The 56,194-nt window shown below is 71.5% G+C and carries 52 protein-coding genes (2 of these 52 running past the window's edge); 34 read left to right on the top strand and 18 right to left on the bottom strand.

Annotated features, from left to right (window positions below; translation table 11 throughout):
* The 9 genes from ACIBJB_RS15845 to ACIBJB_RS15805 all read left to right on the top strand — a co-directional run.
* Positions 1–1,289, top strand: partial view of an extracellular solute-binding protein gene (locus ACIBJB_RS15845; protein ID WP_398930729.1) — the 3' portion only. The gene continues 10 nt to the left of window position 1, outside the view; the window shows 1,289 of its 1,299 coding nt (coding positions 11–1,299); the start codon falls outside the window, past its left edge; it ends in the stop codon at positions 1,287–1,289.
* Positions 1,289–2,230 carry a carbohydrate ABC transporter permease gene (locus ACIBJB_RS15840; protein WP_398930727.1) on the top strand — a complete coding sequence of 314 codons (942 nt, stop codon included), beginning with the start codon at positions 1,289–1,291 and terminating at the stop codon, positions 2,228–2,230. The genes ACIBJB_RS15845 and ACIBJB_RS15840 overlap by 1 nt, the downstream gene beginning before the upstream one ends.
* Positions 2,227–3,048 carry a carbohydrate ABC transporter permease gene (locus tag ACIBJB_RS15835; RefSeq protein ID WP_398930725.1) on the top strand — a complete coding sequence of 274 codons (822 nt, stop codon included), beginning with the start codon at positions 2,227–2,229 and terminating at the stop codon, positions 3,046–3,048. The genes ACIBJB_RS15840 and ACIBJB_RS15835 overlap by 4 nt, the downstream gene beginning before the upstream one ends.
* Complete coding sequence (locus ACIBJB_RS15830; protein WP_398930723.1) at positions 3,045–4,373, top strand: carboxylesterase family protein; 1,329 nt, start codon at positions 3,045–3,047, stop codon at positions 4,371–4,373. The genes ACIBJB_RS15835 and ACIBJB_RS15830 overlap by 4 nt, the downstream gene beginning before the upstream one ends.
* Positions 4,367–5,512 (top strand): ROK family protein, encoded by a 1,146-nt coding sequence (locus ACIBJB_RS15825; RefSeq protein ID WP_398930721.1) that lies wholly within the window; start codon positions 4,367–4,369, stop codon positions 5,510–5,512. Before ACIBJB_RS15830 ends, ACIBJB_RS15825 begins: the two co-directional genes overlap by 7 nt.
* A gap of 30 nt (positions 5,513–5,542) precedes the next feature.
* Positions 5,543–7,051 (top strand): GMC oxidoreductase, encoded by a 1,509-nt coding sequence (locus ACIBJB_RS15820; RefSeq protein WP_398930719.1) that lies wholly within the window; start codon positions 5,543–5,545, stop codon positions 7,049–7,051.
* A 22-nt stretch (positions 7,052–7,073) separates the two neighbouring features.
* Positions 7,074–7,685 carry a nucleoside deaminase gene (locus ACIBJB_RS15815; protein WP_398930717.1) on the top strand — a complete coding sequence of 204 codons (612 nt, stop codon included), beginning with the start codon at positions 7,074–7,076 and terminating at the stop codon, positions 7,683–7,685.
* Positions 7,682–8,629 carry a sugar phosphate isomerase/epimerase family protein gene (locus ACIBJB_RS15810; RefSeq protein ID WP_398930715.1) on the top strand — a complete coding sequence of 316 codons (948 nt, stop codon included), beginning with the start codon at positions 7,682–7,684 and terminating at the stop codon, positions 8,627–8,629. The genes ACIBJB_RS15815 and ACIBJB_RS15810 overlap by 4 nt, the downstream gene beginning before the upstream one ends.
* A 129-nt stretch (positions 8,630–8,758) precedes the next feature.
* Positions 8,759–9,379 carry a GPP34 family phosphoprotein gene (locus tag ACIBJB_RS15805; RefSeq protein WP_398930713.1) on the top strand — a complete coding sequence of 207 codons (621 nt, stop codon included), beginning with the start codon at positions 8,759–8,761 and terminating at the stop codon, positions 9,377–9,379.
* A gap of 20 nt (positions 9,380–9,399) precedes the next feature.
* Here the strand turns inward: ACIBJB_RS15805 and ACIBJB_RS15800 are convergent, their stop codons facing one another.
* The 3 genes from ACIBJB_RS15800 to ACIBJB_RS15790 all read right to left on the bottom strand — a co-directional run bounded on the left by ACIBJB_RS15800 (position 9,400) and on the right by ACIBJB_RS15790 (position 14,228).
* On the bottom strand, positions 9,400–10,542 hold the full coding sequence (locus ACIBJB_RS15800; protein ID WP_398930711.1) for an acetamidase/formamidase family protein: 1,143 nt from the start codon (positions 10,540–10,542) through the stop codon (positions 9,400–9,402).
* Between the two features lie 246 nt (positions 10,543–10,788).
* The gene (locus ACIBJB_RS15795; protein ID WP_398930709.1) at positions 10,789–12,990 is read right to left on the bottom strand and encodes a cytochrome P450; all 2,202 of its coding nucleotides are present in this window, start codon (positions 12,988–12,990) and stop codon (positions 10,789–10,791) included.
* A 155-nt stretch (positions 12,991–13,145) separates the two neighbouring features.
* The gene (locus ACIBJB_RS15790) at positions 13,146–14,228 is read right to left on the bottom strand and encodes an NAD(P)-dependent alcohol dehydrogenase (protein ID WP_398930707.1); all 1,083 of its coding nucleotides are present in this window, start codon (positions 14,226–14,228) and stop codon (positions 13,146–13,148) included.
* A gap of 72 nt (positions 14,229–14,300) precedes the next feature.
* Here ACIBJB_RS15790 and ACIBJB_RS15785 point away from each other — a divergent pair, with 72 nt between their 5' ends.
* From ACIBJB_RS15785 to ACIBJB_RS15745, 9 genes are all read left to right on the top strand, one after another.
* Positions 14,301–15,746 (top strand): aldehyde dehydrogenase family protein, encoded by a 1,446-nt coding sequence (locus ACIBJB_RS15785; protein ID WP_398930705.1) that lies wholly within the window; start codon positions 14,301–14,303, stop codon positions 15,744–15,746.
* Positions 15,747–15,757: 11 nt separating this feature from the next.
* Positions 15,758–16,960, top strand: a complete 1,203-nt coding sequence (locus ACIBJB_RS15780; protein WP_398930703.1) for a PucR family transcriptional regulator — start codon at positions 15,758–15,760, stop codon at positions 16,958–16,960.
* A 229-nt stretch (positions 16,961–17,189) separates the two neighbouring features.
* Positions 17,190–18,212, top strand: coding sequence for a zinc-binding alcohol dehydrogenase family protein (locus ACIBJB_RS15775; RefSeq protein ID WP_398930700.1), 1,023 nt, complete (start codon positions 17,190–17,192; stop codon positions 18,210–18,212).
* Positions 18,209–19,603, top strand: a complete 1,395-nt coding sequence (locus ACIBJB_RS15770; protein ID WP_398930698.1) for an amidohydrolase family protein — start codon at positions 18,209–18,211, stop codon at positions 19,601–19,603. Before ACIBJB_RS15775 ends, ACIBJB_RS15770 begins: the two co-directional genes overlap by 4 nt.
* A complete protein-coding gene (locus ACIBJB_RS15765; RefSeq protein ID WP_398930696.1) occupies positions 19,600–20,268 on the top strand; it encodes a flavin reductase family protein in 669 nt (222 codons plus the stop codon). The genes ACIBJB_RS15770 and ACIBJB_RS15765 overlap by 4 nt, the downstream gene beginning before the upstream one ends.
* 64 nt (positions 20,269–20,332) lie before the next feature.
* On the top strand, positions 20,333–21,433 hold the full coding sequence (locus ACIBJB_RS15760; RefSeq protein ID WP_398930694.1) for a BMP family ABC transporter substrate-binding protein: 1,101 nt from the start codon (positions 20,333–20,335) through the stop codon (positions 21,431–21,433).
* A 34-nt stretch (positions 21,434–21,467) separates the two neighbouring features.
* Positions 21,468–23,024, top strand: coding sequence for an ABC transporter ATP-binding protein (locus ACIBJB_RS15755; RefSeq protein ID WP_398930692.1), 1,557 nt, complete (start codon positions 21,468–21,470; stop codon positions 23,022–23,024).
* Positions 23,021–24,199 (top strand): ABC transporter permease, encoded by a 1,179-nt coding sequence (locus tag ACIBJB_RS15750; protein ID WP_398930690.1) that lies wholly within the window; start codon positions 23,021–23,023, stop codon positions 24,197–24,199. Before ACIBJB_RS15755 ends, ACIBJB_RS15750 begins: the two co-directional genes overlap by 4 nt.
* Positions 24,196–25,110, top strand: a complete 915-nt coding sequence (locus ACIBJB_RS15745; protein WP_398930688.1) for an ABC transporter permease — start codon at positions 24,196–24,198, stop codon at positions 25,108–25,110. The genes ACIBJB_RS15750 and ACIBJB_RS15745 overlap by 4 nt, the downstream gene beginning before the upstream one ends.
* 455 nt (positions 25,111–25,565) lie before the next feature.
* Here the strand turns inward: ACIBJB_RS15745 and ACIBJB_RS15740 are convergent, their stop codons facing one another.
* Complete coding sequence (locus tag ACIBJB_RS15740) at positions 25,566–26,600, bottom strand: aldo/keto reductase (RefSeq protein ID WP_398930686.1); 1,035 nt, start codon at positions 26,598–26,600, stop codon at positions 25,566–25,568.
* Positions 26,601–26,828: 228 nt separating this feature from the next.
* Between ACIBJB_RS15740 and ACIBJB_RS15735 the strand changes: the two genes are divergently transcribed.
* The 6 genes from ACIBJB_RS15735 to ACIBJB_RS15710 all read left to right on the top strand — a co-directional run bounded on the left by ACIBJB_RS15735 (position 26,829) and on the right by ACIBJB_RS15710 (position 31,029).
* Positions 26,829–27,281, top strand: a complete 453-nt coding sequence (locus ACIBJB_RS15735) for a VOC family protein (protein ID WP_398930684.1) — start codon at positions 26,829–26,831, stop codon at positions 27,279–27,281.
* Positions 27,266–27,661 carry a nuclear transport factor 2 family protein gene (locus ACIBJB_RS15730; protein ID WP_398930682.1) on the top strand — a complete coding sequence of 132 codons (396 nt, stop codon included), beginning with the start codon at positions 27,266–27,268 and terminating at the stop codon, positions 27,659–27,661. Before ACIBJB_RS15735 ends, ACIBJB_RS15730 begins: the two co-directional genes overlap by 16 nt.
* A gap of 161 nt (positions 27,662–27,822) precedes the next feature.
* A complete protein-coding gene (locus tag ACIBJB_RS15725) occupies positions 27,823–28,683 on the top strand; it encodes a fumarylacetoacetate hydrolase family protein (RefSeq protein WP_398930680.1) in 861 nt (286 codons plus the stop codon).
* Between the two features lie 27 nt (positions 28,684–28,710).
* Entirely contained in the window at positions 28,711–29,874 is a 1,164-nt protein-coding gene (locus ACIBJB_RS15720) for an amidohydrolase family protein (protein WP_398930678.1), read from the top strand.
* A gap of 28 nt (positions 29,875–29,902) precedes the next feature.
* A complete protein-coding gene (locus ACIBJB_RS15715; protein ID WP_398930675.1) occupies positions 29,903–30,676 on the top strand; it encodes an HpcH/HpaI aldolase/citrate lyase family protein in 774 nt (257 codons plus the stop codon).
* A complete protein-coding gene (locus tag ACIBJB_RS15710; protein WP_398930673.1) occupies positions 30,673–31,029 on the top strand; it encodes a cupin domain-containing protein in 357 nt (118 codons plus the stop codon). The genes ACIBJB_RS15715 and ACIBJB_RS15710 overlap by 4 nt, the downstream gene beginning before the upstream one ends.
* A gap of 102 nt (positions 31,030–31,131) precedes the next feature.
* Here ACIBJB_RS15710 and ACIBJB_RS15705 read toward each other — a convergent pair whose 3' ends face one another.
* The 3 genes from ACIBJB_RS15705 to fdxA all read right to left on the bottom strand — a co-directional run bounded on the left by ACIBJB_RS15705 (position 31,132) and on the right by fdxA (position 33,390).
* Positions 31,132–31,929, bottom strand: coding sequence for an IclR family transcriptional regulator (locus tag ACIBJB_RS15705; protein ID WP_398930671.1), 798 nt, complete (start codon positions 31,927–31,929; stop codon positions 31,132–31,134).
* 121 nt (positions 31,930–32,050) lie between these two features.
* A complete protein-coding gene (locus tag ACIBJB_RS15700) occupies positions 32,051–33,052 on the bottom strand; it encodes an NAD(P)/FAD-dependent oxidoreductase (protein WP_398930669.1) in 1,002 nt (333 codons plus the stop codon).
* The gene (fdxA, locus tag ACIBJB_RS15695) at positions 33,049–33,390 is read right to left on the bottom strand and encodes a ferredoxin (protein ID WP_398930667.1); all 342 of its coding nucleotides are present in this window, start codon (positions 33,388–33,390) and stop codon (positions 33,049–33,051) included. Before fdxA ends, ACIBJB_RS15700 begins: the two co-directional genes overlap by 4 nt.
* A gap of 188 nt (positions 33,391–33,578) precedes the next feature.
* Here fdxA and ACIBJB_RS15690 point away from each other — a divergent pair, with 188 nt between their 5' ends.
* Genes ACIBJB_RS15690 through ACIBJB_RS15675 form a run of 4 tightly spaced genes read left to right on the top strand, consistent with a single transcriptional unit; the run spans position 33,579 to position 37,845 of the window.
* A complete protein-coding gene (locus ACIBJB_RS15690) occupies positions 33,579–34,931 on the top strand; it encodes an aromatic ring-hydroxylating dioxygenase subunit alpha (RefSeq protein ID WP_398930665.1) in 1,353 nt (450 codons plus the stop codon).
* Positions 34,928–35,452 (top strand): aromatic-ring-hydroxylating dioxygenase subunit beta, encoded by a 525-nt coding sequence (locus ACIBJB_RS15685; protein ID WP_398930663.1) that lies wholly within the window; start codon positions 34,928–34,930, stop codon positions 35,450–35,452. The genes ACIBJB_RS15690 and ACIBJB_RS15685 overlap by 4 nt, the downstream gene beginning before the upstream one ends.
* A 21-nt stretch (positions 35,453–35,473) precedes the next feature.
* Complete coding sequence (locus ACIBJB_RS15680; protein WP_398930661.1) at positions 35,474–36,685, top strand: Dabb family protein; 1,212 nt, start codon at positions 35,474–35,476, stop codon at positions 36,683–36,685.
* Positions 36,682–37,845, top strand: coding sequence for a hypothetical protein (locus tag ACIBJB_RS15675; RefSeq protein ID WP_398930659.1), 1,164 nt, complete (start codon positions 36,682–36,684; stop codon positions 37,843–37,845). The genes ACIBJB_RS15680 and ACIBJB_RS15675 overlap by 4 nt, the downstream gene beginning before the upstream one ends.
* A 97-nt stretch (positions 37,846–37,942) precedes the next feature.
* Here ACIBJB_RS15675 and ACIBJB_RS15670 read toward each other — a convergent pair whose 3' ends face one another.
* Positions 37,943–39,016 carry a TauD/TfdA family dioxygenase gene (locus ACIBJB_RS15670; RefSeq protein WP_398930657.1) on the bottom strand — a complete coding sequence of 358 codons (1,074 nt, stop codon included), beginning with the start codon at positions 39,014–39,016 and terminating at the stop codon, positions 37,943–37,945.
* A gap of 124 nt (positions 39,017–39,140) precedes the next feature.
* Positions 39,141–39,281 carry a hypothetical protein gene (locus ACIBJB_RS15665; protein WP_266510399.1) on the bottom strand — a complete coding sequence of 47 codons (141 nt, stop codon included), beginning with the start codon at positions 39,279–39,281 and terminating at the stop codon, positions 39,141–39,143.
* Between the two features lie 253 nt (positions 39,282–39,534).
* Between ACIBJB_RS15665 and ACIBJB_RS15660 the strand changes: the two genes are divergently transcribed.
* Together ACIBJB_RS15660 and ACIBJB_RS15655 are read left to right on the top strand one after the other, a co-directional pair.
* Entirely contained in the window at positions 39,535–41,589 is a 2,055-nt protein-coding gene (locus ACIBJB_RS15660) for a phosphocholine-specific phospholipase C (RefSeq protein WP_398930654.1), read from the top strand.
* Between the two features lie 54 nt (positions 41,590–41,643).
* Positions 41,644–42,507, top strand: a complete 864-nt coding sequence (locus ACIBJB_RS15655) for a phospholipid scramblase-related protein (protein ID WP_398930652.1) — start codon at positions 41,644–41,646, stop codon at positions 42,505–42,507.
* A gap of 51 nt (positions 42,508–42,558) precedes the next feature.
* On the opposite strand, the gene ACIBJB_RS15650 is transcribed toward ACIBJB_RS15655, so the two are convergent.
* Together ACIBJB_RS15650 and ACIBJB_RS15645 are read right to left on the bottom strand one after the other, a co-directional pair.
* Positions 42,559–43,488 (bottom strand): hypothetical protein, encoded by a 930-nt coding sequence (locus ACIBJB_RS15650; RefSeq protein WP_398930650.1) that lies wholly within the window; start codon positions 43,486–43,488, stop codon positions 42,559–42,561.
* Positions 43,485–44,327, bottom strand: coding sequence for a phosphatase PAP2 family protein (locus ACIBJB_RS15645; RefSeq protein WP_398930648.1), 843 nt, complete (start codon positions 44,325–44,327; stop codon positions 43,485–43,487). Before ACIBJB_RS15645 ends, ACIBJB_RS15650 begins: the two co-directional genes overlap by 4 nt.
* Before the next feature lie 232 nt (positions 44,328–44,559).
* Between ACIBJB_RS15645 and ACIBJB_RS15640 the strand changes: the two genes are divergently transcribed.
* A complete protein-coding gene (locus ACIBJB_RS15640; protein WP_398930646.1) occupies positions 44,560–45,174 on the top strand; it encodes a TetR/AcrR family transcriptional regulator C-terminal ligand-binding domain-containing protein in 615 nt (204 codons plus the stop codon).
* Positions 45,175–45,324: 150 nt separating this feature from the next.
* Here ACIBJB_RS15640 and ACIBJB_RS15635 read toward each other — a convergent pair whose 3' ends face one another.
* Positions 45,325–46,326, bottom strand: a complete 1,002-nt coding sequence (locus ACIBJB_RS15635) for a DUF2510 domain-containing protein (protein ID WP_398930644.1) — start codon at positions 46,324–46,326, stop codon at positions 45,325–45,327.
* A 252-nt stretch (positions 46,327–46,578) separates the two neighbouring features.
* On the opposite strand from ACIBJB_RS15635, the gene ACIBJB_RS15630 reads away from it, so the two are divergent.
* Positions 46,579–49,248, top strand: coding sequence for an ATP-binding protein (locus ACIBJB_RS15630; RefSeq protein ID WP_398930641.1), 2,670 nt, complete (start codon positions 46,579–46,581; stop codon positions 49,246–49,248).
* Positions 49,249–49,300: 52 nt separating this feature from the next.
* Here ACIBJB_RS15630 and ACIBJB_RS15625 read toward each other — a convergent pair whose 3' ends face one another.
* Genes ACIBJB_RS15625 through pcaH form a run of 5 tightly spaced genes read right to left on the bottom strand, consistent with a single transcriptional unit; the run spans position 49,301 to position 53,961 of the window.
* Complete coding sequence (locus tag ACIBJB_RS15625; RefSeq protein WP_398930639.1) at positions 49,301–50,080, bottom strand: SDR family NAD(P)-dependent oxidoreductase; 780 nt, start codon at positions 50,078–50,080, stop codon at positions 49,301–49,303.
* 49 nt (positions 50,081–50,129) lie between these two features.
* On the bottom strand, positions 50,130–51,251 hold the full coding sequence (gene pcaD, locus ACIBJB_RS15620) for a 3-oxoadipate enol-lactonase (RefSeq protein WP_398930637.1): 1,122 nt from the start codon (positions 51,249–51,251) through the stop codon (positions 50,130–50,132).
* A complete protein-coding gene (gene pcaB / locus ACIBJB_RS15615) occupies positions 51,248–52,579 on the bottom strand; it encodes a 3-carboxy-cis,cis-muconate cycloisomerase (RefSeq protein WP_398930635.1) in 1,332 nt (443 codons plus the stop codon). The genes pcaD and pcaB overlap by 4 nt, the downstream gene beginning before the upstream one ends.
* On the bottom strand, positions 52,576–53,181 hold the full coding sequence (gene pcaG / locus ACIBJB_RS15610) for a protocatechuate 3,4-dioxygenase subunit alpha (protein WP_398930633.1): 606 nt from the start codon (positions 53,179–53,181) through the stop codon (positions 52,576–52,578). The genes pcaB and pcaG overlap by 4 nt, the downstream gene beginning before the upstream one ends.
* A gap of 6 nt (positions 53,182–53,187) precedes the next feature.
* Entirely contained in the window at positions 53,188–53,961 is a 774-nt protein-coding gene (gene pcaH / locus ACIBJB_RS15605) for a protocatechuate 3,4-dioxygenase subunit beta (protein WP_398930631.1), read from the bottom strand.
* 129 nt (positions 53,962–54,090) lie between these two features.
* On the opposite strand from pcaH, the gene ACIBJB_RS15600 reads away from it, so the two are divergent.
* A complete protein-coding gene (locus tag ACIBJB_RS15600) occupies positions 54,091–54,555 on the top strand; it encodes a MarR family winged helix-turn-helix transcriptional regulator (RefSeq protein WP_398930629.1) in 465 nt (154 codons plus the stop codon).
* Here the strand turns inward: ACIBJB_RS15600 and ACIBJB_RS15595 are convergent, their stop codons facing one another.
* Positions 54,556–55,560: a DUF3048 domain-containing protein gene (locus ACIBJB_RS15595; protein WP_398931015.1), complete on the bottom strand. Its 1,005-nt coding sequence runs from the start codon at positions 55,558–55,560 to the stop codon at positions 54,556–54,558.
* Positions 55,561–55,772: 212 nt separating this feature from the next.
* Here ACIBJB_RS15595 and ACIBJB_RS15590 point away from each other — a divergent pair, with 212 nt between their 5' ends.
* Positions 55,773–56,194 carry the 5' portion of a zinc-dependent alcohol dehydrogenase gene (locus tag ACIBJB_RS15590; RefSeq protein ID WP_398930627.1) on the top strand. 769 nt of this gene lie beyond the right edge of the window, so only the first 422 of its 1,191 coding nucleotides appear in the window; the start codon lies at positions 55,773–55,775; its stop codon lies beyond the right edge, outside the window.

Here is a 56,194-nt window from a genome sequence, read left to right as displayed (position 1 = left end):
TCTCCCGTCGCACCGCCCTGCGCCTGACCGCCGGAATGGCCCTCGGCGCCGCACTTCCCCTGGCCGGCTGCGGGCGCGAAGACGACGCGGCCGCCGCTTCCGGCGCCAAGAAGGTCGACGCGTCCCCGGCCACCGGCACCGTGAACGTCTGGGCCGCCCAGGGCGACGCCGACGTGCTCGGCACGGTCGTCAAGCCGTTCAAGGCCGCCAACCCCGACCTGGTCGTGAAGACCACGCTGATCCCGAACGCGGAGTACTACACCAAGCTCCAGGCGGCGATCGCGGCGGGCAAGGGACCGGACGTCGCCCAGTTCTTCCCCGAGTCGCAGGCGCAGTTCCTCGACTCGTCGACCCTGCGGCCCGTGCCGGACGGCCTGGTGAATCCGGGCAGCTTCTTCAAGAGCCTCTGGGACGCCGGCGTCGTGGACGACGTGGCCTACACGGTCCCCTGGTACGCGTACACGTACGCGCTCGTCTACCGATCAGATCTGGCCAAGAAGGCGGGCGTTCAGGCGCCGACCACCTGGGCCGGCATGGAGCCTTTCCTCAAGGCCCTTCAGGGCGCCGGCGCCGCCCACGCGCTCGGGGCCGACATCGGGTGGGACATCTTCAACGGCCAGGACGTCGCCATGTACGCCTGGCAGGCCGGAGCCTCCCTCGTCACCTCCGGCGGCAAGTGGAACCTGAACACGCCCCAGATGGTCGACGCCCTCGACTACAACGCGTCCTTCTTCACCGCCGGGACCGCCGACCCCAGCGGGCCGACCTTCCTCGACGCCCAGCCGTACTTCGTCTCCGGCAAGACGGCGAGCATGATCACCGGACCGTGGGTCATAGGCCAGCTCGACACCGCCGCCAAGAAGAGCGGCTGGACGGCCTCCCACGTCGCCACCGCCCCCCTGCCCGCCGGAGCGTCGAGCAGCGTCTCCTTCTCCGCGGGCGGCACCTGGGGCGTCCTCGCCGACGGCGGCAACACCGACGCCGCCTGGAAGCTCGTCCGGCATCTGGCCGAGCCCAGCACGCAGGTCGCGCAGTACAAGGCGTACGGCTCGCTGCCGGCCGTCATCTCCGCCTGGGACGACCCGGCTATCAAGGGCCAGCCGCTGCTGGCAGCCTTCTTCACCCAGCTCAAGAACACCCGCGCCTTCCCGCAGGTCAGCACGTGGCAGCAGGTCGCGACCCGGCTGGGCAAGGAGGTGGAGGCCGTCGCCAAGGGCAAGCAGACCGCGGCGAAGGCGGCCGCGAACATCCAGGCCTACGCCGAGAGCGTCGGCACGGGCGCGCAGTGATGACCACGACTCTCGTACCGGCCACCAAGAGGGCAACGGCCGCACCGAAGACGGCGGCAAACAAGGCGTCCCGCGCCCGCCGCACCGCCGTCGCCTGGCTCTTCCTCGCCCCCTTCGGCCTCGTCTTCCTGGTCTACACGGCGATCCCCACGGTCGCCGCGCTCGCCCTGAGCCTCACCGACATCCGCGGCGCCGACCTGCGCACCCCGTTCGCCGTCGACTTCACCGGCGTCGACAACTACCTCCGGCTGTTCCAGGACGACACCTTCGTACGGGACATCCTCAACACCGCGCTCTTCGTGGCCGTGGGCGTACCGCTGACGATGGGCATCGGTTTCGCCCTGGCCCTCGCGCTGAACTCCGGCATCAGCCGGCTGCGCGGTGTCCTGCGCACCGTGTTCTTCGCGCCCGTCGTCACCAACGTCGTCGCCGTCGCGCTGATCTGGCAGTACGCCTTCCACGTCGACGGCACCGTCAACAAACTGCTCGGCGCGGTCGGTTTCGCCGGACCGAACTGGCTGGACGACCCCAACCTCGCGATGCCGGTCGTCATCCTGCTCGGCGTCTGGCGCAACTTCGGCATCGCGATGGTGCTGTTCCTCGCCGGTCTCCAGGCCGTCCCGCGGGACGTGTACGAGGCCGCCTCCCTGGACGGGGCCGGCCGGTGGCGCCAACTCCGGCACATCACCCTGCCGTTGCTGCTGCCCACCACGCTCATGGTGTCCGTCCTGCTGACCGTCTTCTACCTCCAGGTCTTCGACGAGCCCTACCTCCTCACCGGCGGCGGCCCGCTCGGCTCCACCGAGTCGGTCGCGCTGTACACCTACCGCCAGTTCGGGGCGGGCCAGTTCGGGATGTCCTCGGCGGCGTCCTTCGTGACGCTCGCGCTGGTGACCGTGGTGAGCGTCGTCCAGTTCCGGCTGCTGAGGTCCCGCACATGAACCGTGCCGCCCGCCCCGTGATGTACGCCGCCCTGGTGCTGTGTGCCCTGCTCACCACGCTGCCCTTCGCGTGGGGGGTGAGCGGCTCGCTGCGCAGCCTCGACGAGATCCGCTCCGACCCCGGCGCGCTGCTCCCGCACCACCTCACCTTCGGCAACTTCACGCGACTGTTCGAGACCCAGGGCTTCGGCCGCTTCCTGGTCAACAGCGTCGTCGTCGCGCTGATCGTGGTGGCCGGGAACATCCTGGCCGCGTCGGCCGCCGGATACGCCCTCGCCAAACTCGACTTCGCAGGCCGACGGCTCGCGTTCGGCGCGGTCATGGCGGCGATGATGGTGCCGTTCACCGCGGTGTTCGTCACTCAGTTCGTGATCACCGTGGACCTGGGCCTCGCGGACACGCTCGCCGGGATCGCCCTGCCCGGCGCGGCGCTTCCCCTGTCGGTCTTCATCGTGCGCCAGTACGCCCTGTCGGTCCCCGACGAACTCCTCGAAGCGGCCCGCATCGACGGCGCGGGCGAGTTCCGGATCTTCTTCAGGATCTTCCTGCCGCTGGCCGGTCCCGCCGTCGCCACGATCACGATCATGTCGTTCCTCAACTCCTGGAACAACTTCATCTGGCCGCTGGTCGTCGCCCAGAGCATGGACACCTACACCCTCCCGGTCGGCCTCGCCGCCACCAGCCAGGCCGCCGCCCACGTCACCGACTACGGCCTGCTGCTCGCCGGAGCGATCGTCGTGATGCTGCCGGTCCTCGTGCTCTTCCTCTTCCTTCAGCGGTACTTCGTCCAGGGCATCGCGGGAACGGGGCTGCGATGAGCACGACGATCGCCGTCCCGACTGAGGCGGGCACAGTCGTCGGCCGTCAACACCGAGGCGTGCGGCTCTTCCTGGGCATCCCCTACGCCGAAGCGCCCACCGGCCCACGGAGGTTCGCCGCGCCGCTCCCACGCGGGGGCTTCACGCGGCCGTACGACGCCTCCCGCCCCGGCGCCACCGCGCAGCGAGTGCCGCTGTTCGCCACGACCACGATCCCGGAACCGTCGGTGCCGGGCGACGACATCCTGAACATCTCCGTCACGGCCCCCGACGCGGACGGCTGCCCGGTGCTCGTGTGGATCCACGGCGGCGGCTTTCTCGCGGGCAGCCCGGCGAGTCCCTGGTACGACGGCCGCGCCTTCGCCCGCGGCGGCGTCGTCACCGTCACCGTCGGCTACCGGCTCGGCGTCGACGGGTTCGCCGTACTGGACGACGTCCCCACCAACCTCGGGCTGCGGGACGTGCTCCTCGCGCTCGACTGGGTGCGGGAGAACATCGCCGCCTTCGGGGGCGACCCGGACCGGGTCACCGTCGCGGGCCAGTCGGCCGGGGGAGCGATCGTGCTCGCGCTGCTGTCGTCGCCCACCGGGCGGGGGCGGTTCCAGCGGGCGGTCAGTCTTTCCGGCGGCCTGTTCGAGGTGGAAGCGACCCGGGCCCGCGCCTTCCTCGCACGGCTCGGCGAACACCTGGGCGTGCCACCCACCCGGGCCGGATTCGCCCGGTGCGCACCGGAGTTGGTCCAGCGGGGCGTGCTGGACCTGCGCGGGGACGACGGCACGCTCGTGCTCGGTCCGGTCCTCGGCGACGACATCCTGCCGCTGCCGCTCGCCGAGGGGCTGTCCGTGCACGGACAGGACGTCCCGCTGCTGCTCGGCGCCACGGGGGACGAGTTCGACGGCTACCGACACGGAGACGGCGACGGCGAGCGCGGGTCGCGCGCGGCCGGCACCCGGATCACGGACACTCTGTTCCGCTCCGCGTGCCCCCGCACCGCGGCCGCCCGCCGCGCGGCCCCCGCCGGTACCTGGCTGTACTCCTTCGAATGGCCCTCCCCGGCCCTCGGCGGCGCCGTGCACTGCGTCGACCTCCCGTTCTTCTTCGACGTGCTCGACGCGCCCGGTGTCCCCGAGGCGCTCGGCCCGAACCCGCCCGCGGAGCTGGCCGCCCGGATGCACACCGACCTCGTCGGCTTCGTCCGCGGCGAGACCCCGGCCTGGGGGAGAGCGACCGGGCGGCTCGGCGACCCGGCCCGTGCATACGGCCAACCGCTCGCGGCCGACACCCGGGGCGTGTACGACCCGGTGACGGGAGGGGACCCGTGCTGACGGCCGGCATGAACCAGAGCGCCGTACGACGGGTCAACACCTCCGTGATCCTACGGGCGTTGGCGGTGTCGGCCGGCCCACGGAAGCTCACGGAACTCGCCGTGCAGACCGGCCTGTCCCGTCGCACGATCGAGCTGATCCTGGACTCGCTCGTCGAGGCGGGCTGGGTCGCCGAACTCGACCGGGTGCCGAACAGCGGCTGCGCCGGACGCCCGGCCCGCCGCTACGAACTACGGGCCGAACACGCCCTGTTGGCGGCTGTACGCACCACGACCGTCGATGCCTGGGCCGTCGTCGCCGACGTCCGCGGCCACATCCTCGGCCGGGCACACCGGCCGCTGCGCGCCTACAAGGACCCGCACACCACCCTCGACGACGCCGCCGAACTGGTCCTTGAGGCCCTCGACGACGCCGGCGGCTCGGTGGACCGGCTGCGCGCCGGGGCCATCGCCGGCGGCGGTGCCATCGACGACGAAGGAGTCGTACGGCGCCTGGTGCACACCACCCGCTGGGAGGGCGTGCACCTGCCCGAGGAACTCGGCCGTCGCGTCCCGGTGCCGTGGTTCGCCGACAACGACACCAACCTCGGTGCGCTGGCGGAGCGTTGGCGGGGAGTGGCCGCCGACCACGACAACGTCGTCTGGGCGATGCTCGGGAACCGGACGGGCCTCGGCATCCTGATCCGGGGGGCCGTGCACCGCGGACTCGACGGTGCGGCCGGCGAGATCGTCGAGGCACCCTCGATGCCGGCCGGCTCGGTCGAGGACTGGCCCGTCGCCGCCCTGACCTCACCGCTGCCCGCCCAACGCGCCCTCGCCCTGGCCCGGTTCGAGGCGGCCCGCCACGGTGACGCCGCCGCGCTCGCCGAGGTCGACGAGTTCGTGGAGAACATCGCGTCGATCCTCACCACCCTGTCCTGGACGGTCGCCCCCTCGCTCATCGTCCTCGGCGGCGGCTTGGAGGACGCGGCCGATGTCCTGCTGCCCCGGGTGCGGGCCGCGCTGCGGGCCGCACGCACCCCCGCGGTCGAACTGCGCGCCACCGCGCTCGGCCACGACGCCCCGCTCATCGGCGCGGTGAAACTCGCCCTGGACCGCATGGACACCGAGCTGTTCGGACCACTCGTCCCGGTCGACTGACCCCCACACCACACGTACACGGAGCCCCAGTTGACCCACACCCCCCGCACCGACGTCCTCATCGTGGGCAGCGGCATCATGGGATCCCTCGTGGCCCGCCTCCTGCGCGAGAGCGATCCGGCGCTGCACATCACCATGGCCGACGGCGGCACCCCGATCGGCGGCACGCCGGGGCGGCACCTGCACGACCTCGACGACCCCGACCTGTGGTCGCGTTACAACGAGAAGGTCGCCACCGGCATCCAGGGCATGTACACGGGAGCGGAGGTGGTCCGCGAGGTCGCGGGCAGCCTCCCCGACCTCACCCCCGGCATGTTCCACGCGCTCGCCTTCGGCGAGGACGCCGAGGCGATGCCGCAGGCCGCGCTCGCCTGGAACGCGGGCGGCATGGGCGTCCACTGGACCGCCGCCACACCGTGGCCCGCCGGGGACGAGGTCTTCGACTTCGGCGACCCCGACGCCTGGGCGACCGACCTCGACACCGCACGCCGACTGCTCGCCGTCACCCCCGCGGCGATCGGCCCGACCAAGGTCGGCGAACTCGTCCTCGACGTCCTGCGCCGACGCTACGGCGGCACAGGGCCGGCCGACCGGGCCCCGCAGCCCATGCCCATGGCCGTCACCCCGACACCGTCGGGCCCCATGCCCCGCACGGCACCCGGGACGATCTTCCCCGCCCTCGCGGAAGGCGGCGATCCCGCCTTCACCCTGCTCACCGGCACACTCGTGACCGCCCTCGTCCGGGACGCCGGCCGGGTCACCGGGGCCCGGCTGCGCCGCGTCGCCGACGGCACCGAGTCCGAACTCCGCGCCGACACCGTGGTCGTGTGTGCCGACGCCCTGCGCACCCCGCAACTCCTGTACGCCTCCGGCATCCGCCCCGAGGCCCTGGGCCGCCACCTCAACGAGCACGCCTTCGTCACCGCCCGCGTCCTGCTCGACCTCGACCGGTTCGGCCTCGACCCCGATGTCCTGCCGCTGCCGCGCCCCGGCGAGTTCAGCACGGACTCGCTGTGGCTGCCGTGCAACGGACCCGCCCAGCCCTTCCACGGCCAGATCATGAACCGCACCTACGTCGACGAGGCCGGCCGGCCCCTCGCACACTCCGTCGGTCTGTCGCTGTACGTCCCCGTCGAGTCGCGCCCGCAGAACCGGCTCGTGTTCTCGGCGAGCGAGACCGACCTGGCCGGCATGCCCCGCATCCGCGTCGAGTTCGGCTACTCCGAGGCCGACCGCGCGCTGATCCGGCGGGCGCTGGACGAAGTCCGTTCCGTCGCCGCCGAGTTCGGCCCCTTCGATCCCGCGACCGAGTCCACGGTGCTGCCGCCGGGCTCGTCGCTGCATCTCACCGGCACCGTCCGGGCAGGCGTCACCGACGACGGCACCGGCGTGTGCGACCCGGACGGCAGGGTGTGGGGCTTCGACAACCTGTATCTGGCGGGCAACGGAGTCGTGCCCACGGCGATGGCCGCCAACGTCACGCTGACCGGCGCCGTCACCGCGGTACGGGCCGCCCGTGCCGTCACCGCACGCATCTGAACCACCGAGAGGAACCCGAACCGTGATCGACATCGCCAGGGAATACCGCGTGGCCCTGCCCGCCTGGATCGACGACGAACTCGCCGACGTGCCCGCCACCGCACCCTCCCGCGAGGACCGGATGCGTCTCGTGCACCGCCTCGCCGACCGCAACTGGCGCGAGGGCAACGGCGGTCCGTTCGCCGCGCTGGTCGCCGAGCGCGAGTCCGGCCGGATCGTCTCCGTCGGCGTGAACGTCGTCCTGTCCACCGGAGTCTCCAGCGCGCACGCCGAGGTCGTCGCACTCGGCCTCGCCCAGACGGCGACCGGCAGCTGGGACCTCGGCGGCGAGGGCCTGCCGGCTCACGAACTCGTCGTCAACTGGCGCCCGTGCGTGCAGTGTTACGGCGCCACGATGTGGTCCGGGGTACGCGGCCTGGTGGTCGCGGGTGAGGGCCCGGAACTGGAGGAGATCACCACGTTCGACGAGGGCCCGCTCGGCTCCGACTGGGCCGAGCAGTTCGAGGCACGCGGCATCGAGGTCGTCGGAGACGTCCTGAGGGACGAGGCGCTCGCGGTGTTCCGCGACTACCGCAAGGCCGTCGACGAGTCCGACGAGGTCGTCGTCTACAACGCGCGCGGGGGAACGGAATGAGCCCTCGTTTCGCGACGGATGTCGTCACCTTCTACCACCCCGGATTCTGGGACCTCGACTCCGCCCAAGCGGTCCGAGACTGGGCCGCGGATCATCCGGACCGCTTCTGGCAGCGGGTCCTGGACGCGCTCGCCGAGACCGAGGTCACCGGCATCGAGCTGACGTTCGCGCCCGGCGACATCAACTCGGTTCTGAGCGCCTACGGCAGCGCGGAGGCGTTCCGCCGGGAACTGGCCGGCCGGGGCCTGGCCGTCGTCAGCGCCTTCGTCGCCGACAGTGACGCCCCCGACTGGCGGCACGGCGACAACCTCCCCGCGATCGTCGCCGACGCCGAGCGCCGCGCCGCCTTCCTCGCCGAGGTGGGCGCCGAGGTCCTCGTCGCCGGACTGCCGATGAGGGCGACGTACGGCACCCGCCCGCCCTTCTTCGTCGACGCCGCCTACATGAACCGCATGGCCGACATCGCGCACGCGGTGGGCGAGGCGGTGTCCCGGTACGGGGTGCGGCTGGCCTTCCACACCGAGTCCCACAGCACCCTCTGGTACGAGCGGGACATCGACCTGTTCATGGCCCTGACCGACCCGCGCTATGTCTGGCTGTGCCCCGACTCCTGCCACATCGCCCTCGGCGGCGGCGACCCCGTCGCGGTGGCCCGCCGCCACACACCGCGCACGGCCCTGGCCCACTGGAAGGACGCGGTCGCCCCGATCGACGTCCACCTCACGATCGACGACACCGTGTACTCCCAGCAGCAGCCATACATGACGGAGCTCGGCACGGGGATCGTCGACTGGGAGGGCTGGGCGGACGCGATGTCCGGTACGCCCGGCGCGGGCACGGTCCTGATCGAACTGGACGAGGCCGCCGACCCGGTGGCCGCGCTGAAGTCGGGGACGGCGGTTGCGAAGCGGGCGCTGGCCTCTCGGGTCATGACATACCGCTGAAATATCGATCTGGGAGCCTGACGCGATGAAGGGCCGCGTTCCGTATGCCGGGACGATATCTTGCATTGACGCAGGGTGTCCGGGCCCGCCATAGTGCTGATGCCGTAGTGCCGTATTGGGGAGACCGGGATGAAGACCGATGCCACCTCCAGCCTCTGCGGAGACTTCATGCTGGCTGTGTATCTGGACCGGCAAGGGCGTGTTCCCGGCTATGGCACCGGCCTCGGCTTCGGCCTGAGCGGCGCGATGCTGATGGAACTCGCTCTGGACGGCTTCCTCCACACCGTGGACGGATACCTCGTCGCCGCCCATGGTGCGCAGCCGCAGAACCGCGCGCTCGGCGAGGTTCTCGTGCGGATCCGGTCGTCCCGCAATCCGCGCACGGCATCCGAGTGGGTCAGGGCCCTGAGCGTCGGCGCACACAAGCGTCTGTCGGCCGGCATGATCGCTGAGGGTGTCCTCGTTCGTACGCCGACACGGTTGCCGTTGCCGACCGGGTTGGCTCGCCGCTACGACGTCCTGGACGGGGAGAGGCGGGATGCCGCGGTCCGGTCTCTCGGGAGTGCGGCCGGTTCCTCGGAGCGTTCGGTCGCGCTGGCGGCGCTGGCCGGTGCGTGCGGTGCCGCGTCGGGCGGTCGGGAGCGGGGCGGATCCGAGGCGATACTGCGGTCCATGAGCCCGGCCTGTGCCCAGATCCTGACCGCGGTCGCCGCCTGTGTGTGGCTCGGAGCGCTCTCTTCCTGGACCTGATCCCGTCGCGCGTTCGCCGGTCAGTGCGGTCGGCGGACCTCGCGGAAGTCGGACTTGCGGATCTTCGCGTGGACGCCCTTCACGTCGTCCACGACCTGGGAGACCGCGAAGTCGCCTGCCGCGCTGAGATACGCCATCGCCAGATGACGGTCGATGCCGTAGTCCGTCGCGAGCAGGTCCAGCGCGCAGCGCACGCAGTCGCGCATCGCCTCGTCGAGGTCCCTGTCCAGCCCGATCGGCACCAGATGCTCGGCCGTCTCGGCGAACGGGGCGACGCGGCCGTGGCCGGGCCGCAGGGCCGCACCGCCCGGCACCACCTCGAGCTTCACGGTGGCGCGCAACGATGCCTCGAACGCGGTGAGGGCGACCTCGCCGTCGCCCTGGGCGAAGTGGGGGTCGCCGAAGTAGACCAGCGCGTCGTCGACCTGCACCGGGAGGAACAGCGTGGCGCCCTCGCCGAGCAGGGAGATGTCGATGTTGCCCCCGTGGCGCCCCGGCGGCACCGAGTGCGGCCGGACGTCCCCGGGCACCGCCACGCCCATCACGCCGAGGAACGGCCGCAGCGGGAAGCGCAGCGCACCGTGGGAGGGGTCCGTCGGATCCACCGCCATCCGGCCCCACGCGCCGTCGCGATCCGCGTGTGCCGTGGCGAAGGTGAACGAGGGACCGGGCAGCGACGGCATCTCACCGGGGAGCGCGCCGAAGCCGTGGCGTGCGGAGACCAGGCCGTACGGAACGCGCGGGGCGAGGCCGAGGACGGTGATGGCGAGCAGATCGCCGGGCCGGGCGCCGGCCACGGCGATCGGCCCGGTGACGAGGTGCGGCCCGTCGTCGTCGAAGTCGTGCGGCATACCGGAGTCCGCCACCTGCTGGGCGTCGTCGAGCACATGGCCGCCGCCGACGCCGTAACGGCCGAAGAACCGGGCGGGGTCGCGGCCCTGGTCCTCGAGAACTCCCTCGTGGCTGAGCGTGTCGACCGTGACGACGGAGCCCGGTCGGACGACCGCGCACGGCGCGTCCGCCTCGCAGGGCAGACGGCCCCACAGGGTGTTCGCGGGCGTTGACGGGACGTAGGTCGTCGACGCGATCGCACCGTGGCCGGGCTGGAGGATCGGGAATCCGGTCGCGGCGACGTCGAGGAGGGGCGAGTCGATCGCAGTCATGGCCGACCTTTCATGAAGGGGAAGGGCTGGCCCGACGCTAGGAACGTCCCGTTGCCCCGGTGTTTCCGGGGAGGGTCCGTGCCGTAACGCTGTCTCGTATTCCAACATGGCATCTCGCGTATTGCGCGAAGGCGGGCCGCGCGGACCCGGGCAGCGCGCGGGGCCGACAGCGGACATCGCGTTCGCTGTCGGCCCCGTACGGCAGCCGTCCTCGGGCCGGGGGAGGGCGCGTCGGCCGAGGACGGCTCAGAGGTCGAGGACGAGGCGGTCGCCCCGGCATCGGCCCACGCAGATCATCATCGTGCGCCCGGCAAGGCGTTCCTCCTCGCTGAGCACGGAGTCCCGGTGCTCCGGAGTCCCGCCGAGCACACGGGTCTCGCAGGCGCCGCAGTATCCCTTCTCGCAGTCGTAGGACAGGCCGGGTACCGCGTCGCGCAGTACCTCGATGAGGCGGCGGTCGGCCGGCACGGTGAGCGTGCCTCCCGTGCGCGCGAGCTGGACGTCGAAGTCCCGGTTCTCCGCGGCGTCGTACGCCGTCTCGAGGTCGTCGCCGGCGGTGAAGCGCTCCAGGTGCAGCCGGTCGCTGAGGCCCAGGCGGGCGCACTCGGCCTCGACGGCCGCCAGCATCGGTGCCGGCCCGCACGCGTGGACGGCGGTGTCCGCGTCCAGCCCGCCCAGCAGCCGGGGCAGGTCCGGCAGTCCGGCCTCGTCCTGCGGGAGCAGGGTGAGCGCGTCGCCGGCGACGGCGGCGAGTTCGTCCGCGAACGCCATCGTCGACCGGGTGCGTCCGCCGTACACGACGGTGAACGGCGTGCCGCGCCCCGCCGCCGCCCGGACCATGGCGAGGATCGGGGTGACGCCGATGCCGCCGGCGAGGAACAGGTACGACGGCGCCGGCGTGAGCGGGAAGTGGTTGCGGGGCCCGCGGACCGCGAACAGCGCCCCGGGGCGGGTCAGTTCGTGGAGTTCGGCCGATCCGCCCCGGCCCCGGGACTCGCGCAGGACACCGATGCGCCACGTGCCGGCGTCGGCGGGGTCACCGCACAGCGAGTACTGACGCAGCCTGCCCGAGGGCAGACGCAGCTCGATGTGCGCGCCGGGCCGCCAGGCGGGGAGGTCGCCTCCGTCCGGCAGGGCGAGGTCGACGGCGAGGACGTCCTGCGCCGCCGCGCGCACCGCCGTCACCCGCAACTGTGTGGGCGTGGTCAGGACGCGGACCGAGCCTGCCGCCGCACCGGCCCGGGGGCCGGGGGTGAAGACCGCCGGGACCGCGTCCCAGCCGGACTGGTTGCCACGCGTCGGGTAGGCGACGAGGCCCTCCTCGATCACCCGGTAGTCGGGCAGCCGGGTCAGCACCTGCGTCATCATCGCGCGGAACATGGCCCGGGCGAGATGCGCGCCGGCGCACCGGTGCGAGCCGATCCCGAAGCTGAGATGCCTGCTGGCGTCGCGGTCCAGCCGCACCTGTTCGGGGTCGGGGAACACCGCGGGATCGTGGTTCGCGGCGACCCACGGGATCAGTACCCGGTCGCCCTGGTGCATCGGGCAGCCGCCGACCTCGGCGTCCTGGGTGACCGTGCGCGCCATCGACTGTGACGGGGCGAACGCGCGGAGGAACTCCTCGGTCGCGGAGTCCAGCAGATCGGGGGAGTGGATCAGCTTCTGGCGCTGGTCGGGGTGGCGAGCGAGGTGGACGAGCGTCGATCCGGTCAGGGAGGTGGTGGTGTCGACGCCGCCGGCGATGAGCAGGCCGATCACCGAGACCAGCTCGTCCTCGCCGAACTCGCTGCCGTCACCGCGCCGGCCGGCCACCAGTGCGCTGACCGCGTCGGCCCGTGGTGCCGACCGGCGCTCGGCGATCAGCTCGCGGATGCGCTGGTCCATGTAGGCCAGTCCGGCGGCCCCGCGCACGGCGCGCTCGCTGGCGGCCGGTGCGGCGAAGATGTCGTGGATCGGACCGGCCAGCTTCGCCCAGTCCTCCTCGGGGAAACCCAGCCAGTCCAAGGTCACCGCGGCCGGCAGCGGGTTGGTGAGGTCACGGACGAAGTCGCAGGAGCCGAGCTCGACGAAGTCGTCCACGACGCGGGCGGCGTGCCGCTCGATCATGGGCACCAGCCGCTCGATCGCCTCCGGGGTGAGCAGCGGGTTGATCAGTTGGCGGTAGTCGGTCGACCGCGGGGGGTCGAGCTCGATCGGGTACTGATCGAGGCCCGGTCCCTTGGGGATGACGATGCCGACCCCCTGGCCGCCGTGGTCGCTGCGGGCCGAGGAGAACGTGGCGTCGTCGCGGGCGATGCGGGCCACGTCGGCATACCGCGTCGTATAGGTGAAGCCGCCGTGGGCGGTGGTGCGGCCTACCGGGCAGGACTCGCGAAAACGCGCGTAGTAGGCGACCGGATCGGCGTTGGCCTCGTCGGAGTGGTGATCGAAGTCGATGTCGGCGGACATGAAGGGCACGCTCCACGTGCTCGGTCTTCTGCGCGGTGTTGACCGGCCGCGCCACCGGATGAACAGGTGCCTCATCTGCGTCGGGCCACCCTAAGGTGCGCCGCCGCGTGCGACAACGTTTCGTGGATGACCTCGTGAGACCCGGGGCGACGCGTCTAGAAGGTCAGCACGGCCTTGCCGACCGCACCGGACCGGACCGCCGCGACGGCCTCGTTGATCTGCTCGAACGGGAAGTAGGTGATCATCTTCTCGACCGGGAACTGCCCCTTGGCGTTGAGTTCGAGCAGCTTCGGCAGGAACACCTGCGGCAGACTGGACCCGCCGATGATGCCGGTGACACTGCGCCCGTTGAGGATGCTGCGCCAGTCGAAGCTCATCGTCTCGCTCGGTCCGACGCCGATGACCCCGGCGCGGCCGAGCGGTCCGAGTGACTCCACCGCGGTGCGCAGGACGTCCTCGCGCCCGGTCGTGTCGATCACGAAGTCGAATCCCTCGGGGACGAGGGCGGCCAGCTGCTCGGCGGCCGGCCCGGCGGAGGAGTCGACGGTGTGCGTGGCGCCGTAACCGCGGGCCGCCTCCAGCTTGGCCGGGTTCACGTCGACGGCGGCGACGATCGCGCAGCCGCTCAGCGAGGCCGCGATGATGGCGGCCACGCCGACGGCCCCCGCCCCGAAGACCGCGATCGACGAGCCGGGGCGCGGCTGCAGCACGTTGAGCACGCCGCCGGCTCCGGTCTGGAAGCCGCAGCCGAAGGGTCCGGCCCGCAGCAGGTCCAAGGAGGGGTCGATTCTGACGACCGCTCGCTCCGGCGCGACGACATGGCCGGCGAACGACGACTGGCCGAGGAAGTGGGCGTTGACCTCGCGTCCCTGATGGGTCACCGCGGTGGAGCCGTCGGGCCGGCGGCCGGAGAAGTTCACCGTGTCGAAGCTGCGGCAGTAGGCGGGCGCGCCGGTGCGGCACAGCGTGCACGTGCCGCACGACGCGAAGGACATGGTGACGCTGTCACCCGGGCGCACGGACGTGACATGCGCGCCGACCTTCTCGACGACGCCCGACCCCTCGTGCCCGAGCAGCGCGGGCGTGCGGAAGAAGGTGGCGAACTCCAGGTCGGTGCCGCAGATGCCGACCCCGGCGACGCGGACGAGCACCTCGTCGGGGCGGGGCTCGTCCAGGTCCACCTCGGTCAGGACGAAGGGCTGTCCGGGTTGCTCCAGCAGAGCGGCGGTGGCACGCACCAGGCCTCCTCAGTGACTCACATCGCGAGATCGCATATTGACATGCGTGACAAGGTCGGTCAAGGTTCACCTATGGCGGCTGTTGACTTCCCTTCCTCCCAGCAATTCATCGACGGCGAGTGGGTCGCGGCCCGCGACGGCGGCACCCTGGACATCGTCGATCCGGCCACCCAGCAGGTGATCACCACGGTGGCGCTTTCCGGTGGAGCCGATGTCGACGACGCGGTCGCCGCGGCGCGCCGCGCCTCCGCAGGCTGGGCGGCGACCAACCCCAGCGAGCGCGGGGCACTGATCCGGCGCTGGGCCGACCTGATCCTCGCCGACGTCGAGGCGCTGGCGGCCGTAGAGGCGAGGGACGTGGGCAAACCACTGTCCGGGGGCCGGACGAACATCTACATCGCCCACGACATCATCAACTACTTCGCCGGCGCGGCCGACAAGCTCACCGGGGTCACGCTGCCGACCCGCAGCCCCGACTTCCTGGGCTACACGGTTCCCGAGCCGTACGGCGTGTGCGCCGTCGTCATCCCGTGGAACGTGCCCGCCGTGCTCACCGCCGCGAACGTCGCGCCGGCGCTCGCCGCGGGCAACGCGGTCGTCCTCAAGCCGTCCGAGGTCGCACCGCTGGCCCCGTTCGCACTCGCCGAACTCGCCCGCCGCGCCGGGTTCCCGCCCGGGGTGATCAACGTCGTCGCGGGTGGCCCCGAGGCGGGCGCCGCACTGACCTCGCACCCGGGCGTGGACCACATCAGCTTCGTCGGCTCCACCGCGACCGGACGGGCGATCATGACGGCCGCCGCGCAGAACCTCGTCCCGGTGAAACTCGAACTCGGCGGCAAGTCGCCGAACGTGCTGTTCGGCGACGCCGACCTCGACACGGCGATCGAGGCGGTCGTCGGCTCGATCACCGAGAACGCCGGGCAGAACTGCTACGCCGGTTCCCGGCTGCTCGTCGAGGCCTCGGTGCACGACGAGGTCGTGGAGCGGGTCGCCGCCGCCATGGCCGCCGTCAAGACCGGGCCCTGGGACGCCGACCTGGACATGGGGCCGCTGGTCAGCGCCACGCAGTTCGCCCGCGTCAGCGGCTTCCTCGAGGACGCGCCTCGCGACGGCGCGCGGCTGGTCACCGGTGGCGCGCCCACCGGCGACGGATGGTTCGTCCAGCCGACCGTGTACGACCGCGTGGACGCGGGCATGCGCGTCGCGCGCGAGGAGATCTTCGGCCCGGTCCTCGCCGTGCAGTCGTTCCGCGACACCGCCGAGGCGACCGAGCTGATGAACGCGACGGACTTCGGCCTGCTGGCCTGCATCTGGACCAACGACGTCTCCCGGGCGCTGCGCCTGGCGAAGGACGTCCGCTCCGGGCAGGTGGCGGTCAACCAGTTCCACGACGCGGGAGTGATCGGCTTTCCCTTCAACATGCAGAAGGACAGCGGCTTCAGCCGGGGCGGCGGGTACGCGGCGCTGCGCGAGTACACCCAGGAGAAGGGCGTAGCCATCCGGCTGCTGGCCCACTGAGACTCGACACCATGGGAACCGTCGCCGAAGCATGGTCCGGACCGGCCCACGACAGGGCCGGCCCGGACGCCGAAACGGCTGTGCTGGAGCGGGAACTCACCGAGGCCGTGCTCGCCGGCGCCGGGCGCTCGGACGTGCTCCACGCGCTGGTCCGGGCCACCGGCCGGCAGGTGCGGCTGCTGTCCGCCGGGGGCGCGGTGCTGGCGACCACGGACGGCGGGTCAGGCGTGCCGGCCACGGTGGCGGACGGTGTGCTGGCCGGCGCGGCCGGACCGGTGGTCGACACGCTGGACGGGCTGCGGGCCACGGCGCTGCCCGTGCGTGCGGGGGCGACGGTGGCCGGTGTCCTGCTGACCGTCGGTCCCGGTGATCCGCGCGTGCAGCGGCTGGCCGGTGCCGCGGTCACCGCGCTCCTCATCGACGCCGTGCGCGCGGGGGACGACTCCGCCGAAGCCCCGCCGCCGCCCACACCGGCCGACGTCGTCGCCGCACTGCGGTCCGGGACGGTGAGCCCCTCGGTGTGCGCGGCGGCGGTGGAGCTGGGGATCGATCTGCAGCGACCGCCGGCCGGTGCCGTACTCCACTACAGCGGCTCCCGCCTGCGCGCCTGGTCCACCGCTCTCACCTGGCTGGAGCACCCCGTGCAGCAGGAGTCGCGCACGGCATGGACGGTGACCGCCGGCGAGGTCACGCTCGCCCGCCTGCGAAGCCGGCTGCGCCACATGACCGGCGACGAGTCCGCGGGTGACGACGTCGTCGCGGCGAGCGGCTCCCACCCCGCATCGCCCATCGGTCTGGCCCGGTCCTTCACCGAGGCCGAGCGGCTGCTCGGTCTGGCCAGGACCCGGGGCGTCCCGCTGCTCACCTTCGGCGGATGCGGGGTGGTCCAGGTGCTGTTGCCCCTCCCGCGCGCGCACCTCGAGGCGTACGCCGAGGCGCATCTCGGGCCGATCCGGCAGCGTCCGGAGCTGATGGCGACGCTCCGTGCCTGGCTTGCCGAGAGGGGCAGCCGGCAGAGCGTCTCCGAACAGCTTCATCTCCACCGCAACTCGGTGGGCTATCGAGTGCGCCAGATCAAGAACCTCCTGGGCATGGACCCGCTGCTGCCCGCCGCCTCGGCGGAGTTGCACCTGGCGCTCGCGGCGCTCGACCTGCTCGCCGCCGACGACCGGCGCGTGCGCGGCGACGACGAGCCGGATTTGGCCGGACACTGAACCGCCCTACGCCGTGCCGCCGGGGTGGCGCGGCGCATGCCGCTGTACCCGCTTCCGGCCCGCGCAGGCTGCTCTGTGCGCCTCACGAGCAGGCGCAACGCCGACGAAACCCAGTTTTTCCCTACAAGCGTTGACAGCACTGGTCGGCATGGGCAGAGTGGCCTCACAATACGTTCCACCGCCTCGCAATGCGAGACGGACGAGGTGAGGAGGGCCGGCGGTGCGAGCGATGGTGCAGACCGATTTCGGGGGAACCGAGGTCGTGTCCCTGCAGGACGTCCCCGAGCCGGTGTGCGGACCGCGCGACGTCGTCGTCGAGGTCGCGTACTGCGGGCTGAACCGCCTGGACCTGCTGCAGCGCAAGGGGCCGGGCCTGATCCCCGGCTTCCGCCTTCCGCACGTGCCGGGCATGGACTTCGCCGGAACGGTGGTCGCGACCGGCTCCGCGGTCAGCTCCATCGTCCCGGGCGACCGGGTCATCGCCGATCCCACCCAGGGCTGCGGCAGTTGCCCGCGCTGTTCGGCGGGCGACCGTGCGTACTGCGCGAGCCCGCGCATCATCGGCGGCAACATCCCCGGCGCGCTCGCCGAATACGTCCTGTCGTCCGCCGAGACGATCGTCCGGGTCCCCGGGTCCGTGTCGCTCGCCGCGGCCGTCACCCTCCCCACCGCCTTCGCCACGGCGTGGCACGCGGTGCACACCGTCGGGGCCCTGCACACCGGCGAGACCCTCGCCGTGCACGCGGCCGCCAGTCCCGTCAGCCTGGCGGCCATCGCGCTGGCCAAGCGGGCCGGCGCCGCGGTCGTCGCGTTCGCGGGCAGCGACGCCAAGCTGGCCGCGGCCCGCACCGCCGGCGCGGACCTGGCGTTGCGCAACGACGACCCGGACCCGGCGAAAGCGGTGTCGGCCTTCACCGACGGCGCCGGAGCCGACCTGGTCCTGGACCACGTCGGCACCGACACCTGGCGCACCTCACTGGACTGCCTCGGCATCGGCGGACGTCTGCTGATGCTGGGCAACACCAGCGGCGACCAGGTGGCGTTCTCGCTCAGCGAGGTCTTCCACCGCGGCCTGAAACTGCTGGGCGTCGGCGGCTACACCGCGGCCGACTTCGCCGCCGCCACGGCAGCCTGTTTCTCCGACAGCCTTCACCTGCCCACCGCCCACCGGTTCCCGCTCGAGGATCTCGCCGACGCCTGGGACGTACTGGGCGCCCGCGAGACCATCGGAAAGGTCGTGGTCGCGCCATGACCGACCTGCTCATCGTGGGCGGCGACATCGTCACCATGGACCCCGCGCGGACGGTCCTCACCGGCGCGACGCTCGCCGTGTCCGGGGACAGCATCGCCGCGCTCGGCACGGCCGAGGACCTGCGCAGTCGCTTCCCGGGTGCAAAGGAGATCAACGCGTCGGGCTGTGTCGTCATCCCGGGCCTCGTCGACGCCCACCAGCACACGACCGTCGATCCCCTCGTACGCAGCACGATCCCGGACCACATCAGCTCGCAGGAGTCGATCTTCGACTGGATCGTCCCCCTGCACGCCCACGCCGACGGTGACGACGACGAACTGGCCGCGACCATCACCGCCGTCGAGTGCCTGACCCGGGGCATCACCACCGTGCTGGAGCCCGGCACGGTGGCCTACCCGGAGCGGGTCGCCGCAGGCCTGACCGCCGCGGGCATCCGCGCGCGGGTCGGCGGCTGGGGCTGGGACGCCGAGGGCGTACCGTTCGGCGCCCCCGCCGACGAGGTGCTCGCCAGACAGGAGGACATCGTCCGGTCCCTGCCGGTCACCGGGCCGGTCACCGGGTGGGTGACGCTGGTCGGCCACGACCTCGCAAGCGACGAGCTCTTCACCGGAGCGGCGAGCCTCGCCGAGCGCCTCGACACCGGACTGACCTGGCACATCTCGCCGGGACCCGCCGACGTCGAGGCATACGCCAAGCGCTGCGGGCGTCGGCCGGTGGTCCACTTCGGCGAGCTGGGCGTCCTCGGCCCGCGCCTGCTGCTGGGGCACGCCGTGTGGCTCGACGACGCGGAGGTCGACGTGATCCTCGAGACCCGTACCGCCGTCGCCGCCTGCCCCGGGGCCTACCTGCGTCTCGCCCAGGGATACACCCGCGCCTCGCGCCACGCCGAACTGGTGCGCCGGGGCGGCCGGGTGGCACTGGGCTGCGACGCCCACAACGCCGGCGACGCCCCGGACGTCCTCCTGGCCGCCTATCTGTTCGCCGGCCTCGAACGCGACCGTGACCTGCCCGACCCGATCCGCGCCGAGCAGGCGTTCGCGCTCGCGACCGTCGACGGCGCCGAGGCGATCGGTCTCGGCGAGCGAACCGGCTCCCTCGAGGTCGGCAAGGCCGCCGACATCGTCGTACTCGACACGAGCGACCCCGCCTGGATGCCCCGGGGCGACCTCGCCCGCCAGCTCGTGTGGGGCTATGTCTCACGCACCGTCCGTGACGTGCTGGTCGACGGCCGCGTGGTCGTCCGGGACCGGCAGCCGACCGGTATCGACCTCGCCGCCGTCGCCGAGGCAGCCGCCGAGCGGTCCGCCGCCCTCCTGCGGCGCGCCGGCATCACACCCCGTCCGACCTGGCCGACACGGCCGGCGGACACCGCAAAGGAGACCATCCGTTGAACGTCATCCACATGTCCGGACGCTCTCCGGCCCACAAGCAGGGCCTGCTCTCGCAACTGGTGGTGCCGCGGCCGATCGCGATGATCACGACGCTCGACCCGGACGGAGGGGTCAATGTCGCGCCGTACAGCTACTACATGCCGGTCTGTGGCGAACCCCCGCTGATCGCGGTCACCATCGGCGCCCAGCGGGAGGGCACCGCGGAGCCGAAGGACACCTGGCTCAACATCGAGCGCACGGGCGAGTTCGTCGTCAATCTGACCACCGTCGCGATCGCCGAGCACATCGAGGCGGTGGCCCGCGAATACCCCCGTGGCGTGAGCGAGATGGACGTCGCCGACTGGCGGCCGGTGCCCTCACAGGTCGTGGACACGCCGTCGCTGGCCGACAGCCCCGCGCACCTGGAGTGCCGTGTGCACGAGGTCATCGACCGCGGCGATCACACGTCCTGCTTCTCGGGCGTGCACATCGTGCTCGCCGAGGTCGTCTGCATCACCACCGACGACTCGATCATGTCCGCCCCGGACCGCATCGACCCCACCCGGGTCCGAGCGGTCGGGCGGATGGGCTTCCCGTACTTCGTCGCCGCGGGCGAGGAGGCCCTCTTCCACCAGGAGCGGGTCGCCTACGCCGAGCTCCAGCGCGCCGACACGTCCGCCAACTGACCCAACCCCCCGATCCGCCACCGCCCTTGACGGGGCGGTGCCACCAGCGAACGGAACAGGACACATGACTGCAAGAAGCTCGCTCTGGCGTTGTCGGGCCGCGATCGGCCTCGCCCTCGCGGGAGGCCTCGCGCTCTCCGGCTGCGCCGACAACGCGGCGACGGCACCCAAGGCGAACGCCGCGGCGACCGGCACGGCGAGCGCCGGCGGCGGCTCGGGCCTCAACGAGCCCGACGTCAACGGCGACGGCAAGGTCGTCATAGGGGTCCTCAGCCCCGGCGACATCAACGACCACGGCTTCTACGAGAGCTTCGTCGACTCCGCGGACGCCTTCGCCAAGGAGAAGGGATGGAAGGTCATCAAGCGCGGCAGCGTGCCCGCCGGCGACGCGCTGACCGCGGCACGCGCGCTGTGCCAGCAGCACGTCGACATGGTCGCGCTCGGCGCCGGTGAGCTGAAGGCCGCCATCCCGGCTTCCGAGGAGCCGGTCTGCGCCAAGACCGCCTGGTACGTGCCGTCGTCGGCGAACATCGACCAGACCCCGCAGATCCTGCTGTCCTCCGACAACCCCAACCAGTCGCTGCTCGCCGCCGGCTACGCAGCGGGCCTGAAGATGAAGGCGGCCGGCTACACCAAGGCCGGATTCGTCACCGGCGTCAAGGCCGACTTCAGCGTCCTCGGCGCCAAGGCCTTCCTGGCCGGGATCCGGGAGGTCGTCCCGAAGGCCACGCTGGTGAGCACCTACACCGGTGACTTCAACGACTCCGCGAAGGCCAAGGAGGCCACCCAGGCACAGATCAGCCAGGGCGCCAAGGTCATCTACCCCTATCTCGGCGGAGCGACCGACGCCGCCGCACAGCTGGCGAACGCCAACGGCGTACTGACCCTCACCCCGGGCACCGACCGGTGCGCCTCGACCAGCCCGAAGTTCGACATCTCGGTGATCTTCAGCCCCGGCGACTACTTCCGCGCCGCGCTGGAGAGCTTCGCCAAGGACGACCTGAAGATGGGCACGAAGCGCGTGTGGCAGCTGGGCGTCGACCCTTACCCGACCATCAGGATCTGCAACGGCCAGGGCGACGAGGACCAGCAGCTGGCTCAGTTCATGAAGAAGATCGGCACCAAGGCGATCGACCCGGAGGCCGAGGTCAAGCGCCTCGGCTGACCGTGCCGACACCGACCCAGGAGAGTCACACGCGATGACACCGACGACCTCGGCGGCTCGGATCCTCGAGCTGCGTGGCATCACCAAGACCTACGGATCCGTCACGGCCTGCGACGCCGTGGACCTCACCGTCGACGCCGGCGAGATCCACGGTCTCCTGGGCGAGAACGGGGCGGGCAAGTCCAGTCTCATGAAGGTCCTCCTCGGGCTGATCCGGCGCGACGCCGGCACCGTGCTGGTGCGCGGTGAGCAGGTCGCGCTGGACAGCCCGCAGGAAGCGGCCGAGCTGGGCATCGGCATGGTGCACCAGCATTTCAGCCTCATCAGCGGCCTCACCGTGTGGGAGAACGTCGCGCTCGGCGACACGGGCGCGGTGAACAAGCAGGCGATCTGTGCCGAGATCGCCGAGGTCGCCGCGCGGTACGGGCTGCCGGTCGACCCCGAGGCGCGCGTCGACGCGCTCGCGGCGGGCGAGCGGCAGCGCGTCGAGGTGGTCAAGTGCCTGCGGCGCAACCCTCGGATCCTGATCCTGGACGAGCCCACCTCGGTGCTCACCCAGGCCGAGTCGCAGGAGCTGTTCGCCGTGCTCGGCCGGGTGGTGCAGGAGGAAGGACGCGCTGTCATCCTCATCAGCCACAAGCTCGCCGAGATCGAGCAGGCCACCGACCGGGTGACCGTTCTGCGCAAGGGCCGGGTCGCCTTCCGGGCGGTCACCGCCGAGACCACCGCGCCGGAGCTCGCCCGCCGGATGGTGGGCCGTGACGTGTCGCTGCACGACGAGGCCGCCGCGCTGGGCCTGCTGCCGGTGCGGAAGACCCGTACCGGCGAGGGCGGAGCACACGACCGGCAGCCGCCCGTCCTGCGCCTCGCCGGACTCACCGTCGAAAAAGGCGGGGTCAGGGTTCTGGAAGGGGTCGACCTGACCGTCGGCGCGGGCGAGATCTGCGCCCTCTACGGCGTCGAGGGCAGCGGCCAGGCGGCACTCGGCGAAGTCCTCGCCGGTCTGGTCCTGCCGACCGCCGGCACCATCGAGGTCGCCGGGCACAGGGTCGATGTGGCCCGGCCGGGCGCGCTCGGGAAGGCCGGTCTCGGCATCGTGCCGGAGGACCGGCACCACAGCGGTGTCGTCCTCGACATGAGCGTCACCGAGAACCTGACGATGAAGTCGCTCGACAAGCTCAGCGGCCGGTTCCTGCTGCGTCGGCGCGCGATGCTCGCCGAGGCCCGTCGCCTCGCCGACGAGTTCAACATCGTCGCCCCCTCACTGGACGCACCGGTACGCAGCCTGTCCGGAGGCAACCAGCAGCGCGTTGTACTCGCCCGGGAACTGTCCGGTGACACCAGCGTCCTGGTGGCGGCGCAACCCACCCACGGGCTGGACGTCGGCGCCATCGAGGACATGTACGCCCGACTGCGCAGGGCGGCCGCGGAAGGCGTCGGAGTGCTGCTCATCTCCACCGAACTCGAGGAAGTCATGGCCCTTGCAACCTGGATCGCGGTGATCTCGTCCGGGCGGATCACCGGAGCACTCCCCGTCTCGGAGGCGACCCCCGAGCGACTGGGCATGCTGGTCGGCGGTGAGGCCGCATGAGTGCCGTCTCGCCGACAAGCGTCGACGACCTCACCCGGCGCTTTCTCGCCCGGCTTCGGCCGGGGCCCGGGGGTTGGCTCGTGGTGGGCCTCACCGTGGTGCTGGTCGCCGTCGCCGCGGGCGCGTCCGCGCTGCTGCTCCTGCTCACCGGTGGCTCGCCGAGTGCTTCGGCGAGCGCGATATGGACCGGGAGCCTGGCCGACGCCACGGGATGGACGACGACGTTGCTCAACGCGGCGCCGCTGCTGCTGGTCGCGGTCGGTGCGTGCATCTGTGCGTCGGCCGGCACGTTCAACATCGGCCAGGAGGGACAGGTCCTCATCGGCGGCCTGGTGGGAGCCTGGGTCGGACTGCGGCTGGCGCTGCCCGGCCCGGCGCTGGTCGTCGTGGTGCTGATCGCCGCGGCGGTCGGCGGTGGCGCCTGGGCCGGGCTCAGTGCCCTGATGCTCCGCTTCCGCGGCGTCAACGTCCCGGTGAGCACCCTGCTGATGACGTTCCTCGCCATCCAGCTCGTCACCTTCGCGGTCAGCACGCCGTGGCTGCAGGAGAGCGCGCAGGGCACCTCGGGCATCGCCGACGCGGCGTCCAACCCCCTGCCGGCCAACGCCCGGCTCGGCGGCTTCGGGCAGTACCCGTCGGTGCAGGTTAACATGGGCCTGTTCCTCGCGCTCGTCGCCGCGGTCGGTGTCGCGCTGGTCCTCAGCCGCAGCCGGTGGGGCTTCCGGGTGCGCATGCTCGGTCTGAATCCGCTGACCGCCAAGCACACCGGTGTCCGGGTGGCCGCGCTCGGCGGCTTCACCCTGGCACTGTCCGGCGCCCTGGCCGGGCTGGCGGGCGGGCTGCTGCTGGTCAGCCCGATCGGCACCAACCAGCTGCAGGCCGGGCTCTCGGACAACTTCGGCTGGGACGGCCTGCTCGTCGCGCTCGTCGCGCGCAACCGGCCCCTGGTCGCGGTCCCCGTGTCGTTGGTGTTCGCCGTGCTGCGTGCGGGCGGCGACTTCCTCTCGGCCACGGGCGTGCCGTACTACCTCGTCGATGTCGTCAAGGCATTGCTGGTCCTCGCGTTCGTCGCGCCGCCCGTCCTCGTCGATCTCTTCCGCAGGCGTCGCGGTGCGATCCCGCGGACGGTGACCGCCGTGTCCGTTGTTCCGACCAAGGTGAAGGCATCCGCGTGAGCGCCCTGGACAGCACCACCACCATCCTCGCCAGCGGTGTCCGGCTGACCGTGCCCCTGGCGTTCGCCGCCTGCGGCGAGTACGTGGCCGAGCGCGCCGGCACCATGAACATCTCCGTCGAGGCGATGATGCTCGGCGGTGCGTTCACCTCGATCGCCACCGCGAGCGCGACCGGCAGCGCCACCGTCGGTCTCGTGGCCGGCGTCGTGACCGGACTCGTCCTCGGCTTCGTCCACGGCAACCTCTCCCACCGGGCGCAGATCAACACCTTCGTGGTCGGACTGGTGCTGAACGCGCTGGTCCTCGGGCTGACGAGCTACCTGATCACGACGAACCAGTTCGCCTCGCACCAGGTCCACATGCTGTCGGTCCCGCTGCTGCAGGACATCCCGGTGATCGGCAAGCCGCTGTTCTCCGAACGCTGGCCCGCCTTCTTCCTGTTCGCGCTGGTGCCGCTCACCTGGTGGCTGATGGAGCGCAGCCGCTGGGGCCTGGAACTGCGGGCGGTGGGGGAGAACCCCCAGGCCGCCGATGTCACGGGCATCAAGGTGAACATGCGGCGCCGTCAGGCTCTGCTGTGGTGCGGCGCACTGGCCGGTCTCGGTGGCGCGTACCTCGCGGTCGGCGAGGTCGGATCGTTCAACCAGAACATGACCGCCGGTCGCGGATACATCGTCATCGCCGCGGTGATCTTCGGGGCGTGGCGGCTCGGGCGGACTCTGCTGGGCTGCCTGGTGTTCGGCCTCTCCGACGCGATGCGTCTGGCGCTCCCGGCGCTCGGCGTCACCCTCAACGCCCAACTGCTCGTCGCGGCCCCGTATCTGCTCGCGCTCCTGGCCATGCTGCTGTTCACCACCCAGCACCGGGAACCCGCCGCACTCGGCCGGCCCTTCGAGCGCGGGTCGACCTGATGCACGGGATCGGGCGAGCACGGATGCCGCTTGCGCGACCGCACGGGGCCCGTTGGCGCGCGACCCTGCCGACTGCGCAGGGCCGCGGTTTCCGGTGCCGGCGGGGTGGGCCCGTTGCCCGGTGTGATGAGTGCGTGGATCCGGTTCGCTGCCTCGGCCGACCTTCGGGCGAGGCTCGGCCCGGCGGCCGGGGGCGGCGAGCACGGATGCCGCTTGCGCGACCGCACGGGGCCCGTTGGCGCGCGACCCTGCCGACTGCGCAGGGCCGCGGTTTCCGGTGTCGGCGGGGTGGGGATGGCGTCGAGGGGGTCGGGCCCGTTGCCCGGTGTGATGAGTGCGTGGATCCGGTCCGCTGGCTCGGCCGACCTTCGGGCGAGGCACGGCCCGGCGGCCGGGAGCGGCGAGGGCGGACGCCGGTTCCGCGACCGGGCGGAGACGGCGTGGCGATCCCGATGTCAGCGTCGGCGCAGCGCCGCGGTCTGCAGCGCAGGCGGAACGTGGCCGACGTCGAGCGGGTTGAGCACGCTGCCCGGCGCGACGAGCTCGTCGATCCGGTCCAGCGCCTCGGCCGACAGCGGCCGGTCCACCGCGGTGAGCTGCGACAGGAGCTGGTCGTGGGTGCGCGCGCCCATCACGGCCGAGGTGACGCCGGGATGGGCGAGCACGAACCGCAGCGCAAGCTCTACGAGCGTGCAGCCCTCCTCGGCCGCCAGGCGCACGAGTTCCTCGACGACCGCGAGCTTGCGCCTGCGCATCTGCTCGTCGGCGAAGTCGAAGTGGTCGCTGTTTCTCAGCGCGCGCGAGTCTCCCGCCGGTTCGGCGCCGGCCCGGTACTTGCCCGTCAGCCAGCCGCCGTTGAGCGGGCTCCAGACCATGACGCCCATCCGGTGCCGCTCAGCGGTGGGCAGGGCGGCCGCCTCCGCGTGCCGGGCCAGGATCGAGTACGACAGCTGTTCCACGGTGAACCGCTCACCGCCACCGCGCCGCGCGGCCCACTGCGCCTCCACGATCTCCTCGGCCGGGAAGCTGGAGGTGCCGATCGCCCGCACCTTGCCCGCCCGCACCAGGTCACTGAGCACACCGAGGGTCTCCTCCATGTCGGTGAGGGGATCGGGACGGTGGACGAGGTACACGTCCAGGTGGTCCGTCCCCAGCCGGCGCAGGCTGTCCTCCACGGCACGCGTGATCCACAGCCGGGAGGCGCCGCCCCGGTTACGGTCGAGCGGGCCCGCGGGCATCCGGCTCGCGACCTTCGACACCAGGACGACCTCGTCGCGCCGTCCCTTCAGCGCCCGGCCGACGATCTCCTCCGACTCGCCGAAGGCGTACACGTCAGCGGTGTCGACGAAGTTGACCCCGGCGTCCAGCGCCGTCGCCACCATGCGGTGGCACTCCGCCTCGTCGGTGTTGCCCCAGGCGCCGAACATCATCGACCCCAGGCACAGTTGACTCACCTCGATGCCTGTCCCACCCAGAATCCGGTAGTGCACGCTCGCCCTCGTCTCCCAGCCGACGCCGTGTCGCTGTCCTCTCGCAGGCTCGCACAGCGGCCGGTCCCGAACCGATGTCGCGCGGGGCCAGCATCCCTGGCCTGCGTGTTGTGTCCGCAGCACATCGACCCGCGGGTGCATGCGTGCCTAGGCTCGAACAGATCCGATCAAACAGATCCGATCGAAGAAATCGGATCGAAGAAATCCGAACCACTCACTGGAGGTACCGTGGCCACCGGTCTCACCTCGGCACGCTGGACTCACGTCGCGCTGCCGACCGGCGATCTCGACAAGGCGATCGCGTTCTACACCACACTGACTCCGCTGGTCGTGGTCGAGCGGTTCAAGGACGCCGACGGCGAGAGCGTCTGGCTCTCCAACGACCAGCAGGCCGAGACGCCGTTCGTGCTCGTCCTGGTGTCCTTCAACAAGGACAAGGGCAACCAGCTGGGCCTGCTGCACCCCTTCGCGCACCTCGGCATCGAGGTGCCGACGCGCCAGGACGTCGACGCGCTCGCGGACCGGGCCCGCGAGCTGGGCTGCCTGCACTGGGAGCCTCGCCAGATGCCCGAGCCCGTCGGCTACATCTGCGCTCTGAAGGACCCCGACGGCAACGTCGTCGAGATCTCCCACGATCAGCGGGTCTTCGACTCGGTCCGCCAGAAGTGGGGTTCGTCCTGAAGGACACCCGTGCCGCCGTCGAGGCGTACCTCGCGGCATTGAACGCGCACGACGCCGACGCCGTGGCCGCCTGCGTGGCCGGGGACTTCGTCAACGAGCACACGTCGTCCATGGGACAGAGCCGCAAGGGCCGCGCCGAGTACCGCGCCGCGCTGACCGGGTTCCTCGAGAACTTCGGGGACCTGCACTACGTGCCCGAGCGCTTCCTCGTCGACGGCGAGTCCGCCGCGGTGCCGTACGTCATGACGTTCCGGATGCGTTCGGCGGGCGACCGCCCCGTACGCGTTCGCGGGGTCTTCGTGTTCACCGTCGCCGACGGCCTCATCACGCGCCGCACGGACTACTGGGACAGCGGCGAGGTGCAGCGGCAGCTCGCCTGACGCCCCTGGCAGGCAGCCCGGAACCAGCTCCCTGACACCCCGTCCGCCTCTCGTGCGGACGGGGTGCCGGTGTATCCCCCCCGCCCGACCTGCGTATCGCTTTGCATGACGCCGTCTCGCATTGCTTGACACGATGTCGTCTCGCAATGAAAGATGCCGTCATGCAAGTAGTGACAACGCAGTCCGGCCTGGGCCGGATCGAGGACGGGGCCGTCGCCCTGTTGGACACGGCTCTTCCGCACGTCGGCGCGGTCCTCGAGCAGGACGGCTCGCTGCAGGGCCTGGCGTCCTGCGCGGTGCGCCGGCGGATCCCGCTCGACCAGGCCACGATCGTGGCGCCGCTGGGCCGTCCCCGCGCGGTGTGGGGCGTCGGACTCAACTACGAGTCGAAGGCGGTCCGCGCCGGCCGGGGAGTTCCCGAGCAGCCGATCCTGTACCTGGCCGCGTCGTCCGGCGTCCTGGCGCCCGGCGCGCAGGTGGTGATCCCGCGGGCCGCGACGGAACCCGACTACGAAGGGGAGATCGCGGTCGTCGTCGGTCGCCGGCTGTACCAGGCGTCCGAGTCGGAGGTCTGGCCCGCGATCGCCGGCATCACCGCGGCCAACGACATGACGGCACGCGACGTCATGCGCACCACCGCCACACCCGCCCTCGCCAAGAGCTACCCGGGATTCACGCCGCTCGGCCCGTCGATCCGCACCCCCGACGACCTCGTCGACCGCGACGCGATCCGCGTACGGACCCGGGTCAACGGCGCACTCGTACAGGACGACACGAGCGCCGGGATGATCTTCCCGGTCCCCGACCTGCTCAGCAGGCTGTCGTGGTTCACCGCACTCGAACCCGGCGACGTCGTCCTCACCGGAACCCCGTCCGGCACCGGCCAGGACCGCGGATGCTTCCTCGCCGACGGCGACGAGATACGGGTCGAGGTGGACGGTGTGCTGCCCCTCGTCACCCGCGTGGTGCGCCCCGCGGACGCCTCACCGCACGACCACCGGCTGACCGAACCGGTCAGCTGACCACCTCTCACCCTGGAGCCCCTACCGATGCCCATCTCCTCCACGCCGTCCTACGACCTCGTCCTGGCCGGCGGCACCGTCATCGATCCGGCGTCGGGCACCAACGCCCGGCTCGACGTGGCGGTCACCGGCGACCGCATCGCCGCGATCGGGGAAGGGCTGGCGGCGGGCGCGGCCCGCACGATCGACGTCACCGGCTCCACCGTGCTGCCGGGCCTCGTCGAGGGCCACACCCACATCTTCCAGTACGTCTCCGCCGTCGGCGCCCCCGCCGAGGAGGCCCACCTGCGCCGCGGCGTCGTCGCCGCGGCCGACGCCGGCACGGCCGGTGCCTCGACGTTCGCGGCCTTCCGCAAGCTGGTGGTCGAGGCGAACCCGCTGCGCATCGTCAACTTCCTCAACGTCTCGGTGCTCGGCCTGATCGACTTCCGGTTCGGCGAGCTGCTCAACCCCGACACCCTGGTCCCGGAGGACGCGCTCGCGACCGCCGAGGCCCACCCCGACATCGTGCGCGGCTTCAAGATCCGCTTGTCCGAGGACGTCGTCGGCGAGAACTGGGAGTCGCTGCTGAAGAAGTCCGTGGCGCTGGCCGAGCAGGCCCGCCTCCCGCTGATGGTGCACATCGGCGAGACCGAGGAGCCGGTGCCCGTCGTCCTGGACTACCTGCGCCCCGGCGACATCGTGGCGCACTGCTACACCGGCAAGCCGAACGGCATCCTCGACGGCGACCAGGTGCACCCGGCAGTCATGGCGGCCCGGGAGCGCGGCGTGCTGTTCGACTCCGCCCACGGCAAGAGCAACCTCAGCTTCGAAGTGGCGCGCCGGGCGATCGCCGACGGATTCCTGCCCGACATCCTCAGCTCCGACACCAGCGCCCGCAACTGGCGCGGCCCGGTGTTCGACCTGCTCACCAGCGTCTCCAAGCTGGTGGCGCTCGGCGCGCCGCTGGAGGAGTGCATCCGGCGGGCCACCGTCGCGCCGGCACGGCTCCTCGGGCTCGACACCGAGGGCTACGGCCGCCTGGTGGTCGGCGGACGGGCCGATGTCACGGTCGTCGACTGGACCGACGAGGTCACCCTGCCCGACGCCGCGGGCAACACGCTCGTCGCGCCACGCCTGGAGCCGACCGTCGTACTGCACGCCGGCGCAGAGGTCGACATCGTGCCGTGGCGCGGTCTGCCGACGGCGTGAGACGCCCGCGCATCCCGCGGAGGACGCGATGACCGTCGCTGACGTCCACCTCCTGCGGCGCCGGCTGCGCGCTGCCCTGACGGCTCCGGAACCGGCCGTCGGTACGTTCGTCAAGCTGGCGTCGCCCGACGTGGTGGAACTGGCCGGGGCGGCCGGGTTCGCGTTCGTGGTCGTCGACCTCGAACACTCCGCCCTCACCGAACAGAACGCCGTCGACCTGGTGCGGCACGCCCACGCCTGCGGCCTGCCGGCTGTGGTCCGCGTACCCGAGGTGGACGCCGCCGTCGTCAACCGGCTGCTTGAGGCCGGGGCGGCGGGTATCCAGCTGTCCATGCTCACCCGGGTCGCCGAGGCCGAGGCACTCGTGGCGGCGACCCGGTTCGCGCCCGCCGGCCGCCGCTCGGTCAGCCTGGCCAACCGGGCCGCCCGATTCGGCGCGCTCCCGCTGGCCGCCTTCCTGCGCGCCGAGCGGGACGACCCACCGGTGCTGGTCGGCCAGATCGAGACCGCGCGCACCGATCCGCTGCCGGATCTGCTCGCCCCTCTCGACGTGTGCTTCGTCGGCAGCACCGACCTCGCGGTCGACCTGGGACTGCCGACGAACCCCGCGGTGCTGCGCGCCGCGGTGGACCGGGTGCGCGAGGCCGCGCACGTGGCGGCGGTGGCGTTCGGCGGCTGGGCGCCGGTCCGGGGCGCCGCGGCGGACCTGGGCCTGAGTGCTGCCGACTACCTGGTCGTCGGCTCGGACCTGCAGATGTTGGCGACCGCCCTGCGCGCGGCCGCCGGGAAGGAACACCAGTGACCACACGCAACGCGGCGCTGTTCAGCACCGTCGTCCACTGGGACGAGTTGCCGGTGACCCAGGTGCGGCCGGGGGTCCGCCGTCGCGTCTACGCCACGGACGAGATGATGATCTGCCACCACGAGCTCGAGGTCGGCATGACACTCAACCCGCACCGGCACGAGGACTTCGACCAGCTGGTCCATATCGCGGAGGGCCGTGCGAACTACTACGTGGACGGTGTCGCGCACGACATGCGTGCGGGGTCGTTCCTGCTGGTTCCCCGCGGCAGCGAGCACTACGTGGAGCCGACGGAGGCCCCCTGCGTGAACATCGACTTCTTTGTCCCGCCGAGGGCCGACCTGCTTCCCTGACCGGAGGATCCGGGAGCTGTTGAGGGCCTCCGGGTGGAGTGAATGTCAGACGCATTCACTCCACCCGGAGGCCCTCGGTCCGTCACACGGTCAGCCGGCGGTTCAGTCGGCGGTGGGTGCGCCGTCCGAGTTGCCCAGTCGCTGCGACAGCGCGCGGGCGGTCTCCAGCAGCGCCTGCGCCATCGGCGACGTGACGTCGTCGGGGACGGTCGCCGTCGTGCCGACGACAGCGAGCGTTCCGCTGATCTTGTCGCCCTCGAAGATCGGCGCCGCGATGGTGCGGACCCCGTTGACAGCGGGGGAGTTGACCGACAGTCCGTGCTGCCGGATGGCGTCGAGCTCCTCGGTGAGCTCGGAGGACTTGCGGACCGAGCGCGGCAGCGCCGGTACCTGGTCCGGCGGCAGGAACGTGAGGAAGATCCGTCCCTGTGCCGAGGAGGTGAGGTCGAGACGCGAGCCGACCCGGACGCTGATGCGCACCATGTGGTCGGTGTTGTCCACCGAGCGCACCACGGTCGGCGACTCGCCGTCCCAGACCGACAGCACGATCGTCTCGTCGATGCGCCGGACCAGCTCCTCCATGTACGGCTCGGCGGCGGCGACGATCGGCAGGCCGGCCCGCGCCGCCGTCGCGAGCGTGAGCACCTGGGGGCCGAGGGAGTACAGCGAGGTGCGCTCGTCGTAGCGCAGCAGGTTCGCCGCCCGCAGCGCCTTCGTGTAGCGGTGCGCGGTCGCCTTGCTCGCCCCGAGCCGCGCGGTGATCTCGTTGAGACTCATGTGCGGTTTGCCGACCGTGAACGAGCCGAGGATCAGCGCCGCACGCTGCACCGTCTGGATCGTCGGCGCGGTCGTGTCGGAAGCGCCTCGCTCGCCGGTGCCGGGCTGCGCCTTCGTGGCCATGAAATCTTGCTCCCGTTTCGTACTTAATAAGGTGGTGAGACGTTGAATGGAACGCCGTATTGGATAGCGTAACGGTGAGAGCCGTGTAAATGTGCGGGAAGAGATGACGTGTGCCAGGCCCTCACGCGTCGGAGGAGTGCCCCGGTGTGAGGGAGCGGGCCGGGTCGAGCAGGGAGGCGATGTGGTTGACGGCCAGAGCGGCCTCGCCGAAGCCGATCGAGATGAGACTGACCTTGCCGTCGTGGTCGGCGATGTCCCCGGCCGCGAAGACGCGCTCCCGGCTCGTGCGCATCGTGCGGTCGACGAGGATGCGCCGGCGGCGCAGCTCCAGTCCCCACCGCTCGATCGGCCCGAGATCGGCGATGAAGCCGAGGGCGGCGACGACGGACTGGGCGGACAGGCTGATCCGGTCGCCGTCCGGGCCCGCGACGACGACCTCCGACATCGACCCGTCGCCGGAGATCTTCTCGACCTCGTAGGGCGTCAGGACGCGCACGGAGGATGAGTGCACCTGCTCGACGGTGCGTTCGTGGGCCCGGAACCGGGTACGCCGGTGCACCACCGTCACCGACGAGGCGATCGGCTCCAGCGACAGCGCCCAGTCCAGCGCGGAGTCCCCGCCGCCGACCACCACGACGTCCTGTCCGGTGAGTTCGTCCAGCCGGGGCACGAAGTACCGCAGCCCCCGGCCCAGGTAGTCGGAGCCCACAGGGAGCTCGCGGGGCACGAAGTTGCCGATCCCGCCGCACACCAGCACCGCACCGGCGGTGATCCGCGTGCCGGCGTCGGTCGTGGCGACGATGTGCTCGCCCGCGTCGTCGAGGTCGGTGACCCCGTGCCCGAGCAGGTAGACCGGGTTCGACTGCCCGGCCTGCTCGGCCAGCCGGTCCACCAGGTCCTGGCCGCGGACGGCGGTGAAGCCGGCCACGTCGTGGACGAGCTTCTCGGGGTACAGCGCGGTGATCTGCCCGCCCACCTCGGGCAGGGCGTCGGCGACCGCGACGCTCATGCCGCGGAAGCCGGCGTAGTACGCGCTGTACAGCCCCGTCGGACCGGCACCGATGATCAGTAGGTCGACGGACACGTCAGGGCCGGCGCCAGTGGCGGCGGGCAAGCCGCTCACGCTCCCACCTCGGGGTGGTCGCGGCCGACCCTGCCGACCTTGCGTGCGCCCCCGGGCGACCCGAGCGGTTCGGCTCCGGCGATGTCGAGGGTGAAGAACTCGGCGTTGACGCGCTGGGACTGCTCGGCCTCCGCCGGCAGGTCCTCGTGGTGGAAGATCGAGATCTGCGGGCAGACGGGTTCGCAGCGCCCGCACTCGACGCATTCGTCGGGCTGGATGTAGAGCATCCGGTCGCCCTCGTAGATGCAGTCGGCCGGGCACTCCTCCATGCACGACTTGTCCATGACGTCGAGGCATGCCTGAGTGATGACATACGGCACGGGCTTCTTGCCCTTCACACGGTCGCACGGAATGCGAGATGGCGTCTTTCAATGTGGAATGGATGATGACGGCGCAGGCCCGGGGTGTCAACCATCAGGTGATTGCTTGACACTGCCGCCCGTGCTAAGGGAAGCTGGCGCGACATACGAGATGGCGTCTCACAACACGCCACTCGGGTCGGGACTTGTGAGAGGCATACGCCGTAATGGGAAGCAACCCCCGGACCGTCCCAGCACCGATGATCGTCGAGGACTGGGACCGGCTCACCTTCCGGGTCAACCGCGAGGCCTACCGCAGCGCGGAGATCTTCACCCGGGAACGCGGCTGGGTATGGACGCACACCTGGCTCTATCTCGGCCACGAGACCGAGATCCCCCACCCCAACGACTTCAAGGTCCGCACCCTCGGCGGCCGGCCGCTGATCTTCTGCCGGGACACCGCCGGCGAGGTGCGCGCCTTCCTGAACTCCTGCCCCCACCGCGGCACGGTGCTGTGCCGCGAGAACGAGGGCTCGACCAGGCTCTTCCAGTGCTTCTACCACGCCTGGACCTTCCGCAACAACGGTGACCTCGCCGCCATCCCCGACGCCGACGCGTACGAGTCGACCGACGAGTTCAAGGCCTCCATGGGGCTGCGCGGTGTCCCGCGCCTGGAGATCCACGAGGGCTACGTCTTCGTCGCGTTCGACCCCGACGTCCCGCCGCTGCTCGAGCACCTCGGCGACGCGGCCGACTACATGACGATGATCGAACAGCAGCACGTCGGCGGCATGACCACCCTGCCCGGCACACAGCAGTACAGCGTGCGGGGCAACTGGAAACTCGCCGTCGAGAACGCCATGGACGGCTACCACTTCGCGCCGACGCACAACACGTTCGTGGGCTACCTGCGCGAGAGCGGCTTCGCCGTCACCGACGACAACCAGTACGCGTACAACCTCGGCAACGGCCACGGGCTGCTGGTCCTGACCGGCCATGGCGGGCGCATCAGCATGCTCTGGGAACCGCGCTTCGGCGAGGACGAACGGGTGCGCACCGAGCAGCACCGGGCCGAGATGACGCAGCGGCTGGGGGAGAAGCGGGCGCACTACGTGGCCGACGAGAGCCACATCCTGTTCGTCTTCCCCAACCTGCTCCTGTTCGACATCGAAGGGCTGTCGATCCGGCAGCTGGAGCCGGTGGCGCCCGAGGAGACCGACGTACGCGCCTGGCAGTTGGTCCCGCGCGACGAGGACCCCGCCGCGCGCGCCCTGCGGATGAAGACGGTCGTCAGCTTCGTCGGCCCGGGCGGGCTCGCCACGCCGGACGACATCGAGGCGTACGAGGCGGTCCAGCGCGGCATCCGGGCCACGGCCGGCACCGCCCCGCCCGAGCTGGACTACAGCGACATGTCGCGCGGCATGGCCGACGAGGTCAAGGGCGTACAGGGCAGGTCGACCGACGAAGGCGCGATGCGGGGCTTCTGGCGGCACTGGGTCGACGCCGTCGGCCTCGATGACGGCCTCGCCGTCCACGGCGAGCGACCGGCGTCCTTCCTCGAGGGCAGGGACGTGCGATGACCGCCACCACCAACACCCACTCCGTGCGGTGCCAGGGACGCACGATCACCCGCCCGGAGGTGGAGGACTTCCTCTACGCCGAGGCCGACATCCTCGACCACTGGGACTACGACGGCTGGCTGGCCCTCTTCGAGCCCGGCGCCCGCTACGAGATCCCTACCACCGACTACCGCCCCGGCTGGTCGCCGCACGAGACCGGATCCTTCGTCGACGACGACTGGGACCTGATCCGCGCCCGGGTCAAGCGCCTCAAGTCCCGCAAGGCGCACGCCGAGAACCCGCACTCGCGCACCCACCGGCTGGTCTCCAACGTACGGCTGTCCGAGCACACGGAGGATGCCTTCCGGGTGGCGGCGTCCTTCGTGGTGCACCGCGCCCGCGACGGACACTTCGACGCGTACGTCGGCTGGTACGAGCACGTACTGGTGCCGGCCGAGGACGGACTCCGCTTCCGCTTGCGGCGCTCGATCCTGGGCCACGAGTCGCTGGCGGCAGGCGCCCGGCTCAGCTTCATCCTCTGACCGGCGACGGACGGTGACCCGATGATCCGACACACCCTTTCCTTCCGCTTCGCCGACGGAGTCGACCAGGCCACACGGGAGTCCGTGCTGGCCGAGCTGCGCACCTTCCCGGACCGGTACCCGGCCATGCGCGGCTTCGTCCTCGGCGAGAACGTCAGCACCCGCGACCGGACCTTCACCCACACCATGGCCGTCGACTTCGGCACTCAGGACGACCTGCTCGCCTATCTCGGCAGTGAGTCCCACGAGAGCTTCGTGCACACGCGCTGGCGACCGGTCATCGACCGGCAGGCCATCACCTCGTTCGAGTACACCGAGCGCCCCTCGCTCACCTCAGGAAGGACAGCGCCCGTGAGCACCCGCCCGCACGCCCCGTACGGCATGGAGTACGCCCGGATCGAGGTTCCGGACATGCAGGCCACGATCGACTTCCTCGAGTACCACGTCGGGCTCCAGCTGGAGCAGCGTACGGACGACTACGCCTACCTGCGCGCCGACATCGAGCACCACGCCATCGAACTGATCAACGCGCCCGAACGCACCGACGGGTGGACGACCGCGGTCGGCTACAGCGTGGAGAGCGAGGAGGTGCTCGAGCAGCTGCACAAGAGCGTCCTCGACGCCGGCCTCGAAGTCCTCGATCTGCAGGAGCGGCAGCAGGCGCTGTGCGAGAACGGCTTCGCGGTCAAGGACCCCAACGGCCTCATCATCGAGCTGTTCACCGAGTTCCAGGAGTACGCCGAACCCCCGCACATCGAGATCCGGCCGCTCGACCTGGTGCACCCCTTCATCGCCACGACGAAGTACCAGGAGACGCAGGACTTCTACCAGAACGTCCTACGGTTCATCCCCTCGGACTATGTCGTCGGCTCGACCACGTTCTTCCGCGGCGAGGACCGCCACCATCACAGCCTCGCGGTGCAGAACAACAAGGAGCACTACGTCGCGCACCTGTGCTTCGCGATGAAGAGCCTCGACCACGTCATGCGGATGCGCGCCCGAGCGCTCTACAAGGGTGCGCCGATCGCCTCCGACATCGTCAACCACTCGGCGTCGACGTCGATCGCGTTCTATCTGCACGACCCGCGCTTCGGCCCGCGGTTCGAACTGTGCGACCGCCACCGGGTGTTCACGCCGGAGGAGCACGAGACGCACCGGGCGCGCAGGATGCCGGCCGACCCGCGCAACATCGACGTGTGGCGTCCGGCGTCCGACGACTGGGGACGTTTTTGAGAGAGCAGTTGCTTGACGTCCTGAGCCTGCTCGACACCACTCCCGTCCCTCGCGGGCAGGAGCGGACGGCGGCCAACCGGCTGCGCACCTGGTGTGCGCGCCGGTGGCCGCACGTCGAGTGGCAGGTACTGGAGCACGGTCCCGCGGGCGGCAGCCTGGTCGCCGCGCACGGGACGGGTCCGCTGCTGTACTCCCACCTGGACACGTCACTGGACGACGGCGGTGCGCACAACCACCTCGTCACCGGCGACGACGCGCCCATCGCCCCGCTCGGCGTGGACGGCGACGTGGTGGCCGGCTTCGGTCTCGGGGTAGCCCGCGGGCCGGCCGCGGCGGCGCTCGTCGCGTTCGCCGAGGCGGGCGCCGGACGGCTGCTGCTCGCCGGCTCCGGTACGCACCGGCGCGGTGGCGGGATCACCGGCCTGGAGGCCTACGCCGACGCGTATCCGCTGCCGCGCTCGGCGATCGTCGCCAAGTGCGGCCCGGCCACGCTGCTGTGGCACGAGCCGGGCGCGTTCTATCTGACCGTCCGGGTGACCGGCCGCTCCGGCGCCGCGATGATGCCGGAGTCGGCCACACCCCCCGGGGGAGTCGTCGCCTCGGCCGGCGTCGTCCTGGACGAACTGGCCCGCTGGCGCACCGCCTACCTGGCCGCAGACCCGCGGGCGGGGCAGACCGGGCGGGCGTGCGGCATCGGCGCGATCAGCGGCGGGTGGCCGGACAAGCCGGACCTGCTGCCGGCCCAGCTGCGGATCGATCTGTACGTCGTCACCGGTGACGCGGTGGAGCCGAAGGTGCTGGCGGCCGGGCTGGCCGACCGGCTGCGGGCGCGGTGTGCCCAGTCGGTGCTGCGCGACTGCGTGTTCGAGGTCGAGGCCGAGCCGGTCGCGGCAGCCGCGGCGACGCCGGCCGACGCCCCGGTGGTGACGGCCGCCCGGGCGGCCTGGCTCGACGAGTTCGGTGCGCAGCCGCCGCCCATCACCGGCTGGACGGGATCGACCGACGGCGTCGTCCTGCGCGCCCGTGGCGTCGACACCGTGCGGCTCGGCCCGCAGGCGAAACCGGCCGTCGGCGACCCCCGTCGCGATGTCCTGTCCTTGGGGCAGTTGACCGCCTACGCGCGCATCTACCGCCGGCTGCTGACGGAGCTGCCGGCGTAGAGCGGGCGCCGTGCGGCAACGTGCTGTGGCAGACGACCGCCGCAGCCAGAGGTTGCTCTGGCTGCGGCGGTCGTACGTCGTCGTCGGTCGGCCGGTGTCACACTCCCCAGTCGTCGTTGACGGTGACGGCGTCGGCGATCCGGAACCGGCCGCCGGGCACCAGGGGTGCGGTGGGCTCACCCATCACGACGACGTGCTTGCCGAACCGGGGGGCCAGCGGTCGGCCGACGTCGCGCTTGAGCCACAGACGCAGCAGGTGGCGGCGGCGCTCCGGTTCCGGGTGGTCGACGTAGCTGGTGCGCGAGTGCAGTGCGGCGTAGTTGAGCAGCCACTGCACGTCCCCCGGCTGGAAATCCATGTCGATCGGCAGGCCGGGCTCCTGCGAGATCTCGTCGAAGAGGGTGATGGCCGCGGCCTGATCGGGCGTCAGCTGGGGGACTCCCGGGTACTCCTGGGCGCTGAAGATCATCGAGTTGCCCGCGTAGGTGCTGAAGATGCCGTCGACGTGGCTGATGATCGGCGAGGTGTACGTGAGTTCAGGGGAGTCGGGGTCCTGACGCCGCCAGTCCCAGTGGTAGGTGTCGAAGAGCCGGGCAGCGAGGTCCGGCCGCCGGCGCAGCATCTCGTTGTAGATCGTGGTGCCGCTGACCAGGCTGGAAGCGCCGCCCTCCTTGGCGCCGCGCAGACACATGAGGGCGACGACGTCGGAGCTGTCCGAGTGGAACGGCAGCCGGTCCCGAATGCGGGAGGGCAGCGCGCCCTCGTCGGACATCGTCTTGTTCGACGTGGCGATCACGTGGTCGAGCAGATCGCCCCGCTGACTCTGCCCGATCGGCCGGCCGAGGTGCAGGCCCATGATGAAGAAGACGGCCCCGGAAACGGCGTCGCCGTACTCCTCGGTGCGCAGACCGCGCACCAGGACGAAGCCCCGGCCGGTGTCCATCTGGCGGGCGCACTCGTCGTTGAGGGCGCGACAGGCGTCGAACGGGTAGTCGGCGGCGGTGACGGTGCGCAGGTCGGGGTCGTCGGCGACGAAGCGCCGTCCCAGGTCTTCCAGTTCGGTGCGCTCGGCGTCGCTGAGGACGTGGATCCACTCGGTGGATCGCGACAGCTCGTCGCCGCGCCAGGCGGACGGCCCGGAGACCGGCTGAAGGCCGACAGTGGTGGTCACGATGATGCACTCCTCGAAGATGGTGAGGGGAACGCCCGTCGGTGAGGACACGACGGACGAAGAACGCCGACGGACGGCGAACGGTCGGTGTGGCGGGGGCTCGTCGCGCGGCGACGACCTGCACTCAGAAGGGAGTCTGAGGCTCGCCGACGGCCGTGCCGGGGCGCAGTCCCTCCCGGGGCGGGAAGTAGCTGAGCGGCTCGTCGTAGGTCCGGCGGCCGGCGCACGAGACGAGCAGGACACCGATCAGAGGGACTGGCCTCATGCTGGTCCCGTCCTTTCGAGAAGTGCCTCAACCATAGGAGACGTCCGCGGCGCGGTCAATATTGCGAGACGGTGTCTCGTGATGCAGTACGCAGTGGGCGGCTGTGCCGGTCCGCCACGCCTCCCGTACTCGCGACTTTCACATCAGCGCCACCGGACCCTTCCCTGACGTTTGGTGCACTTGGAACACTCGCTGCGCGCACCTTCCGTCACGTTCCGGCCATCGGTGCGCAGGATTGAGAGGTCCCTCACCCATGTCCGACGTCAACCGGCGCAGATTCCTCCAACTCGCGGGTGCCACCACCGCCTTCACCGCCCTGTCGAACAGCATCCAGCGCGCCGCCGCGCTTCCGGCGCACCACCGCACGGGGACGATCGAGGACGTCGAGCACGTCGTCGTCCTGATGCAGGAGAATCGGTCCTTCGACCACTACTTCGGTTCGCTCAGGGGGGTGCGCGGTTTTGGCGACCCGCGCCCGGTGACGCTGCAGAACGGCAAGTCCGTCTGGCACCAGGAGGACGCGAAGGGCAAGGACATCCTGCCGTTCCGCCCCGACGCCGACGACCTGGGCCTGCAGTTCATCCAGGACCTCCCGCACGGCTGGAACGACGGACATGCCGCCTTCAACGGGGGCAAGTACGACAAATGGGTCCCGAACAAGAGCTCCACGACCATGGCGTACCTGACCCGCGAGGACATCCCGTTCCACTACGCCCTCGCCGACTCGTTCACCATCTGCGACGCGTACCACTGCTCGTTCATCGGCTCGACCGACCCGAACCGCTACTACCTGTGGACGGGCTACACGGGCAACGACGGCCAGGGCGGCGGGCCCGTCCTCGGCAACGACGAGGTCGGCTACGGCTGGACCACCTACCCCGAGCGCCTGGAGAAGGCCGGCGTCTCCTGGAAGATCTACCAGGACGTCGGCGACGGCCTCGACGCGAACGGCTCCTGGGGCTGGATCCAGGACGCCTACCGCGGCAACTACGGCGACAACTCGCTGCTCTACTTCAACCAGTACCGGAACGCCAAGCCCGGCGACCCGCTGTACGACAAGGCCCGCACCGGTACCGACTACACCAAGGGCGAGGGCTACTTCGACCAGCTCAAGGCCGACGTGAAGGCCGGAAAGCTGCCCCAGGTGTCCTGGATCGTCGCTCCCGAGGCCTTCACCGAGCACCCCAACTGGCCCGCGAACTACGGCGCCTGGTACATCGCCCAGGTCCTGGACGCGCTCACCTCGGACCCCGAGGTGTGGGCGAAGACCGCCCTGTTCATCACGTACGACGAGAACGACGGCTTCTTCGACCACGTGGTCCCCGCGTTCCCGCCCGGCTCGGCCGCCCAGGGCAAGTCCACGGTCGACCCCGCTCTCGACCTCTTCAAGGGCGACAGCAGCCACCCGGCCGGCCCCTACGGACTCGGCCAGCGTGTGCCCATGCTCGTCGTCTCGCCCTGGAGCAAGGGCGGTTACGTCTGCTCCGAGACGCTCGACCACACCTCGGTCATCCGCTTCCTGGAGACCCGCTTCGGCGTCCACGAGCCCAACATCTCGCCCTGGCGACGCGCGGTCTGCGGCGACCTGACCTCCGCCTTCGACTTCTCCCGCAAGGACACCAGGCCGGTCGCCCTCCCGGACACCGACGGCTACGAGCCGCCGGACCGCGAGCGCCACCCCGACTACGTGCCCGTCCCGCCCGCCGTCGGCACCCTGCCGAAGCAGGAGCGCGGCCTGCGCCCCGCCCGCCCGCTGAAGTACGCCCCGCACGTGGACGGTTCGGTGGACGCGGCGAGCGGCACATTCACCCTGACCTTCGCCTCCGGCGCCAAGGCGGGCGCCGCCTTCCTGGTGACCTCCGGCAACCGTACCGACGGGCCCTGGAGTTACACGACGGAGGCCGGCAGGACCGTCTCGGACACCTGGAACTCGGCGTACTCGAAGGGGTCGTACGACCTGACCGTGCACGGCCCGGCCGGTTTCCTGCGCGTCTTCAAGGGGCCGAACGGGACCGCCGGTCCCGAGGCCACCGCCCGCCACGACGGCGACGACGTCGAGCTGACGTTCACCAACAAGGGCTCCGGCACGGTCCGTCTGAAGGTCGTGAGCGGCTACGGAGACCCCGCGAGGACCTTCACCGTGCGGGCCGGTGCCACCGCCCGGCACACCTTCCGCCTCGCCAAGAGCCGTCGCTGGTACGACCTCACGGTCACCTCCGACGCCGATCCGGCGTTCCTGAGGCGATTCGCCGGACATGTCGAGAACGGGCGTACCGGAGTGAGCGATCCGGCCGTCATCACCAGGTAAAGGAGCGGGCGTTCGCCTGGCCGGATCGCCGTGGTCCCGGGGTAGTGTGCCCCGGTGACCACGCATTCGAACACACCTGCAGGCTGGTACCCCGATCCGCACGGAGCGTCCCAGACGCTCCGTTACTGGGACGGGGCGCAGTGGACCCAGCACACCCACCAGGACCAGCAGGGGGCGGGGCAGGCCCAGGCTCAGGCCGTGCAGGCCCCGCCGGTCCAGCAGGTACCGCAGATGCCTCAGCAGGCGGCCGGCCCCGACGCGCGCGTGCAGCGTCAGGTGCAGCAGCAGGCCGGGGTCACCGCGGGCGGCCCCGGCGGCGGCACGCTGTTCTCCGAGCCGGTCCTCGTGGTCAACCAGAAGGCCAAGCTGATCGAGCTGACCAACGAGTACAAGGTCATGGATCAGAACGGCAACCAGGTCGGGTCCGTCACCCAGGTCGGGCAGAGTGCCTTCCGCAAGATCGTGCGGTTCCTCTGGAGCATCGACCAGTTCATGAAGATCAGGCTGGAGATCCGCGACGCGCACGGGCAGCCGGTCATGCTGCTGACCCGGCCGGGGAAGATCTTCAAGTCGCGGGTGATCGTGGAGCGTCCGGACGGTTCGCCGGTGGGTGAGATCGTCCAGCAGAACATGATCGGGAAGATCAACTTCGCGATGATGGTGAACGGGCAGCAGGTCGGCGCGATCAAGGCGGAGAACTGGCGGGCCTGGAACTTCGCGATCGTCGACCACACCGAGAACGAGGTGGCCCGGATCACGAAGACGTGGGAGGGGCTCGCCAAGACGATGTTCACGACCGCGGACAACTATGTGCTGCAGATCCACTACCAGCTGCCCGAGCCGCTGCTGAGCCTGGTCCTCGCCACCGCGTTGACCGTGGACACGGCGCTGAAGCAGGACGCGCGCGGGTTCGGCTGACCTTTTTCGGGCGCGGCGCCGTCGTGGTTGCCCGCGCAGTTCCCCGCGCCCCTAAAGGGGCGCGGTCAGCTGCCCTGGCTCTGCGGGGCGGGGCACCTTCACGTCCCGCAGAGACGGTTCCAGGGCCAGGACGGCCGCCACGGGGTGCTCCTCGTCCGCCGGTACAGCCGGCATCCGGGTCAGCAGCACCACACCCCATGCCGCCAGTCCCGCTCCCGCCAGTGCGAGCAGCACACCCGCCGCGCCGCCCCGCAGGCTCTCGCCCAGCAGGGAGAGGCCGATCACCGCGGCGGCCACCGGGTTGGCCAGCGTCACCACCGCCAGCGGAGCGCCCAGGCCGTCACGGTAGGCCGTCTGGGAGAGCAGGAGTCCGCCCGCGGCGAAGGCCGCGACGAGCAGGGCCACGCCGATCACCTGGACGCTGAGAAGTGACCCGGAACGGTCCGTCGCGGCCACCGTCACGGTCTGGGTGAGCGCGGAGGCCACGCCCGAGGCGAGACCGGACGCCGACGCGTGCCGGATACCGGGCCGGGTGCCGGGGCGGGCCAGCAGACCGATCAGGGCCGCCGTCACCGCCGCCACCGCCACCGCCTCGGACGTGCTCAGCACCTTTCCGGGGGCGGATCCCGACGCCACCACGAGGATCGCGGCGAGGCCGGCCAGCGTGTACGCGGTGCCGCGCCACTCCGTCGCGCTGACCCGGCGCCCGGCGATCCGCGCGCCCAGCGGCACCGCGGCGACCAGGGTGAGGGCGCCGAGCGGCTGGACCACGGTCAGGGGGCCGTACTTGAGGGCGACGACGTGCAGCAGGGCGGCCGCCGCGTTGAGCGCGACCGATCCCCACCAGGCGCCCGAGCTCAGCATCCGCAGCACACCCGAGCCGGGGTTGCGGGAGGCGAGGCGCTCCTGGGCGACGGCGGCGGCCGCGTAGGCGACGGAGGAGAGCAGGGAGAGGGCGAGGGCGAGCAGAGTGGCGTTCATCGGCCCGCTCCGACCAGGACGTTCTTCTTGGGTTCGGCCAGGGCGAGCTTCTCCTGTGCCCGGCCCGCGGTGGTGGCCGTCCGGTGCGGCGAGCGAAGCGAGAGGGGGCTCCCCCCGGACGAAGTCTGGGGGCGAATGACCGCGAGGGCGATGCCGAGCAGGGCCGTCGCCATGATCGCGTCCATCCAGTAGTGGTTCGCGGTGCCGACGATCACCAGCAGGGTCACCAGCGGGTGCAGCAGCCACAGCCAGCGCAGGCGCGAGCGGGTGGCCACGATCAGGCCGATCGCCACCATCAGGGCCCAGCCGAAGTGCAGCGAGGGCATGGCCGCGAACTGGTTGGAGAGGGTGTCGGTCTGCGGCGGGCCGTACACGGACGGGCCGTAGACCTTCGCGGTGTCGACCAGGCCGGCCGCCGCGAGCATCCGCGGCGGGGCCAGCGGGAAGACGAGGTGCAGCACCAGGGCGGCGCCGGTGAGCAGGGCGAGGACCCGGCGGGCCCAGACGTAGTGGGCGGGGCGCTTGAGGTAGAGCCAGACCAGGAAGGCGACCGTGGCCGGGAAGTGGACGGTCGCGTAGTAGGTGTTCGCGAGGTGCGCGAGGGTGTCGCCGTGCAGCAGCAGCGACTGCACCGAGCCCTCTCCGGGCAGATCCAGGACGCGTTCCCAGTGCCACACGCGGCCGGCGTTGCGGTAGGCCTCGGGGGTGTGGCCCGTGACCAGCTGCCGGCCGAACTTGTAGACGAGGAAGAGCCCTGCGACGAGCAGGAACTCACGGACGAGCGGCGGTCGCGCTATGGCGCTCGGCCTCGCTTCTGCAGGCTCGGTGCGGGCATTCATCCCCCGGCCCCTTCGCTGATGGTGGTGCGGCTACTGAAACCTGAACAAGGTGGTGACTCGTCCGGATTCCGAAACTCATCGATACGACATCGTACCGATACGTCAGTGTACCGATACGATCGGGTACCGGTACACTGACGTATCGATAGACATACGACACACTGGAATCCGGGAATGAAACGCGGCGGCCTCGAAGCAGGCCGGCCGCCGAGCCGAATGAGGGGATGAGCTGATGACGTCGCAGGCCGCGGACGGACCGGAGACGGTCGCCGCCTCGCGCCGCTCCAAGATCACGCCCGAGCGTGAGCAGGAGTTCTTCGACGCTGTGCTCGAACAGATCCGTGAATGCGGATATGACGCCGTGACCATGGAGGGCGTCGCCAGCAGCACCCGCTGCAGCAAGTCCACCCTCTACCGGCAGTGGAAGACCAAGCCCCAGTTCGTGGTGGCCGCGCTGCGCTCCCGCCGCAGGTCGAAGTTCGACGGGATCGACACCGGATCGCTCGCCGACGATCTGCGCGAGGCCGCCCGGGCCGCGGGCCGGTGGTCGATGCACGACACCAAGCTCCACCAGGCGCTCGGCCACGCCGTCACGCAGGACGCCGAGCTCGCGCAGGCCCTGCGTGAGGCGCTGATCGACCCGGAGATCGCCGCGCTGAGGCTCATCCTCCAGCGTGGGGTCGACCGGGGTGAGATCGCTGCCGGACACCCGGCGCTGGAGTACATCCCGGCCCAGATGTTCGGCGTCATCCGGGCCCGGCCCGTCATCGACGGGGAGTACGCCGACCCGGACTACCTGGTCCGCTTCGTGGACGCGGCCGTACTTCCGGCACTCGGCCTGACCTGAGACCCAGGCCGCCGTCCACGGGATGACTGGACGGTGACCTGCTCGCGCCGCACCGTGGGGACGGGGGCGGCGCGCACCCCCCGGCCGGGTGGGGTTCCTCTCGAGCGGAGAGGCGCCCCACCCGGCCGACCGGATTCCGGGGACCGGCCGTCAGGCGTTCTGGCCGCTGCCGCCCGTCGACACCTCGATCCCCTTGGTGATGTCGTCGATCACCGTCTGGCCCTCTTCCACGTCGACGCCGAACCGCACCACGACGATCTGCTGCGGGTTCGCCGGGGACGGGAAGGCCAGCGACTCGACATAGCCGTCGGAGCCCTTGCTGGTGACCGCCTTCCAGCGGACCAGGTAGCCCTTCTGCCCGGCCACGGTCACCGCCTTGGAGGCGAGGACGTCGTGCGAGGTGATCGAGCCGTAGGTCTTGCCGCCGTAGGACTGCTCGGCGTTCGCCTCGATGTCGGCCTTGGCGATCTGCTCGGCCGTGCTGCCCTTGGTGCCCAGCGCCAGGGCTGGCGCCGAGTAGGCACCGCCCTTCGTGCACTTCTCGGCGGTGTCGCCGGGGCAGGCGTAGGAGTCGTTGGAGGTGACGGACGCGCCGACCTGCATCTCCTGGCCGTACCAGTCGTCCGGGATGGGCAGGCTGATCCCGTCGATCGAGTCGGTCACCGAACCGCTCTCGATCTTCGGCGCCTCGGACTCCTGCGGGGAGGGCGACGCGCCCCCGGAACCCCCGCTGCCACCGGAGCCGCCCGACCCTCCGTTCCCGCCGAACGGTCCGCCCCGGCCCCCGGTGTCGCCGGGTCCGCCCTGACCCCCCGGCCCCTGCGAATCGGACGTGCCGCCGTTGCCGTTGTCGGCCAGCGCGTACACACCCACGCCGATGCTCGCCAGGACCACGACGGCCACCGCCACGGCTATGCCCATACGGCCGCGCCGCGACCCGGTGGGCGGCTGCGCGGGATAGGCCGGATAGGCCGGGTACCGTCCGGGGTCCCCGGGGCTCGCGACCTGTTCCGGGGGACCCCATGCGGCGGCCGATCCGGCGGGCCGGGTCCGCTCCGTCCACGCCTTGCCGTCCCACCAGCGCTCGGTGGCGGGACCGTCACTTGTCTGCCCGGGATCGGGGTACCACCCGGGGGGAGTCTCCTGCGTCATGCCCCCACCGTATGAGCACTCGGTGAAAGAGGGATGAGAGGGGCGCCGGCCGATCCCGCGCACTTCGCCCGACGGCGATGACTGACTGATGGTCAGCTCCGTTGACGGCAGGTCACGGGCAGGGTGCGTCGCCCGCCCGAACCCGGGGTCACCCGTGAAGGCAAGAGCTGCCCCGACCGCCCTCCGCTTCCGCACCCGGACGGCTACGCTCGAGATCTGTACGTCGTTCGGGCGACTTGGGGAGGGAGCGGGATGACGGAGGTACGGCCGGTTGCGGCCGCCCCGGCCTCGCTGTGGGAGCGCGACGAGGAACTCGCCGCCGTCGAACGCGTGCTCGACTCCCTGTGTGCGGGCCGCGCGTCCTCGGGCAGCGTGCTGGTGATCCGCGGCGAGGCGGGTTTCGGCAAGACCGCCCTGCTGGCCGAGACCCGCCGTATCGCCGAGGCACGCGGCTGCACGGTCTGGTCGGCCCGCGGCGGCGAGACCCTCAGGTCCGTCCCCTTCAACGTCGTACGCCAACTGCTCCAGCCCGCGCTCCTGTCGCTGATGCCGGCAGAGGCCCGCGAATACCTCGGCGACTGGTACGACATCGCCGGCCCCGCTCTCGGCATAGCGGACCCGGGGGAGCGCCAGGCCGACCCGCAGGGCGTGTGCGACGGACTGGTCGCCGCGGTGCGCCGGCTGGCCCGCCGGGACTGGCCGCTCGTACTGATGGTCGACGACGCCCACTGGGCCGACCAGGAGACCCTGCGCTGGCTCGCCGCCTTCGTCGAGCGCCTCGACGACCTGTCCGTCCTGGTCGTGGTGGCGCGCCGCCCCGGCGAGGCCACCGCCGAGAGCGCCCGCCTCCTGGAGATGGTGGCCTCCACCGCGGGCCGCCCCGTCACCAACCTCAGCGCCCTCACCCCGGACGCCACCGCGGGGCTCACCCGAGCCACCCTGGGCGGACACGCCGACGCCCCGTTCTGCCGCGAGGTGTGGGCCGTCACCGGCGGCAACCCGTACGAGACCGTCGAACTCCTCGCCAAGGTCCGGGACAGCGGGATGGAGCCCGGCGAGGGCTCGGCGAACGAACTGCGGGAGCTGAACCGCTCGGCCCGTGGCGGTGGCCTCGTCTCCCGCCTCGAGGAACTCGGCATCGACGCCACCCGGTTCGCCTGGGCGGCCGCGATCCTCGGCACCGACATCTCCGTCGGCCTGGTGGCCCGGCTCGCCACCCTGAAGCCGGAGAAGGCGGCGCTCTGCGCCGAACTGCTGCGCGACGCCCGTATCCTCACCGACTCCGGGACGGAGGACGGCGAGCTGGAGTTCGTGCACCCGCTCATCGCCACCGCCGTCTACGACTCCATCCCGGACGCCCTGCGCACCGCCATGCACGGCATCGCCGCGCAACTCGTCACCGACTCCGGGCTCGGCGCCGCGGCCGCCTCCCGGCACCTGCTCCAGGTCCACCCGGACGACGACGAGGAACTCGTCGAGCAACTGCGCGAGGCCGCCCGCGAGCACCTCCTCGTCGGTGCCCCCGACGCGGCCCGCCGCTGTCTGGAGCGCGCCCTGGTGGAGCCACCGCCACCCGAGGTGCACGCGCGTGTGCTCTTCGAACTCGGCTGCGCCACCCTCCTGACCGCCCCCGCCAAGACCATCGGCCACCTCCAGACCGCGCTCGCCATGCCCGGCCTGGAGGGCTCCGCCCGGGTGGACGCCGTCGTCCGCCTGTCCCAGGCACTCATGCACAACAACCAGCTGGAGGAGGCGGTCCGCACGGTCGAGGCGGAGGCCGCCCGGCACGAGGAAGGCCCTGCCAGGCTCCGCCTCCAGGCCGTGCAGTACACATGGGAGGGGCTCTACCCGGGCGAGGCCACCTCCCCGGCGCGCTCCGAGCGCCTCGCCGCCCTGGCCGCCACCTGTACCGGCCGTGACAATTCCGAGCGGGCCCTGCTCATACTGCGGGGATTCGACGCGATGGCCCGCGGTGAGAGCGCCGAGGAGATCGCCGACGTGTGCGACCGCGCCCTCGTCAACGGCCGCCTCGCGCCCGGACTCGGCTGGACCGACACCGAGTGGGGCCTCGAACTGCCGCTGATGCTGGCCAGCGCGTACGCCTTCACGGACCGGCTCGACCGCGCCGAGGCCCTGTACACCGACGCCCTGCGCACCTACGAGTCGGCCGGCTGGAGCGGCGGCCACCTCGCGCTCGCCCATGCCTACGTCGGCCTCGCCCACCGCCGGCGAGGACGGCTACGGGAGGCGGAGACCTCCCTGCGCGAGTCGCTCCGGCTCGCCGAGCGGGTGGGACGGGGGTTGCCGCTGTACTGGTCCGCGACGTGCAACCTCGTCGACACGCTGCTCGCGCGCGGGCATGTCGAGGAAGCCTGGGCGATCGCCGAGCAGTACGGGTTCACGCCGCCGTATCCGTCCACGATCGTGCTGCCCGATCCCCGGTCCGTGCGGGGACGGCTGCTGCTGGCCGTCGGCCGGACCAAGGACGGCATCAACGAACTGGACGCCGCGGAGAAGGCGGCGGCCGTGCGGGGGCATCACAACCCGGTGCTGGTGCCGTGGGCCGTCGATCTCGCGCGGGCACTTGCCGGTGAGGACCCGGTGCGGGCCGCTCAGCTGGCCACGGACGTCCGGCGGCATGCCGAGCGGCTCGGTACGGACACGGCCATCGGTGAGGCGTTGCGGTGTGCGGCGGCGCTGGAGACCGGGCAGCGGGCGGTACGGCTCGCCGCGCAGGCGGTCGCCTACCTGGAGGCGTCGCCCTGCCAGTACGAGCACGCGGCGGCGCGGGTGGAGTACGGGATCGCGGCGCGGTCCGTGGCGGAGCTCAACCGGGGCCTGGCGCTGGCGCGTTCGTGCGGGGCGGACGGGTTGGTGGCGCAGGCCAGGGAGGTGTTGGAGACGGGGCGGGGCTTGCGGTGAGTTCTCCGTCTGCTGCGCCGCTGTGGCCGGTCGCGCGGTTCCCCGCGCCCCTTCAGGGCGCGATCAGCTGGTCGGTGAGGGACGCCAGGCGCTTCTGCACTTCCTTGTCGTACGTTGCCCCGTGAGCTCGCGCCGGACGTGTTCCGTCGAAAAAGCGGCCCGTGCCCAAGTCCTCGGTGGCCAGGGCGAGTACACCCGGGGCGCCGTCCGCCACCGTCGACCAGGGCGCGACCCCGCCCTCTCGGACCATCGCCGTGTCCATGAACGTGGCCGGATGGAGGACGTTCACCGCGATCCCCGTGTCCGCCAACTCCTCGGCCAGGGCGAAGGTGTGGGCCGCCAGGGCGAACTTGCTGCGGCAGTACGCGGCGAAGCCGTCGTAGCCGCGGGTGAACTCGATGTCGTCGAAGTCGACCGGTTCCTGGCCCACCGATCCGACGTTGACGATCCGCGCCGGGCGCGTCGGCAACAGTGCCCGGGTCAGGGCCACCGGTGCCAGGTAGTTGACCGCCAGGCGCAGTTCATGGCCGTCCGCGCTCACCTCCCGGCCCGAGCCGGGGGAACCGGCGCCCACACCTGCGTTGTTGATCAGCACGTCGAGCTCGGGGTGGGCGTCGGCGACCCTCGCGCCCAGGTCGCGCACCTGGGTCAGGGAGGCCAGGTCGGCGACGAATCCTTTGGCCTCGCCCTCGGTGCGCAGCTCTTCCACGAGCGCGTGGGTACGGCCTTCGTCACGGCCGTGGGCGAGGACGAGGTGGCCGGAGCGGACCAGTTCGAAGGCGACGTAGCGGCCGAGACCGGAGGTGGCACCGGTGATCAGAATGGTCGACATGCCCCTACCGTAGGCACATCGTCGCACCCCGCGCCTGCCACTGTCAGGGTCACCCTTCCGTCTCCTCCGCCAGCACCCGCTGCGCCGTGGCGAACGCGGAGTTCGCCGCCGGTACCCCGCAGTAGACGGCCGTCTGGAGCAGTACGGCCCCGATCTCCTCCGGCGTGAGCCCGTTGCGCCGCGCCGCCCGCACATGCATGGCCAGTTCGTCGTAGTGGCCGTGGGCGACCAGCGCCGTCAGTGTGATCATGCTGCGCTCGCGGCGGCTGAGCGTCGGATCGGTCCAGATCTCCCCCCACGCGTAGCGTGAGATGAAGTCCTGGAAGCGGGCGGTGAAGGGGGTCTGCCGGGCCTGTGCCCGGTCCACGTGCGCGTCCCCGAGCACCTCGCGCCGCACCTCCATGCCCCGCTTGGCGCCCCCGCCGAGGTGCGCGCGCAGAGCGGTGAGGACGGCCTCCGGGCACTGCGCCGGTGCCAGGTGCGAGGCACCCGGGAGTTCGACGAGCGTGGCGCGCGGCACCGCGTCGGCGATCTCGCGCAGATGGGGCGGCGGGGTCGCCGGGTCCTGACGGCCGGCGATCAGCAGGGTCGGCGCGGAGATCTCCGCCAGCCGGTCGCGCAGGTCGAAGGAGGCCAGGGCGTCACAGCAGGCGGCGTACGACGACGGATCGGCCTCGGCGTGGTCGCGGATCAGTTCCGGGTCGCTGAAGTCACCCGCGAACCAACGGGAGTTCGCACTCTCCAGCAGCCACTGCAGCCCCTCCCGACGGACCCGCTCGGCCCGCTCCTCCCACGGCTTGCTGCCGTTGAAGTGGGCCGAGGAGCAGATCACCGCCAGCGACTCGACGCGCTCCGGGTGGTGCACGGCCAGGTGCAGGCCGACCGCACCGCCGAGCGACACCCCCGCGTACCCGAACCGCTCGATGCCGAGCGAGTCGGCGAGGGCCAGCACCAGGTCGGCGAGGTCTCCCACGGTGGCGCCGGGACCGATCAGATCGGCCGCGGAACCGCCGTGCCCGGGCAGGTCCCAGCGGACCACCCGGTGGCTGACGGACAGCTCGGGCGCCACCTTGTCCCACAGGGCGTACGACGTCCCGAGCGACGGCCCGAGGAGCAGCGGGGGAGCCGAAACGGGGCCCTCGGCACGGTGGTTGAGGAGTTTCTCGGTCAAGGTCGCTCCAGAGCACGGTCGGTGAGGGCTCCGGCGGAGCCGGTATAGCGGGTGGGGTCGGTGAGTTCGCCGAGGTCGACGTTCTTCAACCCGGGCTCACCCGCGAGGAGTTCACCGAAGGAGAGGTCTTCGGCGTATGTCCGCTTGGCGAGGTCCGTCAGCAACGCCTTGGCGCGGGCCCGGCCCAGCACGGACGCCAACTCGGCGGAGAGCCGCTCGGAGACGATCAACCCGTGCGTGAGGTCGAGGTGTTCCCGCATGGTGCCGGCGTGGACCCGCAGGCCTTCGGCCAGTTCGGCGGCGTCCCGCGCGGCTCCGCCGACCAGCCGCAGCAGGTCCCTGAGCGGCTCCCACTCGGCGTGCCAGGCTCCGGCCGGCCGCTCGTCCTCGGCGGCGAGCGAGCCGTACAGCGTGGCCGCGAGCTGCGGCGCGCGCCGGGCGGCGGCGGCGATCACCGTGGACCGTACGGGGTTCGCCTTGTGCGGCATGGCGGAGGAACCACCCCCGCCGGCCTCCGCGACCTCGGCGATCTCGGTACGGGCGAGGGTGAGCACATCGGTGGCGATCTTGCCGAGTGCGCCGGCCGTGAAGGCGAGGCAGCCGGCGAGGTCGGCGATCGGAGTGCGCAGGGTGTGCCAGGGCAGGAGCGGCGCGTCCAGGCCGAGTTCCCGGGCGAAGGCCGTGGTGAGGACCACGGTGTCCTGGGCTCCGTACGCCGTGAAGGCCGCCAAGGTCCCGGCGGCGCCACCGAGTTGGGCGGGGAGGGAGTCCCGTACGGCGGCGACCCGGTCGCGCGCGTCCAGCACCAGGGACCGCCACCCGGCGGCCTTCAGCCCGAACGTCGTCGGCACGGCGTGCTGGGTCAGCGTCCGTCCCGGCATCGCGGTGTCCCGGTGCCCGGCGGCGAGCCGGGCCAGGGCCCGCTGGGCGCGGTCGAGGTCCGCCAGCAGCAGGCCGAGCGTGCGCGCCGACACCAGCATCGTCGCCGTGTCCAGGATGTCCTGGCTCGTGGCACCCCGGTGGACGTACGGGCCGTACTCCTCGCCGACCGCCTCGGTGAGGTCGGCGACCAGGGGGATGACGGGGTTGCCGCCGCCGCGCGCACGGTCGGCGAGGGACCGTACGTCGAAGCGGTCCGCCTGGGCGGCCTCGGTCACCGCGTCGGCCGCCCCGTCCGGGGCGAGACCCAGCCGGGCCTGCACCCGGGTCAGCGCCGCCTCCGCGTCCAGCATCGCCTGGAGGTAGGCGCCGTCGGTGGTCGCGGAGGCGGCGGGGGAGCCCGCCCACCCGGGGGCGAGCAGGCCGGTGTCCGGATCGGGAGAAGTCACTGGAACTCCAGGAAGACCGTTTCGCCTTCGCCCTGAAGGCGGATGTCGAAACGGTAGGTGCCATCGCCCTGCTCACGCGCGATCAGCGTGTCGCGCCGCTCCGCCGGTACCCGGGCCAGCAGCGGGTCGGCGGCGAGGGCCGTCTCGTCGTCCGGCAGGTAGATCCGGGTGTACAGATGCACCAGCAGCCCGCGCGCGAAGACGCACACGCTGATGTACGGCGCGCTCTGCCCGCGCGCGCCCGGCCGCAGTGTCCGTGCGGTCCAGTGGCCGTTGGCGTCGGTCTGGATGCGGCCCCAGCCGGTGAACTCCACGCCGTTGCGGCCCAGGTAGCCACCGCTCGCGGGGTCGCGCCGGATCGAGCCGTCGACCTGCGGGACGTTGCCGTCGGGGTCGGCGCTCCACAGCTCCACGAAGGCGTCCGGCAGCGGGTTGCCCGCGCCGTCGGTGATGTAGCCCTGGAGGGTGATGGTGTCCGGGTGGCCGATGGGCGCGATGTCGCCGCCGCCGGGGAAGGGCAGGGCGTGGCCGTAGAAGGGGCCGACCGTGTGCGACGGGGTCGGCAGCACGGTCTCCGGGCGACTGGTGTCGATCTTCGTCATGGCTGGTCAGCGTCCTTCTTCGATCCAGGTGGCCTGCGGCCCGTCGAGCACGATGTCCCAGTGGTAGCCCATCGAGAACTCCGGCACGGACAGGCCGTGGTCGTAGGTGGCGACGAGCCGCTGGCGGGCCGCGTCGTCCGTCACGGACTGGATGATCGGGTCGTACGGGAACAGCGGGTCGCTCGGGAAGTACATCTGCGTCACGAGCCGCTGGGTGAACGCCGTGCCGAAGATCGAGAAGTGGATGTGGGCCGGCCGCCAGGCGTTGACGTGCTGGCGCCACGGATACGGGCCCGGCTGGACGGTCGTGAAGCGGTAGAAGCCGCTGTCGTCGGTCAGGGTGCGGCCGACGCCCGTGAAGTTCGGATCCAGCGGGGCGTCGTGCTGCTCGCGCTGGTGGGCGTAGCGGCCCGCCGAGTTCGCCTGCCAGATCTCCACCAGCTGCCCGCGCAGCGGACGGCCGTCGCGGTCCAGGAGCCGCCCCTCGACGGTGATCCGCTCACCGATCGGCTCACCGGTGTGCTGCCGGGTCAGGTCGTTGTCGATCTCGGTGATGTCCCGCTCCCCGAAGGCGGGCGACCGCAGCTCCACCAGCTCCGGGTCCCTGGACACGTCGATGCTGATCGGCGGCTGTTTCGGGTGCCGCAGCACCGAGGAGCGGTACGGCGCGTAGTCGCGGCGCGGCTGGTGCTCGACGGGAGCGCCGTCGGCGAGCCGCTTCTCGTAGGCGGCGTGCTCGGCGGCGATTTCCCGGTCGATGTCGTGCTGGGTGAGAGTCATGGGGATTCCTGCGATTCGCTCAGTGCACTGACTATCTCGGCGAGGTTTCTCTTAAGCTGCCACTGTGGCAGCCTGGCGTCAAGGCTCAATAACCTTCAGTGCACCAACCAAAACGACTCGGGAGCGCACATGGCCGCGGTGGACCTCACCACCCACCCCGGGCACCTCGCCCGGCGGCTCCAGCAGGCCCACTACCTGCTGTGGAACACGATGGTCTCCGAGGAGATCACCTCGCCGCAGTTCGCGGTCCTGAACGCGCTGGTCGCCGAACCGGGGCTCGACCAGCGCACGGTGGGGGAGCGGGTGGGTCTCGACCGGTCCACCATCGCCGAGGTCATCAGCCGGCTCGGCAGGCGCGGGCTGCTCGACAAGGTCCGCGACCCCCAGGACGGCCGCCGCTTCCTGCTGCGCCTGACCGACGACGGGGTGCGCACCCACCGCAAGCTGACCGTGCGCACGGCCCGGATGAACCAGGTCTTCCTGGCCCCGCTCTCCGTCGCGGAACAGGGGCAGTTCTTCGAGCTGATCCGCCGGGTCGCGGACGCGGCGGAGGGGCTCCGTAATCCCGCGGAACCCCTCGTCCCCCAGCCCTGATCACGCCTTCGCGAAGACGATCCACACCTGGCCCTTGGCGAAGTTCACCGGGGAGCCGTCCTTGGTGGTGAACTCCGTACCGTCCGTGGCCTTCGCCCGCTTCCAGTTCACGTCGTAGGCGCGGCCGTCGCGCAGCACCTTCGCCCGGCCCGAGCCCACCGTCACCGTGTACGGCGTGTTGTTGCCGAGGAAGTCGTGGAAGGCGGACTTGCGTACCTTCACGTACTGCACGACGACCGTGGCCGGGGCCAGCCGCTTCCCGTCGGACGTCACGTCCGGGGTGCCGTCCATCGAGACCAGCCAGCGTTCCCGGCTCTTCGACCAGGTGAAGGTGAAGCGGGCGGCCGGGAAGCGGACCGTCTCCGAGGTGTCCTCGGTGCCGCCGGCGGGCGCGGGGCCGTAGTGGAAGCCGGTGGTCAGCGCGGCGGCGCCCGGCGTGGCGGGCAGCAGGCGCTTCGGGTGCACGAAGAGGTTGTGCGGCAAGACCTTGTCGGCACCGCGGAAGTAGGCGCGGGACGCCTTCTCGGGAGTCTGGGCGACCAGCGGCGCTCTGTTGATCAGCGGCATCAGCTTGCCCTGGGCACCGGAGAACGCGAGCGTCGGGTCGTCGAACTGCCGCAGCAGCTCCAGGTCCGACTCGCGGGCGCTGCGCACGGGGCCGACGGCCTTCGGCAGCTTCGTCGCGAACACCGCCATGAGGCGGCTGAGGCCGCCCTCGACCTGCTCGGCGTAGACGACGTCGGCGGAGTCGATGCCGGTCTGCGGGCGGGCCGCCCGCACGTTGTCGATCTTCACGGCGAGCAGAGAGGGATGGTCGGCCTCCTCGGTCGGTTCCGATGTGTTCGGTGGTGAAGTAGTCGGTCGATCCGTGCGGAACTGTCCGCGTCCGTCGTCGGCCGGGACACGGGGTGTGCCGTGTCCCGTGCAGCCCGCGGCGAAGAGACCCGTGACGGTCAGCAGTGCCGCCGCCGTACGGGCACGCCGCGCGCGCCCCCCGTGTTCCATATCCACCATGCCCGCCATGCCCACCATGCCCGCCCGTCTCGTGCCTTTGATTGTGCGCTTATAAGTTCATTGGTGGCCATACCCGTTCGTTTCTGATTAGTCGCGTCGAGTACGCCGATCGGCCCTGGATCCCGGTTCGGCGGAGGCACCTCGGGTACCCGGGGCGCCTACCCCAGGACCGACACGCGAGGTGACGGAGGGAGTGCCCGGCGATGAAGGCTGTGACCTGGCAGGGCAAGCGGGACGTACGGGTGGAGGAGGTGCCCGATCCGAAGATCAAGGAGCCGACGGACGCGGTCATCCGCGTCACCTCGACCGGATTGTGCGGCTCCGACCTGCATCTCTACGAGGTGCTCACCCCGTTCATGACGCCGGGTGACATCCTCGGCCATGAACCCATGGGTATCGTCGAGGAGGTCGGCGCCGGGGTGCCGGACCTCGCGGTGGGCGACCGGGTCGTCGTGCCCTTCCAGATCGCCTGCGGCAACTGCTGGATGTGCATGACCGGGCTGCCGACCCAGTGCGAGACGACCCAGGTCACCAGCGAGGGCATGGGTGCCGCCCTGTTCGGTTACACCCGGCTCTACGGTGCCGTACCGGGCGCCCAGGCCGAGTACCTGCGGGTCCCGCAGGC

It is taken from the genome of Streptomyces sp. NPDC050759, from assembly GCF_044456945.1.
Classification (GTDB): domain Bacteria; phylum Actinomycetota; class Actinomycetes; order Streptomycetales; family Streptomycetaceae; genus Streptomyces.
The sequence above is the reverse complement of the archived record's forward strand: the minus strand, read 5'-3'. Positions and strand labels throughout refer to the sequence as shown.

What these genes read in the sequence shown, in the direction of transcription:
- ACIBJB_RS15805 (WP_398930713.1), top strand. Translation starts at nt 8,759, where the DNA reads ATGAAGACCGATGCCACCTCCAGCCTCTGCGGAGACTTCATGCTGGCT.
- ACIBJB_RS15830 (WP_398930723.1), top strand. Translation starts at nt 3,045, where the DNA reads ATGAGCACGACGATCGCCGTCCCGACTGAGGCGGGCACAGTCGTCGGC.
- ACIBJB_RS15750 (WP_398930690.1), top strand. Translation starts at nt 23,021, where the DNA reads ATGAGTGCCGTCTCGCCGACAAGCGTCGACGACCTCACCCGGCGCTTT.
- ACIBJB_RS15635 (WP_398930644.1), bottom strand. Translation starts at nt 46,326, where the DNA reads ATGACGCAGGAGACTCCCCCCGGGTGGTACCCCGATCCCGGGCAGACA.
- ACIBJB_RS15725 (WP_398930680.1), top strand. Translation starts at nt 27,823, where the DNA reads ATGCAAGTAGTGACAACGCAGTCCGGCCTGGGCCGGATCGAGGACGGG.
- ACIBJB_RS15755 (WP_398930692.1), top strand. Translation starts at nt 21,468, where the DNA reads ATGACACCGACGACCTCGGCGGCTCGGATCCTCGAGCTGCGTGGCATC.
- ACIBJB_RS15640 (WP_398930646.1), top strand. Translation starts at nt 44,560, where the DNA reads ATGACGTCGCAGGCCGCGGACGGACCGGAGACGGTCGCCGCCTCGCGC.
- ACIBJB_RS15720 (WP_398930678.1), top strand. Translation starts at nt 28,711, where the DNA reads ATGCCCATCTCCTCCACGCCGTCCTACGACCTCGTCCTGGCCGGCGGC.
- ACIBJB_RS15685 (WP_398930663.1), top strand. Translation starts at nt 34,928, where the DNA reads ATGACCGCCACCACCAACACCCACTCCGTGCGGTGCCAGGGACGCACG.
- ACIBJB_RS15760 (WP_398930694.1), top strand. Translation starts at nt 20,333, where the DNA reads ATGACTGCAAGAAGCTCGCTCTGGCGTTGTCGGGCCGCGATCGGCCTC.
- ACIBJB_RS15840 (WP_398930727.1), top strand. Translation starts at nt 1,289, where the DNA reads ATGACCACGACTCTCGTACCGGCCACCAAGAGGGCAACGGCCGCACCG.
- ACIBJB_RS15660 (WP_398930654.1), top strand. Translation starts at nt 39,535, where the DNA reads ATGTCCGACGTCAACCGGCGCAGATTCCTCCAACTCGCGGGTGCCACC.
- ACIBJB_RS15795 (WP_398930709.1), bottom strand. Translation starts at nt 12,990, where the DNA reads ATGTCCGCCGACATCGACTTCGATCACCACTCCGACGAGGCCAACGCC.
- ACIBJB_RS15835 (WP_398930725.1), top strand. Translation starts at nt 2,227, where the DNA reads ATGAACCGTGCCGCCCGCCCCGTGATGTACGCCGCCCTGGTGCTGTGT.
- ACIBJB_RS15625 (WP_398930639.1), bottom strand. Translation starts at nt 50,080, where the DNA reads ATGTCGACCATTCTGATCACCGGTGCCACCTCCGGTCTCGGCCGCTAC.
- ACIBJB_RS15770 (WP_398930698.1), top strand. Translation starts at nt 18,209, where the DNA reads ATGACCGACCTGCTCATCGTGGGCGGCGACATCGTCACCATGGACCCC.
- ACIBJB_RS15600 (WP_398930629.1), top strand. Translation starts at nt 54,091, where the DNA reads ATGGCCGCGGTGGACCTCACCACCCACCCCGGGCACCTCGCCCGGCGG.
- ACIBJB_RS15665 (WP_266510399.1), bottom strand. Translation starts at nt 39,281, where the DNA reads ATGAGGCCAGTCCCTCTGATCGGTGTCCTGCTCGTCTCGTGCGCCGGC.
- ACIBJB_RS15680 (WP_398930661.1), top strand. Translation starts at nt 35,474, where the DNA reads ATGATCCGACACACCCTTTCCTTCCGCTTCGCCGACGGAGTCGACCAG.
- ACIBJB_RS15645 (WP_398930648.1), bottom strand. Translation starts at nt 44,327, where the DNA reads ATGAATGCCCGCACCGAGCCTGCAGAAGCGAGGCCGAGCGCCATAGCG.
- ACIBJB_RS15775 (WP_398930700.1), top strand. Translation starts at nt 17,190, where the DNA reads ATGGTGCAGACCGATTTCGGGGGAACCGAGGTCGTGTCCCTGCAGGAC.
- ACIBJB_RS15715 (WP_398930675.1), top strand. Translation starts at nt 29,903, where the DNA reads ATGACCGTCGCTGACGTCCACCTCCTGCGGCGCCGGCTGCGCGCTGCC.
- ACIBJB_RS15630 (WP_398930641.1), top strand. Translation starts at nt 46,579, where the DNA reads ATGACGGAGGTACGGCCGGTTGCGGCCGCCCCGGCCTCGCTGTGGGAG.
- ACIBJB_RS15800 (WP_398930711.1), bottom strand. Translation starts at nt 10,542, where the DNA reads ATGACTGCGATCGACTCGCCCCTCCTCGACGTCGCCGCGACCGGATTC.
- ACIBJB_RS15705 (WP_398930671.1), bottom strand. Translation starts at nt 31,929, where the DNA reads ATGGCCACGAAGGCGCAGCCCGGCACCGGCGAGCGAGGCGCTTCCGAC.
- ACIBJB_RS15650 (WP_398930650.1), bottom strand. Translation starts at nt 43,488, where the DNA reads ATGAACGCCACTCTGCTCGCCCTCGCCCTCTCCCTGCTCTCCTCCGTC.
- ACIBJB_RS15690 (WP_398930665.1), top strand. Translation starts at nt 33,579, where the DNA reads ATGGGAAGCAACCCCCGGACCGTCCCAGCACCGATGATCGTCGAGGAC.
- ACIBJB_RS15785 (WP_398930705.1), top strand. Translation starts at nt 14,301, where the DNA reads ATGGCGGCTGTTGACTTCCCTTCCTCCCAGCAATTCATCGACGGCGAG.
- ACIBJB_RS15780 (WP_398930703.1), top strand. Translation starts at nt 15,758, where the DNA reads ATGGGAACCGTCGCCGAAGCATGGTCCGGACCGGCCCACGACAGGGCC.
- pcaG (WP_398930633.1), bottom strand. Translation starts at nt 53,181, where the DNA reads ATGACGAAGATCGACACCAGTCGCCCGGAGACCGTGCTGCCGACCCCG.
- ACIBJB_RS15595 (WP_398931015.1), bottom strand. Translation starts at nt 55,560, where the DNA reads ATGGAACACGGGGGGCGCGCGCGGCGTGCCCGTACGGCGGCGGCACTG.
- ACIBJB_RS15810 (WP_398930715.1), top strand. Translation starts at nt 7,682, where the DNA reads ATGAGCCCTCGTTTCGCGACGGATGTCGTCACCTTCTACCACCCCGGA.
- pcaH (WP_398930631.1), bottom strand. Translation starts at nt 53,961, where the DNA reads ATGACTCTCACCCAGCACGACATCGACCGGGAAATCGCCGCCGAGCAC.